Genomic DNA, 57671 nt, shown 5'->3' on the forward strand with positions numbered 1-57671 from the left:
CTAAAACTAATTTAGGGAAAATACATAAACTCTTAAGTTCGTCTAATAATAATTTGAATGCGTATGAAATTTCAACAGGGTATGTTTCCACATCTCCACAAATCGGACAGTATTTCTTATTCTTATTTTTGTCAAATACTGCTAACATACCACAATTTTCACAGACAATAGCTTCATATTTGTCTGATTCATCTAAAAGTCTTTCTTTTAAGGTTAATGCTGCACCGTGTGCAATAAGACAATCTCTTTCCATTTCTCCAAATCTTAAACCACCTTCACGTGCTCTACCTTCAGTAGGTTGACGTGTGAGCACTTGCACAGGTCCTCTGGAACGAGCGTAAACCTTATCAGTAGTCATGTGGTGTAATTTTTGGTAGTAAGCCACTCCAACAAATATTTCTGCATCCAATCTTTCACCGGTTACACCGCTGTATAATGATTCGCATCCTGCAGATTCAAATCCGTTGTTGATTAGTTGCTGCTTGATTTCATCTTCAAGTGCTTGGTTGAATGGAGTTGCATCAACCCTTTCACCTTCAAGACAGCCTGCCTTACCTGCAACCATCTCAAGCACCTGTCCAATGGACATCCTTGATGGAATAGCGTGAGGGTTAACGATTAAATCAGGAACAACACCGAATTCTGTAAATGGAATGTCTTCTGGAGATAATATTAAACCAATAACCCCTTTCTGACCGTGTCTTGATGCGAATTTATCACCAAATTCAGGTTGTCTGGTATCTCTTACTCTGATTTTTGCCAATCTTGAACCTTCAACTGTTTCAGATAATAGAACTGCATCAACAATACCTTTTTCACCGTGTCTTACAGTTACAGAAGTTTCTCTTCTCCTATCAGCAACAGTACCGAAGTCTTCTTCCAAAAATCTTGGAGGTGAAGTTTTACCTATCAATACATCTCCGGATTTTACTACAGATTCAGGATTGACTACACCGTCATCATCCAAGTTTCTGTAAGCCTCTTCAGACCTGTATCCTTTAATGTTTTTGTCAGGCACTTCAAATTTATCCACTTGTCCACCAGCATATCTTTTTTCTGAAGTGTCATAAGCTCTGAAGAAAGAAGACCTAGCTAAACCTCTTTCTAAAGCACCTTTGTTGATAACCATTGCGTCTTCCATGTTGTATCCTTCATAGGACATCAAAGCTACAACAAAGTTTTGACCTGATGGTCTTAAATCATAATTAGTTGAATCGATAATACGTGTTTTTACAATAGGAGTTTGAGGATGGTGTAACAAGTGAGCCCTAGTATCAGTACGTAACGCATAGTTAGATACATATAAACCTAAAGCCTGTTTTGTCATACCTGCTTCCATTGTATTCCTTGGAGAGGAGTTGTGATCAGAGAATGGAATAATTCCTGCACAGATACCAAGCATAGTAGCAGGGTCAATTTCCAAATGAGTATGGTCTTCATTCAAATCTGCCAAAGACATTGCAATATATGAGTTTTCTTCCTCTTCAGCATCCAAATATTCAATAAGACCATCGTTGATTAAATCATCCCATTTTAATTTTCCATTAGCGATTTTATTTAAATGATCCTCCTTTAAAAGAGGAACACCATCTTTAACAATGATTAATGGTCTTCTTGCTCTTCCAGGATCGTTAAATATATAAATTTCATTATTATCTTCATAATATGTAATATTCATTTCATGAGAGACTTCACCATTTCTTCTTTTTTCTCTCATTTCTTGAGTAAACTCAACCGGATTTTCACAGGACCCAAGGAGTTCACCGTTTATGTAGATTTTACACTTTTGCAAAAAATTCCCCCTATAGCCTAATCAATCAATACATCCATACTTTCAATAACATCTATAATTTCTTGTTCATCAGAACCTTCAGAAATGTTACACATTAAAGCCAAATTCTTTACCAAACCACAGTTAGGTCCCTCAGGAGTTTCGTTTGGACATATTTTACCAAATTGAGTTGGATGTAAATCTCTTGCTTCAAAGTGAGGTTGACTTCTGGTTAACGGAGATACAACACGTCTCAAGTGAGATAATGTACCCATGTAACTAGTTCTGTCTAATAACTGACTAACACCAGCTCTTCCACCTACCCAATTACCGGTAGCAATAGCATGTTTAATATTTTCAGTTAAAACATCACTACGAACAGCTTGCTTAATTGAAAGTTCTTTACCACGAGAAAGACTTCTTTCAAGTTGATAACTCATGTCTCTGGTTAAGTTAGTGAAAGCTACTCTGAATAAATCTTCCATCAAATCTCCAGATACTCTGAGTCTTTTATTAGTGTAATGGTCTTTATCATGAGGTTCTCTTTTCTGTTCAATAACTTCAAGCAACATTTCAGTCATTTCAGCTAAATAAATCGCTTTGTCATAACATCTTTCCGGTTCAGTACCCATATGAGGTAATAGATAACGGTTGATTACATCTGTTGCACGTTTGGTACGGTAATCCGCAGGCATGTTTTTAGCAACCCTGTTACCGATGTACCTGATAGCAGCATCCTGCATGTATTGTCTTCTTTCTTCAAGAGTCATACCATCCATTTCGTTTTGATCCAATTTTAACGCTTCAAGTGAAACTTGAATATCGTCTGCAACCATCATCTGGAAGTTATTGTCATCTGAGATTGCTGTGATGATTTCTTCATCTGTAGCTAATCCAAGAGCCCTCAACAGGATAACTAATGGAATTTCTCCTGGAAGATATGGGAATGAAATTCTTAAAAATACTCCGTTTTTACGTGGTTTTTTATATTCTAAAGTAATTCTAGCTCTGAAACCACTTTTAATTGAAGTTACAACAGCCTTAGCATGTCTGTCTTCAACTTCATCCAAACGTTCAAGAATGATTTTATTCGGAGCAATCTCCTCCATTGTAACAACAGCCCTTTCAGAACCGTTTACAATGAAGTAACCTCCCAAATCTTGAGGGTCCTCATGTTTTTCAATTAATTCTTCAGCAGTAAGACCATTAAGATGGCAAATGTCAGACTTGAGCATAACTGGCAATTCACCAATGTATACTTCTTCCAAAGGATTATCTTCTCCTTCTTCATTCAATGCCATTTCAAGGTACATATCTGCAGAATAATTTAAATTTCTAAGTCTTGCTTCAGTTGGGTCAATAATACTGCTTGATCCATCTGCTTCTTTATTAGATGGTTTTTCAATACGTACTTTACCAGTTTTTAAAGTGTATTTTCCATCATCTAATGTAATAGGTTCAGTAATATCAATGATATTTTGAATCCTATTATTTACAAAGTCATTATATGATTTAATATGGTGATCTACTAAATCATATTTATCGAAAAATGCATCAACTAATTTCCAATTATTCTCTGTCATGGACTTCCTCCAGCATTTACGTAAACGCTATAAAAATAATTAACTAAATAAAAGTAAATAATAAGATAGGTAAAAACCTAACATCTAATTCATTTAATCATTATTCTTAATTTACTCATAACTATCTCCTATAAGATAATTCCTCTCAAACTAAGTTAAATTTATTATAATGAATTTCTAAAAACAAAAAAACACAGAAATTAAACTATATTAAATTTCACTACTCTAAAATTATATTAAAATTAATCTTCTACTATCCTATAAGTAACAAACACACCAGCAGTTTGACTTTCACGAGTAATTCTTAAAATATCTCCTGGTTTTGCTTCAATAGCTTTTACCACAGGATCTTCAGATCTAATTTTAGGAAGATTTTTAAAATCATACTCAACATCACTAAATTCATCAGCAATTTCTTCTTCGGTCATGATTTCATGTGTTGGTACAAGCATATGGTCTTGAATATCAATTTTCAAATTATTTTCCTCCAGATAGAAAAGTTAAAATATAAAATTAGAAACAGGCCTGACGGGAATTGAACCCGCGGCCGCTTGGTTAAAAGCCAAGCGCTCTGCCAGACTGAGCTACAGGCCTATAAGATATTTATCATCAAGTATTCGAAGCGCCCTGGCCGGGATTTGAACCCGAGTCGCGGGCTCGACAGGCCCACATGATAGCCCCTACACCACCAGGGCATAGAAATACTAAACGATAATGTGTAATAATACACTATCTAATAATTATTTACATCATCATATATAAATGTTTTGGAAAATCATAAGATTTCACAAAAAAATAATCTATGACATCAAATAAATAATTATTCAAATCCCGCCTGCCGGACTTGAACCAGCAACATTTGGATCTACAGTCCAACGCTCTGCCAAATTGAGCTAAGGCGGGATAATGGGTCCGCCCGGATTTGAACCGGAGTCTCAGGCTCCCAAAGCCCAAAGGATCGACCAAGCTACCCTACGGACCCACACACAATAATGTATGCAGATAACATACTAATAATAATATACATTTACAAGTATATAAATGTTTCTATAATCTTAACATAATATGCAAAAATTTATAGCAACACTATAAATTAAAAGCCCCGGACGGGAATTGAACCCGCGACCACGAGATTACAAGTCTCGCGCTCTACCAGACTGAGCCACCGAGGCTTAATTCTATATTATAGAACAATCAAATTTATGTAAAAAGTAGTTTAAATACTTTACTATAAATCACTCCAAAAGATGTGAAATTATAAATATTAAATAATATATATAAAAAAATATGACAAATCATGATAAATTAATAGCCAATATTGAAAAAACATTGCTAGAAATTAAAGAAAGAAATCCATTAACACACTGTATAACAAATTCAGTTACAATTAATGACTGTGCTAATGCAGTTCTTGCCATAGGAGGATCACCATTTATGGCAGAAGATGCAGAAGAACTTGCAGAAGTTGTAGCAATAGCAGATGTACTGGTAATAAACATAGGGAAACTAAGCAAAGAACAAATCAATTCAATGAACGTAAGTGCAAAAGCAGCAAATGAAACTAATACCCCAATAGTCTTGGACCCAGTTGGAGTGGGAGTAACTGAACTTAGGAACAGGACAACATTGAACTTAATCAACAATTACGATATCGCTGCAATACGCGGAAACATAAGTGAAATAAAATCAATCGCAAAATTAGTCGGAGTCATTGATGAAAACAATACTGCAAAAGGTGTTGACGTGAATGTTGACGACATCATCACAGAGGAAAATCTATCTGCAAATGGTGAAATCATAAAAGAACTTGCAAACAAATTAAATACAACTATTTTAGCAAGCGGTCCAATCGATATCCTAAGCGATGGAAAAACAACCATAGCAATTGATAATGGTGATGACATGATGCCATTGATTACTGGTAGCGGATGCATGTTATCCTCAATCGTTGGAAGCTGTGTTGGAGGATCTACACCATTAGAAGGAACATTAGTGGCAATTTTAGCAATGAACCTTGCAGGAGAAAAAGCAAGGGCAAAAGTTGAAGAAAGAAATGAAGGTACAGGTTCATTCAGAACATATCTGATAGATTACCTTTACAAAACTAATGCTGAAAGCTTAATTAATGAATCAAACATCAAGATATTATGAACAATATAGATTTATCACTATACCTCGTTACAGACAATAGTGACGATGTGGAAAAGTTCCTGAACACTATTGAAGAAGGAATAAAAGGTGGAGTCAGTGTAGTGCAAATCAGAGAAAAAACAGCAGATACACTTGATTTCTATGAATTGGCAATGAAAGTTAAGAGGATTACATCAAAATACAATGTTCCACTAATCATAAACGACCGCGTGGATGTTGCTCTGGCCATTGATGCTGATGGAGTTCATGTAGGCCAGACAGACATGCCATGTGACGTTACAAGAAAATTAGTCGGAAATGACAAGATTGTAGGTGTTTCAGCAGCAACTATCGAAGAAGCGAAAAAAGCTGAAAAAGATGGAGCAGATTACATTGGAACCGGAGCAGTATTTCCAACAGCAACCAAAGATGATGCGCCATCAATCACTAAAAAAGATTTATCAGAAATAGTCAAATCCATAAATATTCCAGTCGTAGCAATAGGAGGTATTAACTTAGACAATGCCAGCGAATTAAAAGACACTGGAATAGCAGGACTGTCTGTCGTAAGTGCAATTATGAGTTCTGACAATCCCAAAGAATCATCCGAAGAGCTATTGAACATTTTCAATAGCTAAATTTAATTATTTTAAAAAAAAAGATATAAAAAATAAAAAAAATTATTTTTTACAATTTTTAAGAGCCTCCACAGCAGCAAGTTCCTTTCCTGCAAGCATACTAATGCATGCCCCACCACCACTACTTAAATGACTCATATTGTCTTCTAATCCAAGGCCAGCAGTAGCCGCTGCAATATGACCACCACCAATAAGTGTAAATCCTTTAGAGTTAGCCATTGCATTGATCAAATCTTCTGTTCCCATTGCAAATTTAGGGTCTTCAAATACCCCCGCAGGACCATTTGCAAAGATATACTTGGCATCCCTGATTTCTCTTGCATAATAATTAATAGTTTTTACGCCAATGTCAAATATGGATTTATTTGGAATTTCCCTAAAGTCAATGTCAACCCTTTCGCCATCAAGTTCACATGCAACATCAATAGGATATTTAACTTTATCTCCAAATCTGTCAATTAAATCCTTTGCTTTGTCAACCATGCCCCTATATCCCCTGCTAGCAATGAAATCCTTATTGACCTGACCTATGTCAACACCTGCAGCCCATAAAACAATATTTCCAACAATACCTGTTGTTAAAATTGAATCAGCAGTGCCGTTGCTTAAAACATTTTCCATAACATCAATGGAATCTTCAGGTTTCATTCCTCCAAGCAGGAATACACAAGGATGTTCAACATTATCCAAAGCATCCTGAATAACTGTCAATTCTTTTTCCATTACACGACCTGCAGCAGAAGGAGTGTCCACAGTAAAACCTACCAATGATGCCTGAGACCTGTGAGCAGCAGCAAAAGCATCATTTACGAAATAATCAATTAATGGAGATAAATGTCTTACAAGTAAAGTCTTTGACTGTTCTTCAGGAGTTCTTGAAAGGGATTCTTCAGAGAAGAAACGAACATTTTCAAGTAATAATATTTCATGAGATTTTAAAGATTTTATAGCTTCCTTTGCAGCACTGGAGAATAATGAATCAACATATTTGACTCTTAAATTTAATATATCAGACAATGCTTCGGCATGCTGAGACAAAGTTGTGAAATCCTTTTTACCAGGACGGCTTTGATGGGCAAGAAGTACAACCTTAGCCCCTTTGTTGGACAATTCTTTAACTGTTTGGGCATGTAATTTTAATCTAGTATCATCCAATATGATTCCAGAACTTGGATCTACCGGAGAGTTAATATCAATCCTGACCAATACAGTCTTATCTTCTATATCAAAATTATCAATTGTATTAAATTCCACCATTTATCTCACATCATCATAATTTACTTACCAAATCAAGCAAAGCGTCTTTAGGACTTTCAGCCTTAATAATTCCTGATGCAAGCAATACTCCATCTGCACCCAAATCCATTGCAGCTTTCATATCATCACCAGTTGTTATTCCTGCACCACATAAAACTTTAATATTCTTATTAATATCTTTTACTTCTTTTACTGTGTCTTCAACAACTTCAGGTTGAGCTTGTGAAACTGGAATTCCAGTACCAATTAATTCAGGAGGTTCAACAGCCACTGCATCCGGTGCAAGTGCTGCTACAGCCTTAGAAGTTTCAATATTATTAGTGCAAACACATGATTCAATTTCATTAGCCCTGCACATTTTTACAACTTCATCAATATCTGCCAATTTCATCCTATTTTCCGAATGGTTAATTAAAGAACCGCTGATTCCAGCATCAATTAATGTATTAATCAGGTTGGATCCAGTATGGCCCCCCGGAGAAATCGGATCAATATGCTGTGCAAAAATAGGAAGAGAAGTTTCCTCACTTATTCTATAAATATCTGCTGCCTGAGGAGCTGCAACCATAGTGATTCCAGACTCACTTGCAGCACTTTCCAAGTCATGTGCAAGTTTTAATGCATTTATACCACTTGATTCCAAATAAGTTTTATAATTTAATATCACAATTGGTGTGTCCATAATAATCCCACAACTAACTCTTTAATGAATATATTTGAACAACATTATTAAATAAATTTTTGATTAGATATTCTTTTTTCAGCCAGGTCAATATACTCCTTTTTAATTTCATACCCTATGAAACTACGATTATTTTTTATTGCAGCAAGGCATGTTGTACCGCTGCCACAAAAAGGGTCCAGAACAACATCCCCTTCATAACTGTAAAGATTAATTAGCCTATGAGGTAATTCAACAGGAAAAGGTGCTGGATGACCTATCTTTTTAGCATTGACTGCCGGAAATGTCCAGATACTCTTTGTCCAATTAATAAAATCATCCCTTTCGATAGTATCCTTTTTAACCTGATTCCTATTTTTGGAATATGAACCCTTGGAAAACACCAAAATGTACTCATGAAAATCCCTAAGCACAGGATTGGATGCTGACATCCAACTTCCCCAGGCACATGATCCTCCACCACTTGCGGACTTGTTCCAGATAATTTCTCCCCTCATTAAAAATCCCAAATCCAACATTATTTCTATCACCATTGCATGAAGGGGAATATATGGCTTTCTCCCAATATTTGCCATATTGATGCATGCTCTGCCACCGGTTACCAATTTATTATATGTTTGGCTGAAAACGGAAGTCAACAAATCCAAATATTCATCCAGACTCAAATCATTGTCATATTCCTTTCCCACATTATAGGGTGGAGAAGTAATCATCAGATGAACACTGTTATCAGGAATTTCTCCCATATCTTCACTGGACTTGCAATAAATCCTATTCAATTTATTGGCTTCAATGGAGTTTTCTTTGAATTCAATGTTTTTTGGAAGTTCAAAACCTTTAAACAATTTTGAACTATAAAATTTCTTTGAACTGTGAGATTCCCTCACAACAGAACCGAAAGATGCAGTTTGTGTTTTTCTAACCAATTTTAAGACCTCTTCAAAAGATTCAAAAATTTCAATCCCTTATCCTCATAGCTATTTTGCTCATTAGCAATTTCAACATAGTGCCCTAATGATTCCAAATCTTCCATTCCCGAGAAGAAGTTTAAATCATGGTCAAATAATATGTTCAGATGCATTTTCATCTCAGCACTGGAATCCAATCTTAAATATCCTCTTTTTGGAGTGGTTTTACGAGTATTTCCATGATTTAAAGGAAATGGATTCAAAGACCAAAATCCCTGAATGATTCCCGCACTTTTCAGATAATCCGCTTTCTTGCAAAATCCATTTGAAAGCGGTGCGTTTCCCAGAACAATTATTGGTATTTTGGAAGATTTGAAATTTGAAACCCTAATATCAATACATTTACCAATAGCTTTTAAAATCGAGTCCGAACGTGTGAAACTAGGCTTTCCCTGATGAGTTCGAAAATCACCGATTTCAAAAATCTCCTTTGTTTTTACATCATATTGCCAGTTCCAAACTATGGACATCTTTACCTCAAATATTATTTTTACTTCACTTGGCTTTAAAATTTTTTTATTCACTGTTGCAATTACAACATCTGCAGGAGAACTTGAATTAATGCCTAAGGCAGGAATTCTGGCCTGATTTACAATATAGAGATTTTTATCATTAATCACAGATTTCAAAAGATTTTGAACCCAAATTTCAGTGTAATTTCCAATCAGAGAATTCCGGGATTGTAATGTGGATTTTACGCCCCTATAACCCCTTGGCCAATAAGCAAAATACTTATCACCCCCACAATAGAACAGCTGATTGACTTTTGCATCCTTAAGTGATTCAATGAAAAATAATTTTTCTTGATTTTTATTCCATAAATTCATATTAAAAACTATTAAAATTAAACATATAAATATTTTAAATATTTATAATCACAATATTGTTCAATAATTAGTAAATTGCATCATATTTGAAAAATGTATATACTAGCAATACTAAAAATTAATGTGATTTTATGTCATTCAATGAAAGCCAAATAGAAAAATTAGAAAAAAGTGGATATAGATTTGTCGGACAACATGGCCATGCAGCAGTAAAGACATGCCATTGGACACGTCAAAGTATTAGTGACAAAGGCGTTTGCTATAAAGAAAAATTTTATGGAATTCAATCACACAGATGCCTGCAGATGTCCCCTGCAGTTCCAAACTGTCAGCAGGAATGTGAATTTTGCTGGAGAGACTTAACATATACCCAAACCAATTGGGAAGATGCCGAATACGATGACCCAAAAACAATAATCGATGAAGCTATTAAAGCTCAAAATAATCTGTTATGTGGTTTTTATGGAAATGACAAAGCAAACAAGAAAAAACTGGAAGAGATGAAAAATCCAAACAATGCAGCAATATCTCTGGCTGGAGAACCGACACTCTATCCAAAAATTGACGAATTGATTGGAGAATTTAATCGCCGTGACTTTACAACATTTGTAGTGAGCAATGGTCAGTGCGTGGACAGATTAAGAAATCTGGAAAACGATCCATATCAACTGTACCTTTCCTTAGATGCACCTGACAAGAAAATATTCCATGATGTATGCAGACCAAGAATAAATGATGCTTGGAGTAATTTAAATGAATCACTTGAAACACTATCCAGTTTTAACTCACGTACATGTATAAGAAATACATGCGTTAAAGGAAGAAACATGGAAAAACCCGAGGAATATGCAAAATTAATCAAAAAGGCAGACCCCGACTATGTTGAAGTGAAAGCATATATGTGTGTAGGTTCATCAAGAGACAGATTAACACTTGCCAATATGCCATTATTTGATGAAGTAAAAGAATTTGCAACAAAAATAGGAAATGAATGCGGTAAAGAAATAGTAAATGAATCCAAAATCAGCCGAGTCGTCCTACTCGAATAAAACTAATTTTAAAAAAATAGTATAACCTTTAAAAATTGTGTTTGATGTATAAATAGGTTGAGTTAACATTATAGATTGTACTATAATGATAACTATCGATTTTTTTACAGCAAAACAACTTTAAAGTCAATCAGATATTTTTCTGTTTTAATTGAAATATCAGTCCAGTGAAGAAATTTATTTTCCTTCAGCTTTCAATTCATTGCAGAGTTCAACAGCTTTACGGGCAGCTTTTTCCATTGAAACTTCATACGGAATTCCAGCCTCTTCCAAGAGTTTTTGCCCTTCTTCTTCATTGGTTCCAGTCAGCCTGATTACAATGTGAACTTTTCTTTGTGTTTGTTCCAAAGCCTTAATAACTCCACGGGCAACATCATCCGCTTTGGTGATTCCACCTAAAACATTCAGGAACACCACTTTAACAGGATCATAGTTCAATACTATATTTAATGCCTGATTAATGATATGCTCTGAAGCTCCACCACCGATATCCAGAAATGTTGCAGGTTCACCGCCATTGAGTTTAATCATGTCCATAGCAGTTAAGGTTAAACCGGCACCATTACCTATAACAGCAATGTCACCATCCAATTGCACAAAGTCGACAGCTTTCTTTTTATAATGAAGCCTGTCAACCAAGTCCTGATGCCTGAACAATGAATCATTTTCAACTACCATTTTTGCATCAGCAGCTATCAATCCTTTTGGAGTTAAAACCAACGGGTTGATTTCAGCGGTATCAGCGTCATATTTAGTAAACACATTATACAATTTCCAAATCATATCACCCATCGGTGAAATCAATTCAGATGGAACTTCCATTTTACGTGCAATTTCACGTGCCTCATACGGCAAGAATTCCAACAAAGGATTTGGATAATATTTAATGATTTTTTCAGGATTGGTTTTTGCTAAGTTTTCAATTTCAACTCCCCCCTCCTTACTTGCTAAAATGACCGGTCTTCTTGCACCCCTATCAACAGATACAGTTACAAAAAATTCATTGTAGATTTCAGCTTTTTCTTCAATTAAAAGGTGTTTTACTTTTTCACCTTTTATTTCCATTCCTAAAATTTCATCAGCAACTTTTAAAGCTTCACCAGGATTATCAGCAAATTTTACACCACCTGCTTTACCTCTACCACCTGTTAAAACTTGTGCCTTAATCACTACAGGAACATCCATCTCTGAAGAAATGGTCATAGCCTCTTCAGGGGAATATGCCACATGCCCTTCCAAGATTGGAATGCCTTCCTGATTAAAAATTTGTTTTGCTACATTTTCAAAAAATCTCATTATAACACCCATTTATAATAAATTATAACCTGCCTCAAAAGCACTGACATTTTTCTTTTCTGTTCCTTTAGGAACACTAGCTTCAATAGCTTTAATTGCAGCATCTTTAGATATAACTCCAGTGATTTTTGTAATAGCTCCAACCATTACAATGTTTGCTACAATTTTAAGTCCAATTTCATCAGTAGCTGTTTTAGTTGCAGGAGCTTCGTAAACCTTAATATTATGTTCTTCAATAAACTCTTTAACATCTTCAACATCAGTTGTTCCAGGATCAACTATTAAAGTTCCTTCATCTTTCAAGTCAACGATATATTTAATCAATGCCTCATTGGACATTGCCACCAAAATATCCGGACTTTGAACTTTAGGATAATCAACTTTAGTATCACTTATGACAACTTCACATTTTGAAGCCCCACCACGAGCTTCAGGACCATAAGATTGAGTTTGAACAGCTTCCTTTTCGTCAAAAAGACTTGCAGATTTTCCTAAAATAATACCTGCAAGAATTACTCCCTGACCTCCAAATCCACAAATTCTAATTTCAGTTCTCATTTTATCCACCTATAACTCTGTTTCATATGCAGAATTGATAATAGTTTTTTTACCATATTTTTCCACACTGATTTTATCAATGTTTTCTGTGAATTCATCTCTTTGAGTTTTAGCAAATTCACCAACAACAATTTTACCTTCCAACTCTTTTGGCCTCATCCTATCAGCTGCAGATTTGAATACAGTATTAGCTTTCATGACAGCCGCCATTGCAGTAGGAGTTTTTAATTTATTTTTACGACCGAAATAGGTAGGACATTGAGTTGCAACTTCAATAAATGAAAAACCAGGATTTTCCAATCCTTTTTTAATTGACAATACAAGATTTTCCATTTCAACAGTTGTCCATCTTGCGGAATAAGTTGCACCAGCTGCCGCAACAAGTTCCGCCAGTTTGAATGGAGTATCCCGATTACCATATGGAGCAGTTGTTCCGAAACTACCTTTAGGAGATGTAGGGCTGATTTGACCCCCAGTCATACCATAAATATTATTATTAATACATATTACAGTTAAATTAATATTTCTTCTAGCTGCATGAATCAAATGATTACCACCAATAGAGGCAGCATCACCATCACCAGTGAATACAACAACATCTAAATCTTTATTAGCAGTTTTTAAACCAGTTGCGAAACTTAATGCTCTTCCATGAGTAGTATGTAAAGAATCACATTTTAAATATCCTGGAATTCTTGAAGAACAGCCAATTCCGGAAACCATTGCAATATTTTCAAAATCCATTCCTGCTTTTTCCATACCTACCAAAAATGCATTGATAATAGCACCATTTCCACATCCTGGACAGAAAATATGAGGCAATCTGTCTTCTCTTAAATAAGGGAGAAATCTATTTTGTTTATGTTCTGACATTTAATTTCCTCCTAATCTGTTGATTTGGTCTAATATTTCATCAGGAGTTGGTAATAATCCTCCAATCACTCCCATCAAATGGACATTGGAATTTCTTTTGCAAACCCTGTCCACTTCATAATACATCTGACCTAAGTTCATTTCAACAACAAGCACATCCTTTGCATTTGCTGTTAATTTAGCCACTTCTTCATCAGGGAACGGCCATGGAGTATCAAGTTTAACATAACCCACTTTTTTATCTGTTCTATTTACAGCTTCAACAACAGACCTTACAGGTGCCCCGTATGAAACAATGACAATATCTGCATCTTCACAGTTTTCAGATTGAACAGAACAGATGTCATCTTTATTATTTAATATTTTATCACAAATTCTTTGGATAAGTTTATCATGAGTTTCAGGGTCATTGGTATCCGGGTAACCTCGTTCATCGTGAGTAAGACCGGTTACATGGATATTGAATCCATCACCGAAAGCAGGCATTGGAGTAGTTCCATTTTCAATATTTTCAAACGGCAAATAATTTTCAGTTTTTTCAGGCCTTTTTCTTGGAACGATTTCTATGTCATCTTCAACAACAATTTTTTCCCTCATATGGCCTATGACTTCATCAGCCATTACAAATACTGGAACCCTATATTTCTCAGCTAAATTAAAAGCCTTTATTGTGAAATCAAAAAATTCCTGTACACTTGATGGAGACAATGCAATTGGTTCATAATCCCCATGGGATCCCCATCTAGCCTGCATCATATCTCCTTGAGCAGCCATAGTTGGCTGAGCAGTTGAAGGAGAACCTCTTTGAACATCCACAATTACAATAGGAGTTTCAGTCATGAACGCATAACCGATATTTTCCTGCATCAAAGAGATACCTGGACCTGAAGTTGCGGTCATTGATTTAGTTCCACCCCAGGAACCACCAATAATAGCTCCGGCAGATGCAATTTCATCTTCCATCTGAACAAATGAGCCGCCGACTTTTGGCAATTCACGAGCTAGAGTTTCAGCAACTTCTGTGGACGGAGTAATTGGATAACCAGCGAAAAACCTACAACCTGCTGCAATAGCTCCTTTAGCGCATGCTTCATTACCTTGTATAAAAAATTCTTCAGCCATTTTTAACACCTACTTTTTCCCCTTTGTGAACTTAGGATTAAAGTTAAGATCATTGTCTTCATTCATCCACCAATTTTCCGGCAAGTCTACAGTAATAGCCTGGTCAGGACATGCTACTTCACAAGTGCCACATTTTGTACATCTTTCTTCAAACTTAACAAAAGGTAACTGAACTCCCTTTTTATTAATTTCGGAAGATATTGCATATACATTTTTATAGCACATAAATAAGCAAAGGTGGCATCCTTTACACAAATCTTCGTCAATAATAATCAATTTAAAAATCTCCTAAAAATCTATAAAAAACAAATACAGATTATGATATATATCTGTTAATAAACATTTAAATATCTTATTAAAAAATTGTAATAATATAGAAAAATAAAAAAATATTAAAAAATTAATTTTAATGATAATATGAAAAAATTAAAAACACCAATTTCAGACAGTGATCTGGAAAATCTTAATGTTGGAGATAAAATCACAATATCCGGAACAATATATACCGGACGAGATGCAGCACTTCCACAACTGGTCGAATTAATAAAAAAGAATGATATTCCTTTCAATACAAAAGGAATGGTCATCATGCACACAGCATTCAGCGATGCTGGAATCGCACCAACAACCAGCAACAAAGAAGAAATTGAATCAACCATACCCTTTTTAAGTGAAAACGGAGTGAAAATTCACATTGGAAAAGGAATGTTAAGTGATAAAACAGCTGAGGAACTGGAAAAAAATAATTCAATATTTGTCATAACCCCTCCTGTTGCGGCGCTGCTTACAAATAAGGTAAAAAGTAAAAAATGTGTATTGTTTGAAAAAGAAGGCATGGAAGCCATGTTTGAATTAGAAGTAGATGAAATACCTGGAATTGTAGCAATACACCACGGAAAAAAGATCTAATCCATATTTATATCCCTTATATACTTTGCCGGAACTCCACCGACAATTGTGTTTTCAGCCACATCCCTTGTAACGACCGCACCGGCCGCAATGATTGCTCCATCACCAATAGTGACACCTGCAAGAATTGTGGCATTTGACCCAATCCATACATCATTGCCTATTTTTATTGGAGCAGGAATTAAGTTTCCTCTTTTTTTAGGATTCTCCTCATGATTTAAAGTTGCCAAAACAACATTATGTCCTATCAATGCATTGTTTCCTATAAAAATTCCGCCCTGGTCTTGGAATCTGCATCCTGAATTGATGAAAACATTATCCCCAAGATGAATGTTTTTTCCAAAATCTGTAGTGAATGGTGGGAAAAGCCTAAAATCATCACTGACCTTTTTTCCAATTAAATCTGAAAATAATTCACGAATTTCATCAAAATCATGATATTTGGTATTGATTTCAAAAGTAATTTTTTGAGCTTCGCAAGAATAATAATTACATGCCTCAGCAGCCTCTTCATCAAAAATTAATGTTTTACCTTCATTAAAAATTTCCAAAAGTTTATCAAGTTCTAGCATGTAATATGGATTTGTTAAAAATAATATTTAAAATGTGATATGAAAAAATAAGTAAAAAAAAGAGTTATTTTAAAAATAACTCATGAAACGAAATTATTCTTCGTCTTCTTCGTCGTCAGATTCTTCTCTTTTTTCGAATTCATCTACAAAATTAACTTTGCTAATTTCATCGATGTTATCCCAGATATCTTTTGCTATTCTGAATCTTGCAAAGGTAATATCCATGTAAGATTGTTGGTCAAATTTGGACATTTCATCTAATTTGATGTTTGCAACGCCATCTTCGATAGTGATTTCAGTTTTATCAATGTCTACGTTAGGGTTGGAGTAGTGTAACTCAATCATACTTTTGATTTTTTCTTCTTCATCCTCAATGATTTCAGTAACTTCAACATCATAAACTAAGTCTTTTCCTGCTAATTCGTGGTTAAAATCAACTTTTACTCTTCCACCGTTGACTGTTAAGATTTTACCGGTTGCACCTTCAGATTGGATTTTCATACCAGGCATAGGGTTCATACCTTGTCTTTTGAACTCTTTCATAGGGACTAATTGAATCATTTTAGGATCCCTTGGTCCAAATGCATTATCGGAATCAACTTCAATGTGTTTGGTTTCTCCTTCTTCCAATCCAATGATAGCTTCTTCAATAGCAGGTAATAAGTGGTTTCCTCCTACAACGATTGGGATTGCTTTGTAAGTTTTATTTTCATCAAAAATACCTGCTTCCTGTGCTATTTCATCATAAGTAGTATCAAATACGTCATCAGTTTCTTTAATTTTACCAGTAAAGTTTACTCTAACAAAATCTCCGTTATCTATAGCCATAAAAATTACGCTCCTTAATAATTTTGATTAAATAATTTGTTAATAAATATAACATTAATAATTATAGTAACCATTACTTATTAAAGTTTTGTTTATCTATGAAAAAAATGTAAAAAATAGAAGATAATAAAAAAATAAAAAAATTAGTTAATTTTGATTAATGTCTTTCCTTTAGATCCGCCTGAAGCAACCTTTTTAAGAGCAGCATTCACATCATCCAAAGAGAATATCTCATCAATAGAAGTTTCTAGACGAATATCAGAAATGCTTTCCAATTGCTTACCATTAGCTTCAACAAATAGGAAATAGTATTTTTGATTATTCTTTTTAGCCAATTTATCATATTTCCTGCCGGCAAATTTGAATAGCATTTTTTTGACAAAAGACAATCCCATACGTTCGGCAAACTCTGCATTAGGAAGTCCTTTAAGTGAAACCAGTTTCCCGCCATTTTTCATAATTTTAAATTCTTTTTCCAGTTCTTTTTCACCAAGAGTATCCAAAACCAGATCAATGTCAGACAATATTTGAGAGTAATCCTGAGTTTTATAGTCAATAAACTCATCAACACCCAAATCCATTACTCTTTGTCTGTTTTTTGGATTTCCACTGGTGATTACATGAAGACCCAAACTTTTTGCAATAGGGATAGCCATTGCACCCAAACTGCCAGTACCACCAGAAATAAAAATACTTTGCCCCTTTTTAACATCCATTAACTCATAGGACTGCAATGCTGTAAGGGCAGTCAAAGGAACACAAGCAGCTTCATCAAAATCTAAAACATCAGGAATAAGTGCAATTGCATTTTTATCTATTGAAGTGAACTCTGCAAAGGCACCAATTTTATCTAAAGGCATCCTTCCGTAGACTCTGTCACCTTCTTTAAATTCAGAGACATTACTACCCACTTTTTCAACAACCCCCGAAAATTCATTTCCCATCACCAATGGAAGCTTATACGGAGTAATCAGTTTTACTTCTTCACGAACAATCATGTTATCCAACGGATTAACACCCGCATACATAATCTTAACTAAAACATCATCATTACCTACTTCAGGAATTGGAATATCTTTAATTTCCAAATCAGTCCCCTTTTTTATCATACTTATTTAAAATAGCCGCTTTCATTTTCATTCACCAATCAATCTTGAAAACCTGAGAATAATATTCCTTAAACATATTAATTACTTCTAAGTCGCCTTCGTCACCACATTCCAATTCATCAATACCGAAAGAAGCCATTTCATATAATATCTTATTTAATCGAAGCCCCCTATCAGTCAGATAATACTCGGTTAAAGATTTGTTGCCCCTCATTTGAATTTTCTTTTCAATAAGCCCATTGGTCTCCATTGATTTTAACGTATCCGCCAAAACTGTATTTGATAGATTAGTCTTATTTTCCTTGAATTCCAAGAAATGTTTTTTACCCAAAAACATATCCCTAATCAATACAACAGTCCATTAACGACTAATTAATTTTAAAGTACTTTCAATAGGGCAGGTCATCAAATCATTTGTCATAAAAAAAAAACAACTCCAATATAATAAATATTTAACAATATATTTATATAAATCACATAGTTAGTCCATACTGACCATCATATTACTTTTCAAATGCTCTTTGTAAAAAACTAATATTTATAAAAAATAAATAATTATTCATGCAAAGAAAGGGAGTAGTTAATTTACCATTACATGGAGGTCACCCACCATCATGGCTATTTTCAAGAATGGTTGACCTATCCGGAGCTCTTGCATCAGTAATCATTGAAGAATATAGTTTAAATGAGTTTTTAAATAGAATTTCCAATCCATACTGGTTTCAAGCATTTTCATGTGTTTTAGGATTTGACTGGCATTCCTCCGGAACTACCACAACAACGTTGGGTGCTCTGAAAGCATCATTAAGTCCCGAAGAACATGGAATTTATTTAACTGGAGGAAAAGGTGCGAGGTCAAGAAGAACACCACAAGGCATTGAACATGCCGGAGAAATATTTAACCTAAACACCAAAACAACAGAAAAGCTAGTTGAAACAAGTAAATTATCTGCTAAAATTGACAATTCATGTATTCAAGACGGATACACACTATATCAACATAATTTCTTTGTAACTGAAAAAGGAGATTGGGCAGTCGTCCAACAAGGATTAAATACAGAAACCAAATATGCTCGTAGATACCACTGGCTAGGTGAAGAAGTGGACAAGCTATTGAATGATCCCCACAGCGGAATTTCATGCGATAAAGAAACTCCGAATACATTAAACATGTCCTCAAAAGACAGCGAAGAAGCTCAAAAGATAAGTGTCGATTTGATTAATGACAATCCTAATCATTTAAGGCAATACTTTAAAAGAAAAGACAATCAACTTCTTTTAGAAGACTTCACCATGCCAGCTCATCACCCAGTTTTAGATATGGATATTTCCGATAAAGAATTTGAAGTGCTGACAAAAGCTTATGAGATACAACCTGAAAATTATGAGGAACTAATTCTTCTTCAGGGGATAGGGCCTAAAAAAATAAGAGCTTTAGCATTAATCTCCGATCTTGTTTATGGTGAACCTGCAAGCTGGAAAGACCCCGTAAAATACAGTTTTACACATGGAGGAAAAGACGGTTTTCCATATCCTGTTGACCGGGATGTCTATGACAATTCAATAGAAACGATTAGAGATGCCATTGAGCAGGCACGTATAAAAAAAGATGATAAATTAAAAGCAATTAAGAGATTAGATGAATTCATCTCTTAACGGTTTTCATTGTGAATATTTACATTTTTACCATGAGCTGTCGGAATGACTTCCAAAACAGGATTTTCAAACTCCAACTCAAATTCCTTACCATCCATCAGCAAATGCTGAAAAACAGCAAGGGAAGACACTTCAGAATGAGGCTGGGTTGTTACAGACACATTCCAATCAGCAGCCTTATAGACCTTTCCAGGAACTTTAGAACCTCCCACAACAATTAAAATATCGGAACCATCTTCACGAACTTCAGGAGCGACTTCATGAGCCTGAGAACCATACATAGTCAAGTGAACTACTTTTCCACCATCAGCCTTCCACTTATTGATAACACCCATATAACTTTCAGTGTATTCTATTTCAAAGTTTCCACCAAATCTTGAGGCAGTGTCCCTTACATTTTCCATAAGACCATTATCCCTTTCACCGGATAGAAATATTTTACTAGCGCCGAATGCGCGAGCAGTCAAGCATACATGAGTTGTTATACGAGTATCTCTTTTTAATCTGTGATCTAATCTCAATACATTTACATTCATAATAATCCTGAAAAAACAATTAATTAATAAAAATAACCAATCTAATATTTCAAGTTTTAAATATTTAATAATTTGTATGACGTGAAAGCCACTTACCATTATCTAAAGAAAATGTGATGTTTGTTGCGTTATGAGTATCTTCACGAAGACAATTATTAAAGATGGAGGTGATGAATATGTTAAACAGTAAGTGGCACACACATCAAAACTAATTATATACTACTTAATTAATAAATTAATGCTTTTTAAGCCAACAATATTAATTTTAAGATGTTAAATTGATTTAAAAATAAAAAAATTAGAAGAAGTACAAAGCAACAGTCATGAACAGTAATGCCATTAAACGACCAACTTCATTACTCATTCCCAAAACATCACCGTTGGCAAGCACAAAATTTCTTCTTGCAATACGTGCAATTATGATTCCGGAAACAATAGCTCCCAAAACACCACAGACACCAACAACACCACCCAGCAAAAAGGCAATTACACAAACAAATGCTGTTGAAACCAAATATCTTGAAGGTGTTGTCTCAAACATGAAATAGCTTCCAATTCCTGGAGTCAGAGGTTTGGACAGTAATGCAGTTGTAATAAGAGATGTTTTTGCAACCATTTCACAAATGACTATTCCAAAAATGAAGTTATAATCTAAAATGTTATACAAACCAGCTATTGTCATACTGGACACTAAAAACAGTGTTGCAACACCGCCAGCACCTACAGATGAATCTTTCATAACCCTAATTTTACGTTCAGGCTCACCATGGACCATGACTCCATCAGCCATATCCATTACACCATCCAAATGATTGTAACCTGTGATAATCATTAAAAAGGCATAAACAATTGTTGCTGTGAAAAATGAATTTAAATGAAGGAAATTCAGACAAAGATAACCACATGCAACTGCTAAAAATCCTATGAACAGATGTAAAAATGGCCAGCACCAAGTCAATTTAGTCATATACTCAATTGAAGTATAAACACGGATAGGCAGGATTGTTGAAAAAGTTAAAAGACCCAACAGTGATTTTATCGGTGAAAATTCTTCATCTTCAAAATAGCTATCATCTTCCATAATCATTCCTCATTAATTATATTGACCCAATCATACAATAATCTTTCTACACCCCCACATTAACAGATATTTTTCAATTTTATTTAAATATATATTAAAATAAACATATTTTATAATATTAATGAAAAAAAGGTAAACAAATGTCAAAAATGTCAAAAATTGTGGAAAATATTTTAGATAAAAAACATCGCGAATATGTTGATGATGCCAATAAAGCCAAGGAACATATGCAGAAACGCTCCCTTGAAGAGGATGAGCATTATAAATTGCCAAAAATGATATACCTCACCAAAGTTAAAAGCAAAAACATGTTTGAATGCCAAATGATAATCTTTAATGAAATTGAAGATGCCGAACGCCTAATCATATATCTTCATGGAGGAATATATGTAAATGAAATTAGACTGCCCCATATTTTATTTTGCGACAGAATTGCAAAAAAAACTAATGCATGCACATATGCTCCAATTTATCCTCTTGCACCAAATCATACCTATGAAGAAACCTATAAAATTGTTGAAAAGTTATACAAGCATCTATTAACCCTGGACAAACCAATCATAATAATTGGAGACTCTGCAGGAGGCGGATTATCTGCAGCATTTTGTGAATATCTGGCAATTAAGGATTTACCTCAACCGAAAAACTTAATTTTAATATCCCCTTGGGTTGATGTATCAATGTCTGGAGATTATGATGATGTTGAATTTGATCCTATGCTCGGAATAGAAGGCTTGCGTAAAATGGGTGAAACCTGGGCAGGAGACCTGAATCCAAAAGATTATAAAATAAGTCCATTATTTGGAGAAGTAAACAAACTTCCAAAAACTACACTGTTTGTGGGAACTCATGAAATCCTGTATCCCGATGTTGTAAAATTTCATGAAAAATTAAAAGACAACAATGTTGATGCTGAATTGAATGTAGGCGAAGAAATGACTCATGTGTATGCAATTTATCCGCTAGTTCCCGAATCAAAAAAAGCTTTCAATCACATTGTTGAAATACTTCTTGAGTAATTTTAGAATAGATTCTATTCCTCGAATATTTTAGATACGCACCCTGCAATCAAACCCGCAAAAATATCTTCAAGTATTGGAGGCAAACCCCAAATTATTCCAGGTTTTGCATCCTTATACTGTTTAAAATTGAAAATTGCTTTTGAACCTGCAATCTGATTAGCAATAGCCAAACCTAACACATCAGCGGAATATAAATAATTTAAATCACTGTTTAAATCAACTTCACGTATTTTATTGCCTGACAAATCCCGTTCGGCACCCAATGCAGCCACAATCAATGTTATAACATTAACATCACTTAAAGATTTAAGAATTTGAATTTCCATTTTTTCTTTTAGCCTGTCTGTAACTTCATCATCTGAAACAAGTTCCATCCCGGCATCAACCAAATCCCTAATCAGGATTCCTTCAGCCACAAAATAATCCAATATACCAAAGTCCAATCCGAATTTCTTGAATGCATCTTCAATGCTTATCTCAATTGCATCTTCAATGCGAACTTGAAGCTCCTCCAAATTGACTTCATCATATTCTGCATTGTTAATATCCAAACTTTCATAATTATTTTCAGGAATGTTTGATAAAACTGCAAGAAAATCATTGGTATTCAGTATATTCTGAATATGCAAAGGCAAGGACATATCAGCCAAAGTTCTTGCCTTAGAATTAGCCGCTATCTTAAAGATTTTAATAAGATCTCTTGGAGACAAAACCTTATCAATGTAAATAATATGGCTTAAGTTAATTCTTGCATCAGCAAAACCTTTGGAAGAGTTTGCAACCTTCAAATAATCTGTGAAGTCTTCAACAACAACATCACTTGCCATAAACGTGAAGATAGACAGATCATCATAGAAATTTTTAAAATAATCCAGAGATTCAGTTGCCTGTGCAATGTATGAACCTTCAAATTTATTGAAAACTTCCGCTTTTTTGGCAGTAGCCTTAAAAGTATCCTTTGCCTTAACAATATTGACATTCTCAACAATATCAATACCGCCACCGACAGTGAAATCACTGAATGCCAAAAAATGCCGAGGATTGTTTATGCAAATCCCGTAATCCTTTTCAATGATATTTATTTTCATGATATAACCAAAATTAATTATACATATAATATATTAATTATTTAATTTAAATTTTATATTAACAGCTGAAAGGACTTTTTATCATGACAATTATTATTGACCCCCAATCCAGCGGAATTGCTGGAAACATGATTATTGGAGCACTGGTTGATTTAGGTGCCGATGCATATGAATTAAAAGAAATAATGGAGAAATCCGCCAAACCATTTGGAAAAGTTGAAGTGAGTTTCAATAAGATTACCAAACATGGAATAGACTCGACTTTTTGTCATGTTGAAATGATAGAACACACACATTCCGTAAATTATCCAGAATTCATTGAAAAAATCAACAATCTGGAATTGAATGAAAATGTCAGAAAAACTTCCATAAAAGTATTTGAAAGAATAGCTAAAGCGGAAGCGAAAGTGCATGGAAAAACAATTGAAACCATCCATTTTCACGAAGTTGGAGCAAGTGATGCTGTTGCTGATGTAATCGGATCAGTTTATGCTTATTATTCACTTAATTTAGATAAACAAAAAATAATAGGACTCCCAATAGCTGTCGGAGGAGGAAGAGTTAAAACCGCACACGGAACAATACCTGTTCCCGCCCCTGCCGTTGTGGAAATTCTAAAGGATGCCTACATCAAAGGAGGTCCTGTGGACAGTGAACTTGCAACACCTACAGGAAGTGCAATATATGCTGAAATCTGTGACGAAATACAGGAATTTATTCCACAAATAAAACCTAAAAAAGTAGGTTATGGAGCCGGAAGAAAAGATTTTGACCATCCGAATGTTTTAAGAATTATTGAAACTTCAGACATTTCCGAAAAGGACGAAATAGATGTTATTGAAACAAATCTTGACCATTTAACTGGAGAAGAAATAGGCTATCTATTCGATAGGCTTTCAGATGTCGGAGCAAGCGACGTTTCAATCACACCAATAATCATGAAAAAGAATCGTCAGGGAAGTCTTTTAAAAATAATTTCACCTAGAAAAAATAGGGATGAACTTGTCAATACAATTTTTAAGGAAACCGGAAGTTTAGGAATTAGAATAGCTCCAAATATGCATCGCGGAATTGCAAAACGAGAATTCGTTAAAAAGGAATTTGAAATAGAAGGAGAAAAATTTGAAGTTACATTTAAAAACGGATACGTTAACGGAGAGCTTATTTCATCAAGACCGGAATATGAAGACTTAAAAGAGATTGCCCTTAAAACCGGAATTCCTTTAATAAAAATAAAAGAGATGATACAATGAAAAAGGCAATTTCCGTCCTATCTGGAGGTCTTGACTGTACTGTTGCAACTAGCGTTTATGCAAAAGACTATGAAATTCATGCTATAACCTTTAACTATGGGCAAAAGGCTTTTAAAAGAGAACTTAAAGCAGCACAGGAAATCTGCAAAAGAATGGGATTTAAACATTATGTGATTGACCTTCCATGGCTGGACGATATCAGCACTTCCAGTTTAAATACTGATGAAGACATACCCGAAATAAAAGAGGGAGAATTGGACAACCTCAAGAAGAGTCAGGAGACCGCAAACAGTGTTTGGGTTCCAGCAAGAAATATGGTATTTACTTCAATTGCAACATCATTTGCCGAAAGTATCAGTGCTGAAATAATTATTGTTGGATGGGATGCTGAAGAAGCTGCAACATTTCCGGATAACTCCAAAGAATTCCTGAATACCTTTAATGAATTAATCAGTACAGGTTCCCCTAAAAATATTAGAATTGAAGCGCCTGCCATTGATTTGAATAAAGAGGAAATTGTTAAATTAGGTGTTGAAGTTGGCGCTCCAATAGAATTGAGTTATTCATGTTATGCAGGTAGAGACAAACACTGCGGCATCTGTGAAAGTTGTATGAGGCGGAAACGAGCATTCAAAAAATTGAAAATTAAAGATTTTACTGAATATGAAATATAATCAGTCATATTTAGCCAAATCCTTTTTCCAATTTGCATCATCCAGTGACTTATTCATTCTTATACTGCATGATGCATTTTCAACTGAAAGATATGCATCCTCAACACCACGTCCAGATTTTTTATAATTGGCCACACGAGATTTTCTAATTCCAATTTTACTTGCTTCAGAGTATGAATCAATTCCAGCACCTATGAAAATAAATTCCCAATTGTGACTGGTTATCATGTTTTTAATTTGGGATTTTGAATATTCAACGGATGAATTTTCCATACCATCAGTCATTATAACAAACAGCACCTTATTGTCAATCTTACGGTTAAGAGATGTGATAGTTTTTCCGACAGCATCCAAAAGAGCAGTTGAACCTCCAACATAATATTCATTTGAAGTCAATTCATCGACATCATTGATATCCTTTCTTTCATATAAAACATCGTACCCATCATTGAAAAGAACTGTAGTTACTTTTGTATTGAATTCCTTATTTTTTTCCTTTTCGATGAATGCATTGAATCCACCCATGGTGTCTTCTTCAGATCCCCACATTGACCCACTTTTATCGATTACAAAAACTAAGTCCAAATCCTGGTTTTGAGATTTTTTATCCATAGTGTTCACTTCCTTGAAATATATTGAAACTTTGTTAATAAGTTGTTAATAACTTACACACAATATATTAACCAAAACTAGTATATAAACATTACGAAAAAAATATGAAAAAAATAAAAAATCAGTCACTCCAACTTATCTAACATATCTAATCCTTCATCAGACAACCTATACAGACGACCTTTCCTAACTTCAGGATTGATACATTCAACAATTTCCTTTTCTTTTAATTGTCTTAATACATTGGATATATGATTAGGTAAAATTCCACTATCCTCAGCAATCTGTGTAGGCATCTTAACATCATCTTTAAGAGATTTCAACACCTTAACCCTATAAGAAGACCTATTTACATATTTTAATTTATTATCCATTCAAATCACTTAATCAAAGTTTATTTCCACAATTAGTGCAGAATAAATCACCATCACCAACCAAAGCCCCGCAATTCGGACATTTAAGTTCAACCTCAAATTTCAGACCGCAAGAAGTGCAAAACTTATCTGACGAATCTGCAATTGCACCACAATTTTGACAATATTTCTTATCATGACCTGTCAAATGAGATTTTTTGAACTCCTCTTTAGGAGAGGGAACATCACTTAAAACAGGTTTAGAATAAAAATCTTTTTGATTTTCAATCTCCACAATCAATTCATTCATGACTGAAATCCTTTTACTGTCTGATGGATGTGTTGAGAAAAAGTCATGGTCATTAGGATTTCCGCCAGCCATACTTTGCCAAAAATGAGGAATTTCAGAAATATCATATCCCGCCCAATGAATTATCATCATTCCGAGCTTATCGGCTTCGAGTTCCTGGTCTCTTCCCCAAGGATTCATTAAGAAAAATTGTGAACCTACGCTTGCAACATTTGTGGCAGCACGTGCAAGATTACCTGCACCGCCAAAACCCATAAGGTCCAGGGCAAAACTACCAATCCATGCAGCAGATGTAATGGCATTTTGAGCATTTTGAGCACTTATTCGAGTTCTAGAATGATCAAGAAGTGCATGAGCCATTTCATGACCTAAAATAAATGCCACCTTTTCTTCACTATCTGCAACAGACAGAATACCTGAAAACATGACAATCTTACCACCAGGCATGCAGAATGCATTTATTGTATTATCCGCAACCAAATGGAAATCCCAATCATAATAATCTTCAGTATAATCACTCCTGCCAATTTTGGCCAGATAATTTTCAACAGCCCGAATTAGCCTTACGGCAACATTTCTAACCAATTGCCCCTGAGGAGTATTGTCCAATAACTTAGCCTGACCAACCATAGAATAATATTCATTATATGACTGCTGTAAAAATTTGTCATCATTTACCATATCAAAATGAGATTTTCCGGTAAATGGATTAATAGCACTTCTATCATCTTTTGCCATAAAACATCACATCTATACCTATATTGTTAATTTGTGTTTAAAAAGTTTTTTAACGGATAACAAATATAATAATAATCGATTACAATGAAAAAAATATTTATTTTATTGATAACACTGCTTCTAATAAGTTGTGTTTGGGCTCAAACAAATTCAAATATTAATATAAATGGAGTTAACTTTGAAATACCTTCCAAATATCAAGGTGGAGAAGTTAAAAATGACAGATATGACTTAGAAGATACTTTCACAATTCAATGCATAGATGACAATATTCCAAAACACATCGGACTTTGGGCATGCGAAAAGGATTACGGTGAAAATCTAACAATAAATAAACATCCCGTCAGATATTATTACCAATATAATCCCTATGTGAATGACAATCAATCCCATGCATACTTTGCTTCTAACGATTCCATATTCGAAATCGTTTGGAAAGGAAACACTATCAATAACGATGTTGAAAAAATAATCAAAAATTCACCCCAACCGAAAATAGATGAAGATGCATTCAATTATGTGTTGGACAAATCAATTGAAATATACAAATCACAAAGGATTGATCAATTGAACAAGGATGGAGAGTATAATTATTTGGAGGCCAAATACAACTCAAAAATGCAAAATGCAAACCATGACGACACAAGACTAAAAGAAATTTTATTAACTTACTATAGGTAAACTTAAATTACTTTTGTCATAAATTTTATATAATTTAATTGATAGATAATTAATAAATACACTATTTTGTATTTTTATATTTAATTGAAAATTTAATTTGCATCAAAATTAAAGCGAGTGAATTAAATGAATAGAACAAAAAAATTAATCATAGCTATTCTTGTTATAGTTCTTATTGGATTACTTGCTGTAATTTATGGAGCACTCTTCAGTGGTCCGGATTTAACATATGAAACTAAGAATATACTTGTATTAGCTTCTGATAAAGAAGAACAATCCAACGGTGGAGTGGACATGGCATTTATGATTCGTTTAGAAAACGGATCATTAAAAAATTATACCCCAGTATATCCTGGAGGAATGACACACCCTACACAGCCCGCCCCAGGAGGTCTTGGAGGTAAAATGTTTATGCACGATTGCCTGTGGGATGGTGTAGATCAAGGTATGGAATACGCTAAAGAAATAGTGGAAGCTAATACCGGAATGAAATCAGATGCAGTAGTTATTGTCTATGATAAAGCTGTAGACAGTGTTATTGATTCTGTCCGCCCGCTTAAAGTAGATGGTGAAGTGACTAACCTTAGTGCAACTGAAATTATTCGTGAAAACGATGCATATCAAGGTTATCCTGGTAACGAAAATGTTCAAGGAAATATGTCTAGAGGAGATGCAGTAATGGTGTTAGTAAAAGCACTTGCTACCGCTGCAAAAGATCCTGCTAAGAAAAACACTATGGTTCAAACAGCATTAAAAGAATACTCAAATGGAAATATAATAATGAAACCAGAAGGTTCTTTCACCAGATTACTTGCTACAAAAGGATTTGAAAGCATAACTAGTTAATCTTTAAAGGATTTATTAAATTCTTTAAAGAACTTTTTTTATTTATTAAATCTAAAAAAGATAATCATCATTTAAATGAATTGAAATCACTATTTCAAAAGATAATAGAATAAAAAAAAGAAATAAAAAAACTTGTTTAATATTTAAAACAGGTACTGGTCTTTTTAGAGTAACAATTATTACAACTTTGACAAATCGAAACTCCCTCACCATTTGCTTTCCATTCTGCTAAAAAGTCAGATTGAGCAACAAACGGTTTTGACATTGACATGAACTCCACATCACTATGATTTAAAACATCATTCATTGATTTCATGTCCCTTAAAGATCCTCCCAAAATTACCGGAATATCAATTTCATCAATTAATTTATCCACATAAACCAAAAACGGATTTTTTTCTGCACCATCATAAAGATAAGAGATTGTACGTGCTGTCAATTGTATGCTGTCGGCACCGGCTTTTTCAAGCTCTTTTGCAACTTTAATACTTTCTTCAGCAGTCATTCCATCCTTTCTCACATCCCACGGATTGATTCTGATACTTACATGCATGTCCATGGTTTTTTTAATGACTTTAATAATTTCAGATGCAATTCTAACACGATTTTCAGTGCTTCCACCATACTCATCATTTCTTTGATTGAAATATGGATTGATGAATCTTGTCAAATAAAAATTATTTCCCATATCAATTTGAATTCCATCAAAACCCGCAAATGAGAATTTTTTAGCAGCCATAATCACTTCAGCCTGCAATTTTCTGATTCCTTCAATGGTCAAATCATTTGGTTCGGCTTTTTGATTGTCCCCATCATCATAGTAGAAAAATGCCAATTGGCCAAGAATCGGAACGTTGTGATTGTGACAGATATCAGTAATCATCTTATAATCTTTTACAAATCCAATATAATTCAAGCTTGAAGAATATGGAGCAAAACGGTCTTTATGATCTATTACAAACATTTCAGACACTATTAATCCTACTCCTGAGCTTGCAATTTTTTCATATCTATCATAGATTGCAGGTGAAAGAAATCCTCCTTCTTCTGTTTCTGTTTCCCATGTACCAGTCCTAACAATTCTACTATTAAGTTTAAAATCCCCAAATTGAACTTCATCAAAAATATCCTTCATAATATCACACATAACTACTATTATATAATAAGAATAAGTATTTAAAATATCAAGTAAGTTTAAAATTACCAAAAAAAAAATTTTAAAAAAAAGTAATGAAAGGTAATCTATTTGATTACCATTAAAGTATCTCCAGCACTTACAGCATCACCAGGTTCCACAAAAATTTCTTTTACTTCACCATCCACTTCGGATTGGATGTCGTTTTCCATCTTCATAGCTTCAATGACACAAATTGTAGAGCCCTTAGTTACTTTATCCCCAACATTTACATTGAGTTTGATTACCATACCTTGCATAGATGAAGTTACACCACCTTCAACCGGTTTGAAATTGCCAGATTCAGTTTCTTCAATTTCCATAAATCCGGTAGGCATGATTTTAACTTCATAGGAATCCCCATCAACTTCAACATTATATTGAGTTGGAATTCCAATACCCTCATTTTCATCCATTAAAGTAGGTGCTTTAAGTTCTTCTTCTTCAGCTTCACCTTTAAGGAATTTAGGTGCAATTGGAGGATATAACGCATAAGTCAATGCATCTTCATCAGATTTGACAAATCCTTCTTTTTCACCTTCAGATTTGAATTTATCGAATTCAGGTTCTAATAAGTCGGCAGGCCTGCAGGTAATTACCTCTTCATCACCAATAATTCTTTTAGATATCTCTTCATCCACAGGTGCAGGAGGTTTACCATACATTCCTTTCATGTATTCTTTAACTTCATTAGATACGGTTTTATATCTTTCTCCACCCAACACATTCATTACGGATTGAATACCAACAATTTGACTTGTCGGAGTGACGAGAGGCGGATATCCCATGTCTTTTCTTACACGAGGCATTTCTTCCAATACATCATTGTATCTGTCAAGAGCATTTTGCTCTTTAAGTTGTGAAATAAGATTAGAAAGCATTCCACCAGGAATTTGATATAATAAAACATCAGCATCAATACTTTCAGAAATAGGGTCTAAAATTCCAGCATATTTTTCTTTAATATCCTCAAAATATTTTTTAATATGGGTCAATAATTTTAAATCCAATCCAGTATCATACTCAGTACCCTGCAATGCTGCAACAATACTTTCTGTTGGTGGCTGGGAAGTTCCCCAGGAGAGAGGTGAAATAGCAGTATCTAAAATATCTACACCTGCCTGACAAGCGGCATAATAACTGATTGGAGTCATTCCACTAGTACAATGGCAATGCAAGTCAACAAGCAAATCAGTCTCTTCTTTCAATGCAGAAACTAAATCATAAGCTGCAGCAGGAGTTATTAAACCAGCCATATCTTTGATAGCTACTGAATCACAATCAAGTGCTTCCAAATCCTTTGCTAAATTGACAAAATCATCTAAAGTATGTACAGGACTTATAGTATAACTTATTGTTCCTTGAACATGAGCTCCTTGATCTTTAGCAACTTTAATTGCTTTTTCCATATTTCTAATATCATTTAAAGCATCAAAAATTCTAAAAACATCTACCCCATTTTCATAAGATTTTTCCACAAATTTTGTTACAACATCATCAGGATAGTGTTTGTAACCTACTAAGTTTTGTCCCCTTAAGAGCATTTGAATAGGAGTATGATTAAATTCAGATTTTAGTTGTCTTAATCTTTCCCACGGGTCTTCGTTCAAATATCTGATACAAGTATCAAAAGTAGCTCCACCCCAAGCTTCAACAGAGAAATATCCAACTTTATCCATCTCTTCTGCAATTGGAATCATATCTCTTGTTCGCATCCTAGTTGCTAATAAAGATTGGTGAGCATCACGAAGTGCTGTTTCTGTAAATCTTACTTTTGCCATTGTTAATTACACCTCTTTCAATTTTTTTATTCATAAAGTAATCTTAAATTATCCAACTATAATATATGTTTTTATTATTATATAAATTATAAAGATATTTTAATACAATTGCAAAAAAATAGTAGTTAAAAAAAGAGAGCGTAATATTAAAATTTAAATAAAAAAAATAAAAATTGAAAAATTATCTTTCTAATTCGCCAGAAATGAATTTTTCAACGTTTTCATATGCTTCATCATCAGAGTATTGAACAGGAGGATGTTTCATAGTATATGAAGAAATAGAAGTTAATTGACCACCAATACCTCTTTCCAAACCTATTTTACAACATCTTACAGCATCAATTACACAACCTGCAGAGTTTGGAGAATCTTCCACACTTAATCTGAGTTCAATATTCATTGGAACATCACCAAATGTACGTCCTTCCATTCTGAGGAAACATAACTTATTATCATTTTGCCATGGGACATAATCACTAGGCCCAATATGGATATCGCGATCATCCATTCTTTCAGTTAAAACTGACTGAACAGCTTCTGTTTTAGACTCTTTTTTGGAATCCAATCTTTCGCGATTAAGCATATTTAAGAAATCAGTGTTACCACCAGTATTGATTTGATAGGTCTTATCTAATTTTACACCCCTATCCATAAATAAACTAGCTAGTGTTCTGTGAGTGATAGTAGCACCAATTTGAGCTTTAATATCATCCCCTACAATAGGAATTCCTTTTTCTCTAAATTTAGCATCCCATTCATCATCACTAACAATAAATACAGGCATACAGTTTACATAAGCAATTCCCGCATCAAGAGCACATTGTGCATAATATCTTGCTGCTTCTTCAGAACCCACAGGCAAGTAGTTAACTAATATTTCAGCACCACTTTCCTTTAAGACACTTACAACATCAACAGGCTCCTCATCACTTACTACAAAAGTGTATTCATCATCATAATTAGACATATGTTCTGCAACACCATCTAAAACATGACCCATACTTACTTTAACATTATATTTTGGAATATCTTCCTGGAAAACAGTAGTACAGTTAGGTTTTGCAAAGATTGCTTCATCAATTGTTTTTCCAACTTTTCTTGCATCAACATCAAAAGCTGCAACAACATCAATATCACTAGGTTTATAACCTCCAATTTCCCAATGCATGAGTCCTATTGCATCTTCTGGTTTTTTACCATCATAATAATGAATTCCTTGGATAAGTGAACTTGCACAATTTCCAATTCCAACAATAGCTATTTTAATTTTGTTCAAATATAACACCAGCTAATAATTTAATTTAAGTAATAATTTTATTAAATAAAATACTAATATTATGTATATACTAAAATTATATAAAAGTATGCTTTATTTATTTAAAGCAAATGAAAAAATTTGAATTATTCAGAAAATATAGAGAGATAAAAATGAATCCATATATTGAAATCCTAAGGCCAGGAAATGCATTGATGGGGGCAATAGTCATTATCTTAATAGCCATTATAGATAAAACTTTTAATATTCCCCTGCTTCTTGCATTGCTTGCAGTATTCTTTGAAACCGCTGCGGGAAATGTAATAAACGATTATTTTGATTATAATATAGATTTGGTAAATAAACCAGAAAGACCAATACCTTCCGGAAGAATATCCCTTAAAAATGGAAGAAACTACGGTTACCTATTATTTGCACTTGGAACAATCTGTGGTTTTTTAATAAGTTATCTTACCAACAATTGGATTCCATTCCTCATAGTATTGTTGGCTGATGTGGTGCTTTACTTATATGCCTACAAATTAAAGTCAACACCTTTGATTGGAAACCTTGCAGTGGGATTCATGACAGGATTTGGATTTGTATTCGGAGGATTTACATTAAATAACGAAAGCATAATTCTCACATCAATATTTTTAGGATTTTTTGCATTTGTCATGACTACTGCACGTGAACTTGTAAAGGATATTGAAGATATGGAAGGGGACAAATCCGAAGGCGCAAGGACATTGCCTATATTATACGGCGAAAAAATAACAGCCATATTGGCCGTGATATTGATAATTATAGATTGTGCGTTATGCCCATTGCTGTATTTCTATAACATTTTCGGATTTTATTATCTACCAATCATAGCAATTGCAGTTTTATTGTTCCTATACTCCGCTTTATTAATCATTAAAAATCAGAAAAGAACCACGGCGGCCAAAGTTTCAAAATATTTAAAAATGGGAATGTTGATTGCATTTGTTTCATTCATATTTGGATCATTTTAGAGAGGCAATACAATGAATTTTCATGAGCACAAAAGAGACATAATTGCCATTTCATCATTATTAGCGATTGTAATAGCCATTACATTATTGTTGCTTAATATTGATTTGAAGGTTGGAGTATACTATGTCAGAGACGTATTTTTCTACCTGAACAACGCATTGTTTTACTCAGGTTATGACACCGGATTAGCGAATACACGGGGATTATCACCATTAATTCCTATGATAACTTCCATTTTTTTCAGGATGGGAATCATATCAGACGGAACAATTATTATAGTAAGCAGCGTGTTTTACATATTCTCTGCTTTGGGAATGTATTTCCTATTGAGATTGAGATTTGATGAAATTTTAAGTTTCACAGGATCAATGCTTTTATCAACATTTCCACTAATCGTGGTTTGGGTTACAAAAGGAATGCTGGACATACCAGGATTATGCTTATCTATCTGGTCAGTCTATTTTATGATTTTAGCATTTAGAAAAAACACCAAATATTTTTACATTGCATTCCCTCTGGTTATCTTCGGATTTTTCACAAGGTTTACAGTATTTTTAATGATTCCTGTGCTTTTAATTCAATTTTTCCTTGTTGAAAAACCAATTGAATATATCAAAACAAATATTAAAGATATTATTATTGGAATGGGTCTTGGAGCTGTTGTTTTAGCAATATTTATAGGAATTTACCAATATTTAAATATAGGAATGTTTTTCCTAAGCCAGGGCGAAGACATCTCAGGTTCTACCCATGCAGTTATTGATATGACCTACAACAATTTATTCTATTACATTAATAACTTTATGATTTATCTCGGAACTTCTAACTTCATACCATACTCATTGAAACCAGGAGCATTTGTAATTGCCAAAATGCAATGGATTGGAGGATACCCATCAATTGTTTCCTACATATTAATAGCAGTTCTCATAATCGGATTAATATTATACCTTAAAAAATTATTCAGTCAAAACAATATAGAAATAATGAAAAAAAGGAAAAATATTTTAAAAATCGGAATATTTGTCCTGGGATTAGTAATATTCTTAGCCACATTTATTAAAGTATCCATCATATTATCAATAATTATTGCTTCAATATCTCTTTTAGCACTTTATAGGGCATTATACAAAACAGATATGGATTATTTCTCATTTGATTTCATTATGATTTATTGGTTCGTTATCAATTTTGCATTCTTTACATACCACCACATTAAAGTAGACAGATACTTTATTCCTATGCTGCCAGTTGTAGTATATTTCATCATACTATCATTAACATTAATCTTTGATAAATTGAAATCCGTGAAATATATGGATAAAATTAAGGTTATAGCACCAATAGCATTGATTTGTTTAATATTGATATCTTCTGGAATTTATGCATTAGGAAATTCCCCACATACATTTGACAATCAAATGCATCCAAACTTTAAAACCGCTGCTTCAGAAGAAAAGGCCGTGGGTGAGTGGCTGATGAATCATGATCCCCAATACTTGAACAAAACCATATGGGCAGATCGTGGAGGAGACATGTCATTCATAATGAAAATGCAGATTCCATCATATGAAAAGACATCAAATGAAACAAACTTTACAGACGAGATGGTGAAAAATAAAGTAGATTATTTCATTGCAAAGGACAATAAAACAATAAACGAGCCTTATATAAAAATATACCAAAACGGAGAGGTTAATCTGTATAGTTACAAAAATTTAAAATAGTTTTTAGGATTATCTTGAAAATTGAAATAATTTTCATGAAATTATATTAAAAATCACCTTACTTTAGAAACATATATAATAAAAAAAATAAAAAAATAATATCATAACAAGTAATTAAAGAGGATAATATGAAAGTTGTATGCTGTAAGAACTGTGGTGCAAAATACCAACTCGATGATAACGATGATATAAGTACATTCGAGTGTTCTTCATGTGCAGGAGAGCTAGAATATTTAGAAGAGTATTCTGATGAGAGCAAAAAATCTCATTCATCCTTTATAGATTCATTCAGATATGACAATTCATATATCGTTCAATGTGAAGATTGTGGATTGAAATATAAAATTAAAAGTAGCGATAGCATACTTGATTACGAATGTGACAGTTGTGGAGGTTCTTTAAGATATCTTGATGATGATATGAATAAGGAACTCGACAATTATCTGAAAGAAAGGAAAAAAGAAGTTGCAAAATTCAGAGAACAAACTAAATCTAAAGAAGCTACACCAGAAGAACCTGAAACAGAAGATAACATATCCTTAAAGTCAATTACTAATAAACTAGAAAACTTTTTTTCAGAAGAACATATGTTAGAAATTGCTGATGATGAGAAAAAACAGCAAGAAGCAGAACTAGAAGAAATTCAATCTGTTAGAACTGCTAGAACTACCATACCTCAAGCTGTCATGACTAAATTTGGAAAAGAATTTGCAGTACCAAAAACTAATGACTACAAAATCATGAAAAATTTCCTTAAAGATGAATTTATGAAAGGAATCAATGAAACTTATCCAAAAATAGATCATAGTAAATCTAACAATTCTTTCGGAAGTTTTATAGATAAAATTAGTATTAAAGAACCAACTGAAGGTGTTGAAGAATCAAATATTTCATTTATTGAAAATGGAGGGCCAGAATTTAATATGCCCAATATGGATTCAAATTCTACATTCATTGCTATTGGAGCGGTCATATTCATTTTAAGCATAATTGAAATTTTAATAATCAATAGCGGAATAGGTATCTTCACTTTGTTTGTCGGTGTGATTATCTTAATTTATGGATTTTATAAAACTCGTGATGTACAGGAAACTGAAGAAAGAACAAGAATTATCAGAGAACATTTATTAACTCTCCCTGATGATTATTATGTTTTCTACAATGTCAAAACTCCAACTTCTTCAGCAAGTATTAACCATTTGGTAGTTGGTCCAACCGGAATATATGCACTTCTTTCACAGAAATACAATCCTACACTTAGATTGGAATCAGAGAATGAAAATTTAAGCCTTATAAATTCCAATGAATTGGATGAAGATAGAATTGAAGAAGTCCTCACCCCTGAAAACAGAAGTAAATTTAGATATACTACTAAACAGGCTAAGTTCTCTCAAGATAATAAAATCAAGCAAAAGGCATTGAGTTTAGGTGAGGATTTAATTAATTTCCTTAACGACAACAATATTAGAAACTGTTTTGTCGAACCGCTAGTCGGATTCATTAACAATGAAGTTGTTGTAATCAATATGCCTTTAACCGATGAAGACTTGTTTATCGAAGAACTATTGAATAAAATCGAAACCAGTACAATAAAATTAGATTCTGAAACAATAGACAAATGTGCTGTTTTAATTAACAAGTACTCTGCAGATTGTTCTTCAGAAATTTAATTTCTTTTTTTATTTTTAATTTAAACTTTCATCAATAAATTAAATTAAAAAAAAAATTATATTTAAATAGTAAAAGTTTAATAAAAAAGTATATAAAAAATTGGAGATTATGAAATGGCAGATATTACAATTGATAGAGAAAAATGTGACGATTGTGGAGATTGCACTGATGTTTGTCCTATGGAAGTTTTAATTCTTAAAGATGGAAAACTTACTATTAACGACCCAGATGAATGCAGTTACTGTGAAACATGTGTTGACATGTGTCCTAACGAATGCATCACAATCGAATAAATAAAATTACTTTTAAACACCACATCACCAACCATTATTATTTTAACATCCCAAAATCTATTAATGTATCTTTTGAAATATTGATATTTGCAATTTTCCCGACAACGTCATCTAAATCAGCAGGAGAAATTCCAGTACCTGGCCTTTTAAATGTAATGTCCGACTCATCAATGAATTTACCCTTTTCAATATCATTTTTAGCAACAATAGAACGTCTAAGCTCTTTTCTTGTAGAGGATTCACAGATTAAAGGCTGTTTATTTATGCGACCATTGATTTTAGATAAAAAAACAAGATTATTTTTTAATTTGACAACATCCTCAGGATCCATTGCATGATTATGATCATTACCAGGTAAAGTTTTATCTAATGTGAAATGCTTTTGTAAAATAACAGCACCATAATTGAATGCAGTAGTTAAAATCATCATGTTTTCATCAGATTTTGTATGGTCAGAATATCCTATTTCATAATCAGAGAAATTATTGACGAGATCTTTAATCATCAAAAGATTTGCATCCTCATAACGAGTAGGATGTGACAAAACGCAATGCATAATTGCAATGTCAACGGAGGAAACATCTTCAATTGCATTAATTGCAGCTTTAATTTCATTTAAAGTGGATGCTCCAGTAGAAAGCAATATCGGTTTATTTTTAGATGCAATATGTCTGATAAAAGGAATATTTGTTAAATCTGAAGAAGATATACTGAAAACATTCATAAATTCATCCAAATAATCAGCAGACTCAAAATCATAAGGAGTAGATAAAAACATGATTCCTACATCATTACAATAATCAGATAACTCCTTGAATTCGGAAACCCCAAATTTGCCATATTTTTTAAATAATTCAAATTGAGAATCAATAGGTTCATCAGAAAAATCCCAACAAGTGGAATCTTTTAAAGCCAAAACATTTTCCAAAGTATATGATAGAAACATTACTGCATCAACACCGCATGATTTTGCCTCATCTATCATTAGTTTTGCAGCATCCATTTCAGACAATCCCTCTTTTTCAGCAATGTCAAAAAAGTTAAATCCAATGTCTGCAATTAAAAATGGCTTTTTATTAAAAATATTCAATTTAAGACCTACCTGTTCAATATAAATTTCCTATATTCTTCTTTTATGACAGAATAAACATTATCAAATCCATTTTTCAAATCAACCGCTAACATTTTTTCATTCATTTCAAGTCTTTTTTCAAAGTTATTGACAAGAGCCACAAATTGTTCCATTATCTCATTTTGGCTTATGTTAGAACCTAAACCTAAATTAATAAATCCTGTAACATCACCACAGAATACATGAGTCAATTCACGTTCATCCTGACTTAGGCAAATTGTTGGAACACCTAATGAACATACATCATATGTTGGTTTGCCTGCAGATGTGAATATGATATCTGCTTTAAACATGAACTCACTGATATTTGAAGTATCAGTATAAACTTGAATCGCAGGATTAATTTCAATTTTAGATATGAAACCTTCCTTATCAGGATAGTTCAATCCTAAAATAATATTAATTCTACCATTAAAATTAGTAGCTAAAATAGAATTCAACACTTTTTCAGTTAAATTATCAGAATCCGCCCTATCAAAATATATCAATACATTATTTACTTCATTAGTAATTATCTTTTGAGGTTGGAAATAAAATTCTTCCTTTAAAATGTAATACTTATAACCTGTGAAAATATTTTTTTGGGATGAATCCTGTTCATATAATGAATCAAAAACGACATCAGCAAACTCGCTGCCGACACCCAAATCCTCAAAGTTTACAACAAAATAGCCTTCATTTTTTAATTTGAGAATATAATCTGAAGAAGTATCCAAAATATCATTAACAACAATATGAGGGCTGAACTGTTTTAATTTTTCAAACAATTCATCTTCACCATCATAAACATGGAAAGGATATTTATATTTATTTAAAATATTAATACCTAACTGACGGGATTCTTCAATAAGAAATAAAATATCATGAAAAAATAATTTTGAAGCTATGGATAAACATCTGTCCAGATTTCTAGTCCCCATCTCATCGTTTGCATCAACTACAATAGCAATTCTTTTCTTTTGAAGATAATTTTCTGCAACCAATAAATCTTCATTGTCCACAATGTTTATACTTTCCTTCTTAGACAATTCTATTAAATCTATATTAGTTCCAAGACGGGAATTTTCATAGACAAAAGACCTTCGCGTAGCCAATAAAGAACCTGTCTCTTTAAAAGATTTGGGAAGCAAATCTCTTTCAACCCTTTTGATATATAATGGAAAATACCTTTGATTTTCTTCATCATACCCCCAGTTCAAATGCCTATCGTCCACAACAGTAACTACACTATCAATAGCAAAATCTTCAAATTTTTCAATAGCATTATCTAAGGTTTGTGTTTCAAGCAAAGGAGCTGACGGCTCGAGGGTGATTACAATATCATATTCATCTAAAGCTAATTTTTCTTTTTGAATCATTGCATTGTATATAAGCGCATCAATTGAAATTGGCTCTTCGGAATCATTTGAATACCTAAATACACTAGCTCCAAATTTTTCGGAAAGCAACGCAACTTCGGAATCATCAGTAGCAACGACAATATCATCAACATACTGAGAATTCCTAGCAGTCCTGATTGAATAAGAAATTAAGGGCTTATTTCCTAATAAACGCAAATTTTTACGAGGAATTTTACCCGAACTGCTTCTTGCTGGAATTACTACTAAAATTTTATTATTATTAAACATAACAATCCCTAAAAATTACATAAAATTTAATTAATACAAATAAATATATTTATAATGTAATATTAAATCTTCGGTGTTAATATGAATATGAAAAATATGTCACAAGAATTATTAAAAAGAATTAACGAATTATCAACACCCGTAAAAATAATGCACGTTTGCGGGTCACATGAACACACAATAATGGAAAATGGTATAAGAAGCCTGCTTCCAGATGAAGTTGAAATTATTGCCGGGCCGGGTTGTCCTGTTTGTGTAGTTCCCTCCCGTGAAATTGACGAAGCTTTGGAACTTATTGACAAAGGTGTTACAATCACCACCTTCGGAGATATGCTAAGAGTTCCTGGTTCTGAAAGGTCCCTTGCAGATGCCAAAGCTGAAGGAGGAGATGTTAGAGTAGTATATGGAATTAACAGAGCTATAGAAATAGCTGAAAAAGAAGATAATGACGTTGCTTTTATCTCTGCAGGTTTCGAAACAACAGCACCTACAACTGCAGCAGAACTATTGGCAAAACCTCCGGAAAACTTTTCAGTACTTTCATGTCACAGATTAATTCCACCTGCAATTGACTTTTTAATCAATTCTGGAGAGACAAGTTTGAATGCATTGATACAACCTGGGCACGTATGTACCATTATTGGAACAAGACCATTCGAATATTTCTCAACTGACTTTGGAATACCTCAAGCAGTAGCAGGATTCAACCCATTAGATATATTAATGTCTGTTTATATGATTTTGAGACAAATTCACAACGAAACACCGAAAATTGAAAATGAATACAAAAGAGCAGTTAGGGAAGAAGGAAATGAAATTGCTCAGGACATGATTGACCAAGTATTTGATGTAACTTCAAGAGAATGGAGAGGATTTCCAAAAATACCTAATTCAATTCTAGAAATTAAAGATGAATTCTCTGAATTCAATGCACGTGAAAAATATGACATTGAAGTAAAAGACGTTAATGAAGCCCCAAAAGGATGCATCTGCGGACCAATTTTAAGAGGTCTTGCAAGACCTGAAGACTGCAAACTCTTCAGAAAAGCCTGCAATCCATTACATCCTATTGGAGCATGCATGGTTAGTAAAGAAGGAACATGCAATATTGCGCACAGATACTCAAGAAAGTGATTAAAATGACAATAGAAGCAATTGCAGTAGATATCGACGGTACAATTACTGATGAAAAAAGACAGATTTGCATCTCAGCAATTGAAGCATTACGAAAAGCAGAATCTAAAGGCATTCCAACAATCATCGTTACCGGAAATGTAGTTAACTACGCTTATGCAACAGAAGTATTGATAGGATGTAGTGGAGGACTGGTTGCGGAAAATGGAGGAGTTGTTTTCAAAGAAGGTGAAAACAACAATGCCGTCGAAACAATGGTTGAAAGAGACTTCGTTGATTCCGCAGAAAAACATTTAAAAGAGAAATTAGGTGATAAATTCCAAAGACATGCTTCCCACGACAATATGTATCGCTTGACAGAAACAGTATTCTATAAAACATTAGCACGAGAAGAACTTGAGGATGCATTGAAAGATTTCAAATACATTGACCAATTAGAACTCTACGACAGCGGATTTGCCTTACACATTACTGACAAAAGAGTAAACAAAGGAACTTCACTAAGATATTTATGTGAAAGAAATGGAATTAACATGAAAAATGTAATGGCAATAGGCGATAGCGAAAATGATGAAGATTTTTTAAAAGAAACAGGATATAAGATAGCGGTTGGAAATGCTGAAGATAAACTAAAGCAAATAAGCACATACACCTGTGAAAATAAATTTGGTGACGGTGTTGCCGAAGCTATTGAGAAATTTGCATTATAAGTGATAACATGATTTATGAAATGGCTGAAAAAGCAAAAAAAGAAGTTGAAAATAAATGTGATGCTTTTGAAATTTATGTTGATGAATCCAAATCAATTGAACTCGATTCTAAACAGGATGAATTGAACTTTGCAAAGGAAGAAATTGAAACCGGAATAGGAATTCGAGTAATTAAAGACAATAAAATTGGATTTGCATTTACATCAAACTTAAATAAAATTTCTGAAATTGCAAAACAATCCATTGAAAATACAAAATTAAATAAAGTTGATGAAAATTACTCATTTGCAGAAGTGGAAACCGTAAAAGATGTTCATAATGTGTATGATAAGAAATTCAATGATTTAAACTTAGACGAATCCGTGGAATTATTGAAAAGTGTTATTTCACAAGCAACAGATAGCGGATGTGAAGTTACCGGATCAGGTTTCTCAGCAACCGCAGGAAAATCTTTGATATTGAATTCAAATGGAGTTTCCATAGAAAATGAAGGAACTGGATTTGGCATGGGATTGTCTGTAACAATCCAAAATGAGGGTGAAATTGCAACAGCATATAATTCAACATCCTCAAGGTTCTATGACTTGGATGGTGAAAAACTAGCTACTGAAGTGTGTGATTTAGCTAAAAATTCCTTAAACGCCAAACCCATAGAAACTGACAATTATAGTGTTGTTTTAGATTATTATGCTGCCACAGGACTTCTTCAAACATTCCTAAATGCATTTGACGGTGAAAATGTGAGAAGAGGAAGATCTATTTTAAAAGATAAAATAGGTATCGAAATAACAAATCCTAAATTAAGCATCATTGACAATCCACTTTTGGAAAAAGGAATGTACACTACAAAATGTGATGGCGAAGGAACTGTTTCAAAAGCAACAGAATTAATTAAGAACGGTAAATTAAACTCATTTATTTATGACATCTATACTGCAAACAAAGTAGGTGCCGAAACAACTTCAAATGGATACCGAGGAAGTTATCTGACAACCCCAATGATTTCACAATCAAACCTTGAATTCAAGTTTGGTGAAATGAAAGACATGTCTGAAATTGATAAAGGAGTTTTAACTACAAGTGTGCTTGGAGCACATACTGCTAATCCAATTTCTGGAGACTTTTCAGTGGAAGCAAACAATGCATTTAAAATAGAAAAAGGTGAAATTACCGATCCAATTAACAAAGCGATGATTTCAGGAAACATTTTTGAAATCATGAAAAAAGTAGAAGGAATAAACTCTGAAATCAAACAATACGGACCATATATCATTCCTAAGCTGTTGGCCCATAACCTAAGGGTTGTCGGTCAAAATTAAAAAAAGAGAAAAAAAATTAAATTTTCTTTAATTTTTCTCGGTATCTGTTAATGGTGGACTGTGAATAGTCCTGAGTAAGATACTCTTTAGTTAATTGCTTATTATTGTCAAAATCATTTATTTTTTCTTTAACGATTTTGTCAATATCTTTATCCAATTTTTTAAGCTGCTTTTCAAACGCATATTCTGATTTTCTCATATTTAAATTGGATTTACGAGCAAGTTTTTCAACTTGTTCATCTATATTTTCCTCTTTTTTAGGCATAAAATCACCTACATTTCGATAATCGGCAATTGAATTTCAGTAACGTAATCTTTTTCATCATCACAATTGTGGAAATTCTTTATTAAAACTTCTTTTGGGGAACCTATAATATCATAATGATTTTTCTGAGCGATTTCAACAAGTTCAGCATAAGTATCCATAATAGTATCCGCCGGCCCGTAATGGACACCTGACAATACCTTATTTTCAATCATGTCAACAACACGAATCATATCCTTTTCATCTGCATCTTCTTTAATTGCAATACTTACATCATATACAGCATCACCTTGATTTACTTCATGTCTTGGTGAGAAATAAACGATGAAAGGCTCACCCTCATATTCTATCTCTTCAGCATCAACCCAGCCCATCAATTTAGAAACCAAAATTTCCAAATCTGAAATTGGTCCTTTATAATTAATAACCGCTAATTTTTGTTCTGGAATCACTTTAACTTCACTTTCCATTAATAACACCTACTAAAATTTTAATCTTAATTAAATAAATAAACTTCTACTTTTTCACCTTCATCCAAAAGTTCGACTGATTTTGGAACTTTGACATAACCATCAGCACTAGAAAGTGAGAAAATTGCTCCTGAATCTTTAAATATCGGTTGGACATCTTCACCATTAACTTTTACCAACTGATATTGCATACGACCAACAGGAGAATGAATTCTCCTAGTCATTTTGCCTTTAACCGTTTTAAGCTCAAAATCCTTATCAATTCCTGCCAATTTTGTTAAAGGCTGAGCAACGAAAGCATTGAATATCATTAAAGCTGAAACAGGATTGCCCGGAAGACCTATAACTAATTTTTCATCAATTACGCCCACTATAGTTGGTTTGCCCGGCTGGACTGAAATTCCATGAATGTAAACTTCACCCAATTCATCCAAAACATGTTTCAATACATCACCAAGACCTGCAGAAGTTCCTCCAGAACATAGCAATACATCAACTTCATTAAGGGATTCTGTAATCTTTTCTTTTACTTCATCATAGTTGTCCCTCATGATTCCAAGGAATTTCGCATTGGCCCCACAGGAAACTGCATCATTTTTAATCATGTTTCCGTTAACATCATATATTTTACCATATGACAACTCTTCACCCTGCATCATTATTTCATTTCCGGAGGATATAACACCTACAGAAGGTTTTTTGTAAACTTCAATAGTTTCAAAACCCTGTGAAAGCAAAACTCCAATTTTACCAGGATTTAAGAAATCACCTTTTTTAAGAATCAATTTACCTTCTTCAATGTCTGATCCTTTTTTAGCAACATCCTGAGAGGGAGTTGCAGTTGTAAGAAGATTGACCTTACCATCATCCAATTTTTCACAGTATTCAACCATGATTACAGATTCAGCCCCTTCAGGCATAGCTGCACCAGTACTGATTTCAATGCATTTACCTTTTTCAACTTTTTTATCCGTTGTGGAACCTGCTTCCAAAAAATCAATGATTTCAAGAGTATTCGGTGATTCTTCTGAAGCTCCAAAACTGTCTTCAGACAAAATTGCGAATCCATCCTTTAATGCCTTATTAAATGGAGGAAAATCCATTCTGGAGTAAACATCCTCATATAAAATTCTACCGTAAGCTTCACTTACATCAATCTCCTCGCTTTGAGGTTTGATATTGTCATCGAATAATTTTTGAATGATATCAATTGCCTCATCGCATTCCTTAATTTTTAAAAATTCAGTACCCATAGTATCCTCTTTATATAATATCCAATAACTTAATATATAATATCTTGATAAATATATAAATAATTTAATCTTATGCTTAAAAGCTATTATATTTTTGGAGGAGAGTATTTGTCTAAACCTAATCAAAATCAACAACAAGAATACAGAAGGGTAAGAACTCCTAAAAAAGGAGAAATCCCTGGAGTAGTTGAACAAATTATGGGACACGGAAAATTAAAAGTCCGCTGTGCTGATGGAAATATCCGGATGACTAGAATTCCTGGAAAAATGAAAAAACGTATTTGGATTCGTGAAGGAGATGTAATCCTCGTTAAACCATGGGATTTCCAGGCAGATGAAAAAGCTGATGTGATCTGGAGATACACAAAAACTGAATCCAATTGGCTTGAAAGAAAAGGCTACCTAAAAATGTAAGCCTTTATTACTTATTTTTTTGATTTAAATGGATCCTAAAGTTGCTAAAGCTGATGCTAAACATCAAAAATTACATTCCCAAAAAAGAAAAAAGGACAGTTCCGATAGAAAAACCGGTAATGAAATTTTTGACAAAATTACATTAGAAACATTATACAAATTAGCTAACCAAGGATACATTGACATTTTAAATGGTGCAATAAGTACCGGCAAGGAAGCTAATGTACTTACAGGCATTACCGACAATGAAAAATTCGTAGCAGTCAAAATATATAGAATTGCTACATCTGATTTTAAAAAAATGGATTATTACCTCAAAGGTGATCCAAGATTTAACATAAAAACAAAAAACAAAAGAAAAATTATTTATTCATGGGTTACAAAAGAGTTTAAAAACTTAACCAGACTTTATCAGGCCGGAGTAAATGTTCCAAAACCAATTACCAGTGCAAATAATGTATTGCTTATAGAATTTATTGGAGACGATGATGGAAATCCGGCACAGCCTGTTAAAAACCAACCACCAAAAAATCCAGATGAATTTTTCAACAAATTATTGGTTCAATTGAAACTGTTCGTAAACGAAGCAAAGTTAGTTCATGGAGATTTATCCAATTATAACATCTTAAATTTAAATGAAGAACCAGTAATTATCGATGTTTCACAGTCCGTTGTTCTTGACAACCCTATTTCAAAAGAACTGCTTGAAAGAGACATTAACACTCTTGTTCGCGAATACAGCAAGTTAGGTGTTAAAACTAATTTTGATGAAATTTGGGAATATGTCAATCCTAAATTTTAATACAAACATTTAAAAATAATAAAACTTTAAATTCTATCTACTTTTTAGAAATTATTAAATAAAATAGATTTAATAAATATTATTAACTAAAAAAAGGTGATATTATGCCAGAAACAGATTATTTGAAAATACCTCAAAATAGAGTAGGGGCATTGATTGGAAGCAATGGAAGCGTGAAAAAATCCATTGAAAAAGCAACTGGAACCCTTCTGGACATTGATAGTGATGAAGGTACAGTTTATATCACACCTGGAGAAAATATGGAAGACCCACTAGGAGTTTGGAATGCAAACCATATCGTAAAAGCTGTGGCTCGTGGATTTAATCCGGAAGTTGCTCTTAAATTAGTTAGTGACGAAATATATCTGGAAGTAATCAGCCTGCCATTATACATAGGAAAATCCAAAAAAGCCCTTGCAAGACACAAAGGTAGAATCATTGGAAAAGATGGTAAAACACGTGAAATAATCATGGAAATGGCTGAAGTTGACATGGCAGTTTACGGCAAAACTGTTTCATTAATCGGTGAAATGGACAACATCATGGTTGCAAAAGAAGCTATTGAAATGATTTTGAATGGTTCCAGACATAAATCTGTTTATGGATTCTTAGAACACAAAAAAGAAACACTTAAAATGAAAGAATTCAAGGATTTAGTTGGAATAGAAGATGATAAAATCGAATTCAAAGATGGAATTGAATTTGATGAAAATGATTTTTAGGAGTATGACTCCTAAACCTTATTTTTTTTAAATTAACTTAATGCCAGTGAAAATTTATTTTTTATGGAGTCAAATTAAACTCAATTTTATGAATTGGAATAAAGATTACAAAATTAAATCAATTTAATAAAAGATACCTATAAAAATTACAGAGATAATGGCAAAGCATTATATACTGAAACCCACATATATAGATAGCATAGTATAAAAACTATAATTTTTACATGTTTTTAAATTATTATTTTACCACATATTTAAACAAGTTAGATAGGGTACTGTATAAATATTACTTTTCAAATGCTCTCTAAGTTGATTTAAATATATCAAGCCATAATAAATTTAGACATATATACATAAAGGAGGAAAAATTTTGGCTCAACAACAAGTAGGACTTGATTGGGAAGAGGACTTTCAAAGGTTAACCCCATCACAGTTCTTTAGAAAAAACAAGCAAATGCTCGGATTCACCGGTAAAATCCGTTCATTGACTATTGTTTTCCACGAATTGATCACAAACAGTTTTGACGCATGTGAAGAATCTAAAATATTACCTGATATCGATATTGAGTTAAAACGTGTTGATAAAGAACATTACATCTTAAGACACAGAGATAATGGACCTGGAATCCCTGAAGACTATGTTATGCAGGTATACTGTATGATGTTTGCAGGATCAAAATTCAGAAACATCCAGTCAAGAGGTCAGCAAGGTTTGGGTTGTAGTGGTTGTGTACTCTTATCCCAAATGACCACCGGTAAACCGGCTCACGTAATTTCATGCTATAAAGATGGAGATGAAATTAAAGGAGTTAAAATGAAATTCCAAATGGATGTTGAAAACAACCGTGGAATTTTAATGGAAAGAGAGGATTACCCTGCAGAAAGCACAGGAGTATGTATTGAATTGCAATTCAAAGAAGTATCCTACTCCTTAGCCGAACAAGGTGCTTTTGAATACATCAGAAGAACAATGATTGGTAACCCTCATGCAAAAATTACTTTCAGAGACCCGTCAGGACACAAATATATCTTCAAAAGAGCAGCAGATATTGTTCCAGTACAACCTAAAGAAGTATTACCACACCCTAAAGGTGTAAGTGCTGATGACTTGATGACAATGGCGAAAAATACTGACAGCAGAAGATACAAAAGCATGTTGACTTCATCAATGTCAAGAATGTCTGCCAAAAGAGTAGATGAAATAGCAGAAATGACAGGAATAGACATGAACAAACGTCCAAAAGACATGACTTTCCAAGAAGCTGAAGCTATTGTCCACTGCTTCAAAAAAATGAAATTTATGGCACCTCCAACCGACGGACTTATACCAATTGGATCAGAACAGATTGAAAAAGGTATGAAACAAATATTAAAACCTGAATTTGTAACCACAATTACAAGAAAACCGGTTACCTATGCGGGAGGGGTTTCATTTATTATTGAAGCAGGTCTTGCCTATGGAGGAAATGCAGGTAGAGTAGTAAATGAACAGAGAAAATCTGAAATCATGAGATTTGCAAATAGAGTTCCATTGACTTTTGATGCCGGAAGCTGTGCTATTACAGAAGCACTTAAAAGTATTGACTGGAAACGTTATGGACTTAAAGATATGGATAGCACCCCGTTAACATTATTTGTAAATATCATCTCAACACAAGTCCCTTACCTCTCAACAGGTAAACAAAGTGTATCTCCAGAGCCTGAAATCGTCCATGAAATCAGACAAGCAACCATGAAATTAGCTCGTAAACTTCAAAAACACCTTAGAGCAAAAAGAGCAGCTAAAGAAAAAGAAAAACGTTCAAAAGTATTTGAAGAATATGTCCCCGTAATTATTGAAGAAGCTGCAAAACTTGGTGAAACCGGAGTTCCTGAATATCAGGAAGTACTGGCAAAAGTTACTAAAAGAGCACTTGCAGAATTGCTTGGAGAAAAAGTTGAAGAAGAAGAGGAAGAAGAAGAACTTGATGCACTCATTATGGAAGAAGTTGATGAATTTGGACGCACCGTTGATGGTGAAAATACCACATTAGATAACTTTGATGGAGATAATGATGAGGAGTTTGAGGAATAGGTGATTTAAATGACTGATGTAAAAAAATCACATAAAGAGGAAAGAAAACAATACACTCTTAACAAACTTACCGGATTAGGTCAAGAGATTATCGAAAACATTGAACAGAAAAAAGTTCCTAGTATCAGAGTCCCTTCCAGAGGAACTGGGAACATTGTTTACGATGATGCTAAAAGATACTATGTATTAGGAGACAGATTCGGAAAAAGGTCTTTAGGTAACGTGAAACAAATCAGAAAATTGGGCCAAATGGTTTATGTAGGTAATTTCTGTAAAGACCTTGTAGCACGTGAAAAAACCGCAACCATCAGGGAAATGTATTATGTGTCTGAAGGTTGGGGAATAAGTTTTAAAACACAACAAGAATCCAACATTGTTGGAGAAGACTTGGAAGTAACTTTAGGTACTACCCGTGAAGAGTTAGGATTAATGCCTGAGGAAGATGGTGCATCCGTTTACGGAGATATCACCCTTTTAGATGAAGTGGAAGTTAATGCAGCACACATGGGAAAATCAGGTTATACCATTTCCCCTACCATTGATCAAGTGGAATTCTTGGATCATAAAGTGGACAAAGTATTGGCAGTGGAAACCATGGGAATGTTCCACAGATTAGTTCAGGAAAATGCACATAAAAGATTTAACTGTTTGATTGTTGGGCTAAAAGGACAAGCTGCACGTGCAACAAGAAGATTCATTAAAAGAGTAAATGAAGAGCTTGGATTACCAGTTTACATCTGTAACGACGGAGACCCTTGGGGATTCCACATTGCACAGGTTATTATTTCAGGAAGTGCAAAATTAGCTCACGTTAACCATCAGTTAGCTACTCCAGATGCTAAATTCATTGGAGTAACTGCATCAGACATTATCAATTATGACTTGCCAACTGATAAACTCAAAGATGTTGACGTTATGAGACTTAAAGAGCTTTCTAAAGACCCAAGGTACAAAGATGAATTCTGGCAAACAGAAATCAAAAAAATGCTTAAGATTGGTAAGAAAGCAGAACAGCAATCTTTTTCAAAATATGGGCTCGAGTATGTAGTAGACACCTACTTCCCGGCCAAATTTGAAGAAATGGAAAATCAAGCATAGTCTTGAAATTTTCCTCCTTTTTTTTATTTTTTTAAATTATATCAATTAAATTTTAAAACAGATTTTATCTTTAAAAAAGATAATTAACTAAAAAAAAGACTCTTTTTAATATAAAATATAAAAGTAACAATAGCTCAATAAAATAAGCTATTTAATTAAAAAAAATTATTTGATTGTCAAAATTTTATCAAAACCAGACATTGAAAATATTTCTTTAATAGTATCATTTGCATTAACTATAACAAATGGAATATCATCAGGTTTTAATTTTTTCTGAACTAAAACCAATACTCTTAAACCAGCACTGGAAATATATTCTAAATTGCTTAAATCAAGAGTTAATGAGTCAAATTTACCCATTTCATCCATTATTTCATTTTCAAAATCAGGAGCAGTAACGGTATCAATACGATTTCCAACTTCAATTGTTAAATCTTTATCATTATAATTTTTTATAATATCCATGATATCTCCTACCATAATCTAAATAATTATAAGATTTTTAAATAATTTAAAGTTTTTGATAAATTAATTCATAACTTAATCATAAACTAAAGGTTTATATATAGTGATACATATATACCCATATAGGTATAGGTTGTGTTATTTTGAAACAATGTATGGATAGTGAGAATTTACATAGAAGACTGAAAAAAATCATAGGCCAGATAAATGCTATAGACCGTATGATTGATGAAGATATTCCATGTGAACAAATATTAATGCAAGTAAATGCATCGAAATCAGCATTACACAAAGTTGGACACATTATTGTCGAAGGACATTTGGAACATTGCGTTAAAGAAGCTATAGAAAATGGAGATTCAGACGATGCACTAGGAGATATTTCTTCAATATTGGAATACTACTCCAGACTTTAATTTTTTTTAAAATAACTTTATATACCTATGGGGGTATACCTATACTATTGGGGCTGTTTAATATGAATTTGAAATTTGACAAAAAACAAAAGATAGATATTACATTGATTGTGATTTCCACAATGAGCATTATCGCAAGTTTTACATTATCTATTAACTATCTCTCTTGGGTTGCTATAATACTTTGTGGAATACCCATATTTAAAGAATGTATAGATGGATTAATTACCGAATTTGACATAACTGCAGATTTGCTTGTCTCAATAGCCATTATTGCATCAGTAATTATTGGAGAGATATTTGCTGCAGGAGAAATTGCAACAATTATGGCAATCGGAGGATTTTTAGAAGAATATACCGTATCAAAAACACAAGGCAAAATAGAAGAACTCGTAAACATCACTCCTCAAAAAGCAACAAGAATTAAAAATGGCATTGAAGAAAAAATATCATTAGCTGAAATAAAAATTGGAGATATCCTAAAAGTATTACCTGGCGAAAGCATTCCAACTGATGGAATAATCACAAATGGAGAAACATCCATAAATCAATCAACATTAACAGGAGAATCACTACCTGTCGATAAAGTTGCAAAGGATAACGTTTTTAGCGGCACCATAAATCTTTATGGATCATTTACCATGAAAGCAACAAAGACTGCAGAAAACAGTTCTCTTCAAAAATTAATTAAACTTGTAGAATCATCAAAACCAGAAAATGCAAAAATCGTGAGAACCGCTGACAAATGGGCCAAATGGATTGTACTGATCGCATTTTTCTCATCAATCTTAACTTATATATTCACAGGAGATATAATAAGGTCCGTTACAATTCTAGTAGTATTTTGTCCATGTGCATTAGTTCTTGCTACACCTACAGCTATCATGGCAAGCATTGGAAATCTGACAAAACATGGAATTTTAGTTAAAGACGGAGAATCCATTGAAGAATTGGCACAGGTTAATGAATTGATATTTGACAAAACAGGGACTTTAACTTATGGAACACCAAAAGTGACCCGCACCCAATCAAAAAATGTAGATGAAATGATGCTTTTACTTGCATCGCTCGAATCAAAATCAGAGCACCCTTTAGCTAAATCAATAGTTAATTACTATGGTAAAAAAGATTTAAAAGATGTAGATAACTTTGAAATGATAATTGGAAAAGGAGTAAAAGGAAAAATTGATGGCAATTTGGTACTTGCCGGGAACAGAAGACTTTTTGACATCGAAAATATTGAAATTTCACAAAAGACTCATTTACACAGCAATGAAACTGAAATAATTGTAGCTAAAAACAATGAAATTTTAGGAAATGTAATACTATCAGATATCCTAAGGCACAATTCAAAGAACACCATCAGACAATTAAAAAATATGGGAATCCAAACAACATTGCTTACTGGAGATAATGAAAAAACAGGATCATACATAGCTAAGGAAGTTGGAGTTTCAAATGCAGAATTTGAATGCATGCCCGAAAATAAAAGTGCATATATATCAAAAAGACAGTTAAAAAATAATAAGGTTGCCATGATAGGTGATGGAATTAACGATGCTCCATCACTTAAAAAAGCAAATGTAGGAATTTCAATGGGAAAAATTGGAAGTGATATATCTGTAGATGCTTCAAATATTACATTAATTAATGACAACATTGAGGAACTACCACATTTAATTGCAATATCACAAAAAACATTGAAAACAATTAAACTAAACATTTCTTTTTCATTAGGTTTAAACTTTTTAGCAATGGTCTTAGCAATTATAGGAATACTAAATCCAATAGTCGGAGCATTAATCCACAATATTGGGTCAGTCATAGTAATAATATACTCAGCAACATTAGTTAACTACACACATACAAACAATGAATGCCAAAAATTAGGTATGACTAAAAGTTTAAATAATCCAATTACATAATACTACATATCAATAAAAAAAGAGTGATTTAAAATGGCTGAAAAAGAAATTAAAGTTGTAGGAATGCACTGCCCATCATGTGTAAATGCTGTTGAACTTTGTTTAAAAGATGTTGATGGAATTGATGATGCTAAAGCAGATTTAGATTCTGGAATAACAAAAATTACAATGTCTGAAGATGTTAGTGATGCAGACATTAATGAAGCTGTTGAAGAAGCAGGTTTCAAAGTAGAATAATTCTACTTACTTTTCTTTTTTTTATTTGAATTTAACTATCAACATTGTCATATCATCAAATTGCTCCTGATAATCACAATATCTATCAATATCCTCCTTAACAGATGATATTATTACATCGAGATTATCTGAAGAATGTTTATTCAATATTTCCTTTAAACGGTCTTCACCATAAAAACCGTTATACTCAGTATTGGCTTCAGTTATACCATCAGTATATAAGAATAATTCATCATCAGGACTTAATTTTATTGAATGAACTTTATAATCCACATCTTCCATAATGCCCAAAACCAAACCAGAATCTATATTTAAATATTCAAAAGAATTGTTTTGTTTTAATAAAGGAGGATTATGACCAGCATTAACCAGATGTAATTTACCTGTTTTTAAATTTAGTTTTCCCAACAAAGAAGTTACAAAATGATTTTCATCATTCCTTTCATAAATCAAATTGTTTACTTCAGAAAAACACTCAGACAAATCCTCGTAGTGTTTAGCATAATCTTGAATTAAGGTCATTGCTTCAACCATTACCAACGCCGCAGAAACTCCCTTGCCACTAACATCCCCAATTACGAATCCGATATTTTCATCATCAATTTGGAAATAATCATAGAAATCTCCACCTACCTCATGTGCAGCTTCCACAAAACCCCAAATTTCAAAATTCTTATTTTCACAGAATTTATCATAATCAGTCGGAATCATCGAAGATTGGATAGAATCTGCCAAATACAATTCAGTTTCATATCTTTCATTTTCAGCTGTGACTTCAAGCAGTTTCTCACGATATTTAGCAACATCCCCTTCCATCTTAATCAGTGAATCTGCCAAAAATTTAATCTCATTGTCTAAAGATATTGATTCCAGATTTTCTTTTATCTTTAAATTCTCATCACCCTTACCCGTATCAAAATTAAGTGAATTGGATATCTTATTTAAAGGGTTGGTGACATTCTTTTCCAGGAAATATAAGTAAAACAAGAAAGGAACAACAAATAATATTAAAAATGTAAAAATATCATTTGAAAATTTAAAAATCTGATAGTACATTCCACCATTTTTAATTAATTCTAAAATCATTTGATAGTTATTGAAAATATATGAACCCGCCATCATTACTTCTATCATAAAAAAAATCAAGAACACGGAAAATGTCATTTTTTGGATTAAATTAATATTGATAACCCGTTTAAGTTTGAACACAGACGATTCATATGGTCTAAACAAATAGATGATTGCCACTGGAATTATAAACAACATCAGATTCATATCATCAAATGTAATGAAAACTATTATTCCAGAAACAGTCAAAAAAATCCACATGATAGAAAATACCTTTTCGGGTAAAATTGATCTGAACTGTTTTTGAGGAGTGTAAACTGGAATTTTAAAGTAGTTGATTATATATATTACACCCATCATCAACAACATTGAGATTGGAAAAGATGTTTCGAAATCAAAGAACAGCCCATATTCAATAGGTAAAAATCCAGTAATTCTAATTGCTGCATAAAAACAAGCATACACTACGAATATTTTAATAAAACTAGCATAATTACCTAAATTTGGAATATCAAAGCCAAATCTGGATAAACAGGAATACCATAATTTCCAAACTAATGTCCCTGCAATAAACAATATAACAGAATCAAACAGATAATAATACCAATGAACACTATCAAAAATAATACCTATGCAAATTTGAGATATAGCACAACCCAATGCTGCAAATGGCCCCCATATAACACATAAAATTGGAATTACAAAAATATCTGCAGCAAATTCAAATCCTCCCAAGACAATGAATGCAAACACCATTGTAATAAATTCCATCAATATGGAAAACAATAAAATAAATTTTTTAGAAAGGAGTAAATTGCGAACATTAACCATCTAATCACCATTGAATTTAATTATAAGCATTGTCAAATCATCAAATTGTTCTTTAGTACCACAATACCTAAATATATCTTCATTAATTTCATATATTATCTGACTTAATTTTTGATCTTTATTTTTATTAATAACATCTTTTAATCTATCTTCACCATAAAAACCATGATAATCATTATTGGCTTCAGTTAACCCATCAGTATATAAAAATACCATATCTCCAGATTTTAAATTGAGTTTATGCTCAGTATACAGCATGTCATCCATTACCCCCAAAACCAAATCTGATGAAGTATTCAAATATTCAAAATCACCATTATCCCGCCTCAGCAAAGGAGGATTATGACCCGCATTTACAAAAGACAATTCGCCAGTTCTAATATTTAATTTGCCAATCCATGATGTTACAAATAAATTATCACTATTTCTCCCACATGACAAATTATTAACATTTTCGTATACCTCCGAGAGATTATCATGGAACTTGGAATGATTTTTAATTAAATGCATTGTTTTAACCATGAATAAAGCTGCAGGAATACCTTTACCACTGACATCCCCTATTACAAATACAATATTATCATCATCTATTGTGAAATAATCATAAAAATCACCACCCACTTCTCTTGCAGGACTCATATAGGCATTAATCTCAAAAGGCATACCTGATGAGAATACTTCAAAATCACTAGACAGCATGTTTATTTGAATGTTATGTGCAATATTGAATTCAGTTTCATATCTCTCATTTTCAATTGTAGATTTTTTAAGGTCATCCAAATTAGTTCTTATAAGTTTACTTAATGCATTGAATGAGTTAAACAGCACGGAAATATCATCCTCATTTTGCATGAAATTTTTCAGTCTGAATGAGACTTTTTTAGGAGTTTCCAATTTTCCTTCACTAATATAGTTATTTGTAGCATCAATCAAGACGTTAATTGGATTTGTTAAAATTTTTTCAACAAAATAAACATGAATCAAAGTAAGCAAAATCGAAATGCATATCAACACGCCCAGAGTAATCATGAAAATATAACCTGCATTCAATCCATTTAGAAAAGATACCCCCATTAATCTATTGAACATATTGTCAAAAATTCCAAAGGAAAATACCATCATGATAATTAAAAAGATAAAAATGATTTTTTCTATAATGGAATAATATTTAGAATATTGAATAGGACCAACATCAAAAGTATTTAAATTAAAAATAACTATAGAAGTGAAAGACAATATAAAGAAAATATAACTCCATACAGATTCTTTTAAAAATTCCTGAGTCATTCCAATAAATACCAATATCAGAATTACTGGAATGGCAAAATATTTATACGGAAAATTCAATCTGGTCACAAATTTTTTAGGTATTGTCAAAGGAATTTTAAGAATATTGAAAATACTAATTAAAATCAAAGAGTAAATCAGTGAAAAGTCAAAAAGATTGAATGCATATGAAATATGATTAGTGAAACTTGTTAAAGAATATAACTCACCCATAATAGACGGAAATACTAAACATGAAGTTAAAAACAACATCAAATACATTAAAGAACTTAAAAACATGACCAACAATAATTTCAAAATATTAAACAGGGAATCAAACTTAGGCGTGAACGAGTCCTTAGGAGGCAATAGATACCATAATTTATAAGAGAACACAGATATCAAAAATAGAATCAATGAATCCAAAAAGTTTGCAATGATATTTCCTCCCCAATACATCTCACTTATAAAAGTAGCGCAAGCAAAACCCAACCCTCCGACA

General features: G+C 33.0%; 58 protein-coding genes and 5 tRNA genes (1 of these 63 running past the window's edge). 25 read left to right on the top strand and 38 right to left on the bottom strand.

Annotated features, from left to right (window positions below):
- The 8 genes from rpoB to Q0P94_RS03805 all read right to left on the bottom strand — a co-directional run.
- Window positions 1-1792, bottom strand: a 1792-nt coding sequence (rpoB, locus tag Q0P94_RS03770) for a DNA-directed RNA polymerase subunit B (protein ID WP_295113953.1), incomplete at its 3' end; no start/stop codon positions are given.
- A gap of 17 nt (window positions 1793-1809) precedes the next feature.
- A complete protein-coding gene (locus tag Q0P94_RS03775) occupies window positions 1810-3354 on the bottom strand; it encodes a DNA-directed RNA polymerase subunit B'' (RefSeq protein ID WP_295113955.1) in 1545 nt (514 codons plus the stop codon).
- A gap of 242 nt (window positions 3355-3596) precedes the next feature.
- The gene (locus tag Q0P94_RS03780; RefSeq protein WP_295113957.1) at window positions 3597-3830 is read right to left on the bottom strand and encodes a DNA-directed RNA polymerase subunit H; all 234 of its coding nucleotides are present in this window, start codon (window positions 3828-3830) and stop codon (window positions 3597-3599) included.
- Between the two features lie 44 nt (window positions 3831-3874).
- Window positions 3875-3948 (bottom strand) — tRNA-Lys (locus Q0P94_RS03785).
- A 29-nt stretch (window positions 3949-3977) separates the two neighbouring features.
- Window positions 3978-4049, bottom strand: a tRNA-Asp gene (locus tag Q0P94_RS03790).
- Between the two features lie 134 nt (window positions 4050-4183).
- A tRNA-Tyr gene (locus tag Q0P94_RS03795) sits at window positions 4184-4257 on the bottom strand.
- A gap of 4 nt (window positions 4258-4261) precedes the next feature.
- A tRNA-Pro gene (locus tag Q0P94_RS03800) sits at window positions 4262-4336 on the bottom strand.
- A 116-nt stretch (window positions 4337-4452) separates the two neighbouring features.
- Window positions 4453-4526 (bottom strand) — tRNA-Thr (locus tag Q0P94_RS03805).
- Between the two features lie 115 nt (window positions 4527-4641).
- Here Q0P94_RS03805 and thiM point away from each other — a divergent pair.
- Both thiM and thiE read left to right on the top strand, forming a co-directional pair.
- Window positions 4642-5505, top strand: coding sequence for a hydroxyethylthiazole kinase (thiM, locus tag Q0P94_RS03810; RefSeq protein ID WP_295113959.1), 864 nt, complete (start codon window positions 4642-4644; stop codon window positions 5503-5505).
- On the top strand, window positions 5502-6122 hold the full coding sequence (thiE, locus tag Q0P94_RS03815; protein ID WP_295113961.1) for a thiamine phosphate synthase: 621 nt from the start codon (window positions 5502-5504) through the stop codon (window positions 6120-6122). The genes thiM and thiE overlap by 4 nt, the downstream gene beginning before the upstream one ends.
- A gap of 42 nt (window positions 6123-6164) precedes the next feature.
- Here the strand turns inward: thiE and Q0P94_RS03820 are convergent, their stop codons facing one another.
- From Q0P94_RS03820 to Q0P94_RS03835, 4 genes are read right to left on the bottom strand one after another with little or no spacing between them, the layout of a single operon-like run.
- Window positions 6165-7379: a phosphoglycerate kinase gene (locus tag Q0P94_RS03820; RefSeq protein WP_295113963.1), complete on the bottom strand. Its 1215-nt coding sequence runs from the start codon at window positions 7377-7379 to the stop codon at window positions 6165-6167.
- A gap of 13 nt (window positions 7380-7392) precedes the next feature.
- The gene (gene tpiA / locus Q0P94_RS03825) at window positions 7393-8061 is read right to left on the bottom strand and encodes a triose-phosphate isomerase (protein ID WP_295113965.1); all 669 of its coding nucleotides are present in this window, start codon (window positions 8059-8061) and stop codon (window positions 7393-7395) included.
- A gap of 47 nt (window positions 8062-8108) precedes the next feature.
- Entirely contained in the window at window positions 8109-8987 is an 879-nt protein-coding gene (locus Q0P94_RS03830; protein ID WP_295113967.1) for a site-specific DNA-methyltransferase, read from the bottom strand.
- A gap of 2 nt (window positions 8988-8989) precedes the next feature.
- Complete coding sequence (locus Q0P94_RS03835; RefSeq protein WP_295113969.1) at window positions 8990-9856, bottom strand: hypothetical protein; 867 nt, start codon at window positions 9854-9856, stop codon at window positions 8990-8992.
- 131 nt (window positions 9857-9987) lie between these two features.
- Between Q0P94_RS03835 and twy1 the strand changes: the two genes are divergently transcribed.
- Window positions 9988-10905 (top strand): 4-demethylwyosine synthase TYW1, encoded by a 918-nt coding sequence (gene twy1, locus Q0P94_RS03840; protein ID WP_295113971.1) that lies wholly within the window; start codon window positions 9988-9990, stop codon window positions 10903-10905.
- 177 nt (window positions 10906-11082) lie between these two features.
- Here twy1 and sucC read toward each other — a convergent pair whose 3' ends face one another.
- From sucC to Q0P94_RS03865, 5 genes are read right to left on the bottom strand one after another with little or no spacing between them, the layout of a single operon-like run.
- Entirely contained in the window at window positions 11083-12201 is a 1119-nt protein-coding gene (gene sucC / locus Q0P94_RS03845; RefSeq protein WP_295113972.1) for an ADP-forming succinate--CoA ligase subunit beta, read from the bottom strand.
- A gap of 12 nt (window positions 12202-12213) precedes the next feature.
- A complete protein-coding gene (locus Q0P94_RS03850) occupies window positions 12214-12759 on the bottom strand; it encodes a 2-oxoacid:ferredoxin oxidoreductase subunit gamma (protein ID WP_295113973.1) in 546 nt (181 codons plus the stop codon).
- A 9-nt stretch (window positions 12760-12768) separates the two neighbouring features.
- On the bottom strand, window positions 12769-13632 hold the full coding sequence (locus Q0P94_RS03855) for a 2-oxoacid:ferredoxin oxidoreductase subunit beta (RefSeq protein ID WP_295113975.1): 864 nt from the start codon (window positions 13630-13632) through the stop codon (window positions 12769-12771).
- Window positions 13633-14754 (bottom strand): 2-oxoacid:acceptor oxidoreductase subunit alpha, encoded by a 1122-nt coding sequence (locus Q0P94_RS03860; protein ID WP_295113977.1) that lies wholly within the window; start codon window positions 14752-14754, stop codon window positions 13633-13635.
- A gap of 9 nt (window positions 14755-14763) precedes the next feature.
- A complete protein-coding gene (locus Q0P94_RS03865) occupies window positions 14764-15030 on the bottom strand; it encodes a ferredoxin family protein (protein ID WP_295113979.1) in 267 nt (88 codons plus the stop codon).
- 141 nt (window positions 15031-15171) lie between these two features.
- Between Q0P94_RS03865 and Q0P94_RS03870 the strand changes: the two genes are divergently transcribed.
- Window positions 15172-15663, top strand: coding sequence for a fumarate hydratase C-terminal domain-containing protein (locus Q0P94_RS03870; RefSeq protein ID WP_295113981.1), 492 nt, complete (start codon window positions 15172-15174; stop codon window positions 15661-15663).
- Here the strand turns inward: Q0P94_RS03870 and Q0P94_RS03875 are convergent.
- From Q0P94_RS03875 to Q0P94_RS03890, 4 genes are all read right to left on the bottom strand, one after another.
- Complete coding sequence (locus Q0P94_RS03875; protein WP_295113983.1) at window positions 15660-16235, bottom strand: sugar O-acetyltransferase; 576 nt, start codon at window positions 16233-16235, stop codon at window positions 15660-15662. The two genes, Q0P94_RS03870 and Q0P94_RS03875, sit on opposite strands and share 4 nt — an antisense overlap.
- Window positions 16236-16328: 93 nt before the next feature.
- Entirely contained in the window at window positions 16329-17063 is a 735-nt protein-coding gene (locus Q0P94_RS03880) for a peptidylprolyl isomerase (RefSeq protein WP_295113984.1), read from the bottom strand.
- 143 nt (window positions 17064-17206) lie between these two features.
- Window positions 17207-18151, bottom strand: a complete 945-nt coding sequence (locus Q0P94_RS03885; protein WP_295113986.1) for an NADP-dependent oxidoreductase — start codon at window positions 18149-18151, stop codon at window positions 17207-17209.
- A 52-nt stretch (window positions 18152-18203) separates the two neighbouring features.
- Window positions 18204-18521, bottom strand: a complete 318-nt coding sequence (locus Q0P94_RS03890; RefSeq protein ID WP_295113988.1) for a helix-turn-helix domain-containing protein — start codon at window positions 18519-18521, stop codon at window positions 18204-18206.
- Between the two features lie 212 nt (window positions 18522-18733).
- On the opposite strand from Q0P94_RS03890, the gene Q0P94_RS03895 reads away from it, so the two are divergent.
- Window positions 18734-19828, top strand: coding sequence for a DUF763 domain-containing protein (locus Q0P94_RS03895; RefSeq protein WP_295113989.1), 1095 nt, complete (start codon window positions 18734-18736; stop codon window positions 19826-19828).
- On the opposite strand, the gene Q0P94_RS03900 is transcribed toward Q0P94_RS03895, so the two are convergent.
- Complete coding sequence (locus Q0P94_RS03900; protein ID WP_295114059.1) at window positions 19825-20367, bottom strand: tRNA (cytidine(56)-2'-O)-methyltransferase; 543 nt, start codon at window positions 20365-20367, stop codon at window positions 19825-19827. The genes Q0P94_RS03895 and Q0P94_RS03900 overlap by 4 nt on opposite strands.
- A 295-nt stretch (window positions 20368-20662) precedes the next feature.
- Window positions 20663-21445 carry an adenosylcobinamide-GDP ribazoletransferase gene (cobS, locus tag Q0P94_RS03905; protein ID WP_295113990.1) on the bottom strand — a complete coding sequence of 261 codons (783 nt, stop codon included), beginning with the start codon at window positions 21443-21445 and terminating at the stop codon, window positions 20663-20665.
- 140 nt (window positions 21446-21585) lie between these two features.
- Here cobS and Q0P94_RS03910 point away from each other — a divergent pair, with 140 nt between their 5' ends.
- The gene (locus Q0P94_RS03910) at window positions 21586-22464 is read left to right on the top strand and encodes an alpha/beta hydrolase (protein WP_295113992.1); all 879 of its coding nucleotides are present in this window, start codon (window positions 21586-21588) and stop codon (window positions 22462-22464) included.
- 14 nt (window positions 22465-22478) lie between these two features.
- Here Q0P94_RS03910 and Q0P94_RS03915 read toward each other — a convergent pair whose 3' ends face one another.
- Window positions 22479-23555 carry a phosphatidylglycerophosphatase gene (locus Q0P94_RS03915; RefSeq protein ID WP_295113994.1) on the bottom strand — a complete coding sequence of 359 codons (1077 nt, stop codon included), beginning with the start codon at window positions 23553-23555 and terminating at the stop codon, window positions 22479-22481.
- An 83-nt stretch (window positions 23556-23638) separates the two neighbouring features.
- Here Q0P94_RS03915 and larC point away from each other — a divergent pair, with 83 nt between their 5' ends.
- Together larC and queC are read left to right on the top strand one after the other, a co-directional pair.
- Entirely contained in the window at window positions 23639-24808 is a 1170-nt protein-coding gene (larC, locus tag Q0P94_RS03920) for a nickel pincer cofactor biosynthesis protein LarC (protein WP_295113996.1), read from the top strand.
- Window positions 24805-25482, top strand: a complete 678-nt coding sequence (gene queC, locus Q0P94_RS03925; RefSeq protein WP_295113998.1) for a 7-cyano-7-deazaguanine synthase QueC — start codon at window positions 24805-24807, stop codon at window positions 25480-25482. Before larC ends, queC begins: the two co-directional genes overlap by 4 nt.
- Here the strand turns inward: queC and Q0P94_RS03930 are convergent, their stop codons facing one another.
- The 3 genes from Q0P94_RS03930 to Q0P94_RS03940 form a co-directional block, all read right to left on the bottom strand.
- Window positions 25483-26094, bottom strand: coding sequence for a vWA domain-containing protein (locus tag Q0P94_RS03930; protein ID WP_295114000.1), 612 nt, complete (start codon window positions 26092-26094; stop codon window positions 25483-25485). It lies immediately after the preceding gene.
- A gap of 125 nt (window positions 26095-26219) precedes the next feature.
- Window positions 26220-26468: a transcriptional regulator gene (locus tag Q0P94_RS03935; RefSeq protein ID WP_295114002.1), complete on the bottom strand. Its 249-nt coding sequence runs from the start codon at window positions 26466-26468 to the stop codon at window positions 26220-26222.
- Window positions 26469-26481: 13 nt separating this feature from the next.
- Window positions 26482-27495, bottom strand: a complete 1014-nt coding sequence (locus Q0P94_RS03940; protein ID WP_295114004.1) for a M48 family metallopeptidase — start codon at window positions 27493-27495, stop codon at window positions 26482-26484.
- Between the two features lie 84 nt (window positions 27496-27579).
- Here Q0P94_RS03940 and Q0P94_RS03945 point away from each other — a divergent pair, with 84 nt between their 5' ends.
- Together Q0P94_RS03945 and Q0P94_RS03950 are read left to right on the top strand one after the other, a co-directional pair.
- Window positions 27580-28176: a hypothetical protein gene (locus Q0P94_RS03945; protein WP_295114006.1), complete on the top strand. Its 597-nt coding sequence runs from the start codon at window positions 27580-27582 to the stop codon at window positions 28174-28176.
- A gap of 126 nt (window positions 28177-28302) precedes the next feature.
- Complete coding sequence (locus Q0P94_RS03950) at window positions 28303-29022, top strand: DUF4012 domain-containing protein (RefSeq protein WP_295114008.1); 720 nt, start codon at window positions 28303-28305, stop codon at window positions 29020-29022.
- A 136-nt stretch (window positions 29023-29158) separates the two neighbouring features.
- On the opposite strand, the gene Q0P94_RS03955 is transcribed toward Q0P94_RS03950, so the two are convergent.
- The 3 genes from Q0P94_RS03955 to Q0P94_RS03965 form a co-directional block, all read right to left on the bottom strand.
- A complete protein-coding gene (locus tag Q0P94_RS03955; RefSeq protein ID WP_295114010.1) occupies window positions 29159-30157 on the bottom strand; it encodes a tRNA-dihydrouridine synthase in 999 nt (332 codons plus the stop codon).
- Between the two features lie 107 nt (window positions 30158-30264).
- A complete protein-coding gene (gene oadA, locus Q0P94_RS03960; RefSeq protein WP_295114012.1) occupies window positions 30265-31977 on the bottom strand; it encodes a sodium-extruding oxaloacetate decarboxylase subunit alpha in 1713 nt (570 codons plus the stop codon).
- A 181-nt stretch (window positions 31978-32158) separates the two neighbouring features.
- The gene (locus Q0P94_RS03965; RefSeq protein WP_295114014.1) at window positions 32159-33253 is read right to left on the bottom strand and encodes an inositol-3-phosphate synthase; all 1095 of its coding nucleotides are present in this window, start codon (window positions 33251-33253) and stop codon (window positions 32159-32161) included.
- Between the two features lie 152 nt (window positions 33254-33405).
- On the opposite strand from Q0P94_RS03965, the gene Q0P94_RS03970 reads away from it, so the two are divergent.
- The 4 genes from Q0P94_RS03970 to Q0P94_RS03985 all read left to right on the top strand — a co-directional run bounded on the left by Q0P94_RS03970 (window position 33406) and on the right by Q0P94_RS03985 (window position 37940).
- Window positions 33406-34248 (top strand): UbiA family prenyltransferase, encoded by an 843-nt coding sequence (locus Q0P94_RS03970; RefSeq protein ID WP_295114016.1) that lies wholly within the window; start codon window positions 33406-33408, stop codon window positions 34246-34248.
- Window positions 34249-34260: 12 nt separating this feature from the next.
- Complete coding sequence (locus tag Q0P94_RS03975) at window positions 34261-35976, top strand: glycosyltransferase family 39 protein (protein WP_295114018.1); 1716 nt, start codon at window positions 34261-34263, stop codon at window positions 35974-35976.
- Window positions 35977-36104: 128 nt separating this feature from the next.
- Entirely contained in the window at window positions 36105-37646 is a 1542-nt protein-coding gene (locus Q0P94_RS03980) for an NERD domain-containing protein (protein WP_295114020.1), read from the top strand.
- A 114-nt stretch (window positions 37647-37760) separates the two neighbouring features.
- On the top strand, window positions 37761-37940 hold the full coding sequence (locus Q0P94_RS03985) for a 4Fe-4S binding protein (protein ID WP_295114022.1): 180 nt from the start codon (window positions 37761-37763) through the stop codon (window positions 37938-37940).
- Between the two features lie 37 nt (window positions 37941-37977).
- Here the strand turns inward: Q0P94_RS03985 and Q0P94_RS03990 are convergent, their stop codons facing one another.
- Together Q0P94_RS03990 and Q0P94_RS03995 are read right to left on the bottom strand one after the other, a co-directional pair.
- Window positions 37978-39030, bottom strand: coding sequence for an N-acetylneuraminate synthase family protein (locus Q0P94_RS03990; RefSeq protein WP_295114024.1), 1053 nt, complete (start codon window positions 39028-39030; stop codon window positions 37978-37980).
- Between the two features lie 8 nt (window positions 39031-39038).
- Entirely contained in the window at window positions 39039-40700 is a 1662-nt protein-coding gene (locus Q0P94_RS03995; protein WP_295114026.1) for a cytidylyltransferase domain-containing protein, read from the bottom strand.
- Window positions 40701-40787: 87 nt separating this feature from the next.
- Here Q0P94_RS03995 and hypD point away from each other — a divergent pair, with 87 nt between their 5' ends.
- The 3 genes from hypD to Q0P94_RS04010 are packed head-to-tail and all read left to right on the top strand — an operon-like array spanning window position 40788 to window position 43863.
- Window positions 40788-41834, top strand: a complete 1047-nt coding sequence (hypD, locus tag Q0P94_RS04000; protein WP_295114061.1) for a hydrogenase formation protein HypD — start codon at window positions 40788-40790, stop codon at window positions 41832-41834.
- A 5-nt stretch (window positions 41835-41839) separates the two neighbouring features.
- Window positions 41840-42544 (top strand): phosphoglycolate phosphatase, encoded by a 705-nt coding sequence (locus Q0P94_RS04005; protein ID WP_295114028.1) that lies wholly within the window; start codon window positions 41840-41842, stop codon window positions 42542-42544.
- Window positions 42545-42552: 8 nt separating this feature from the next.
- Complete coding sequence (locus Q0P94_RS04010) at window positions 42553-43863, top strand: TldD/PmbA family protein (RefSeq protein WP_295114030.1); 1311 nt, start codon at window positions 42553-42555, stop codon at window positions 43861-43863.
- A gap of 16 nt (window positions 43864-43879) precedes the next feature.
- On the opposite strand, the gene Q0P94_RS04015 is transcribed toward Q0P94_RS04010, so the two are convergent.
- Genes Q0P94_RS04015 through glp form a run of 3 tightly spaced genes read right to left on the bottom strand, consistent with a single transcriptional unit; the run spans window position 43880 to window position 45851 of the window.
- Window positions 43880-44128: a hypothetical protein gene (locus Q0P94_RS04015; RefSeq protein WP_295114032.1), complete on the bottom strand. Its 249-nt coding sequence runs from the start codon at window positions 44126-44128 to the stop codon at window positions 43880-43882.
- 8 nt (window positions 44129-44136) lie between these two features.
- On the bottom strand, window positions 44137-44598 hold the full coding sequence (locus tag Q0P94_RS04020; RefSeq protein ID WP_295114034.1) for a GyrI-like domain-containing protein: 462 nt from the start codon (window positions 44596-44598) through the stop codon (window positions 44137-44139).
- Between the two features lie 26 nt (window positions 44599-44624).
- Entirely contained in the window at window positions 44625-45851 is a 1227-nt protein-coding gene (glp, locus tag Q0P94_RS04025) for a gephyrin-like molybdotransferase Glp (RefSeq protein WP_295114036.1), read from the bottom strand.
- A gap of 72 nt (window positions 45852-45923) precedes the next feature.
- Here glp and eif1A point away from each other — a divergent pair, with 72 nt between their 5' ends.
- The 5 genes from eif1A to Q0P94_RS04050 all read left to right on the top strand — a co-directional run bounded on the left by eif1A (window position 45924) and on the right by Q0P94_RS04050 (window position 50961).
- Window positions 45924-46265 carry a translation initiation factor eIF-1A gene (gene eif1A / locus Q0P94_RS04030; RefSeq protein WP_295114038.1) on the top strand — a complete coding sequence of 114 codons (342 nt, stop codon included), beginning with the start codon at window positions 45924-45926 and terminating at the stop codon, window positions 46263-46265.
- A 28-nt stretch (window positions 46266-46293) separates the two neighbouring features.
- Window positions 46294-47067 carry a serine protein kinase RIO gene (locus Q0P94_RS04035; protein ID WP_295114040.1) on the top strand — a complete coding sequence of 258 codons (774 nt, stop codon included), beginning with the start codon at window positions 46294-46296 and terminating at the stop codon, window positions 47065-47067.
- A 104-nt stretch (window positions 47068-47171) separates the two neighbouring features.
- Window positions 47172-47789 (top strand): KH domain-containing protein, encoded by a 618-nt coding sequence (locus tag Q0P94_RS04040; RefSeq protein WP_295114042.1) that lies wholly within the window; start codon window positions 47172-47174, stop codon window positions 47787-47789.
- A gap of 370 nt (window positions 47790-48159) precedes the next feature.
- Window positions 48160-49863, top strand: a complete 1704-nt coding sequence (top6B, locus tag Q0P94_RS04045; RefSeq protein WP_295114044.1) for a DNA topoisomerase VI subunit B — start codon at window positions 48160-48162, stop codon at window positions 49861-49863.
- Between the two features lie 9 nt (window positions 49864-49872).
- Window positions 49873-50961, top strand: a complete 1089-nt coding sequence (locus Q0P94_RS04050) for a DNA topoisomerase IV subunit A (RefSeq protein WP_295114046.1) — start codon at window positions 49873-49875, stop codon at window positions 50959-50961.
- 165 nt (window positions 50962-51126) lie between these two features.
- Here the strand turns inward: Q0P94_RS04050 and Q0P94_RS04055 are convergent, their stop codons facing one another.
- A complete protein-coding gene (locus tag Q0P94_RS04055; RefSeq protein ID WP_295114047.1) occupies window positions 51127-51426 on the bottom strand; it encodes an STAS domain-containing protein in 300 nt (99 codons plus the stop codon).
- Between the two features lie 143 nt (window positions 51427-51569).
- Here Q0P94_RS04055 and Q0P94_RS04060 point away from each other — a divergent pair, with 143 nt between their 5' ends.
- From Q0P94_RS04060 to Q0P94_RS04070, 3 genes are all read left to right on the top strand, one after another.
- A complete protein-coding gene (locus tag Q0P94_RS04060; RefSeq protein WP_295114049.1) occupies window positions 51570-51842 on the top strand; it encodes a metal-sensing transcriptional repressor in 273 nt (90 codons plus the stop codon).
- Window positions 51843-51904: 62 nt separating this feature from the next.
- Window positions 51905-53767 (top strand): cation-translocating P-type ATPase, encoded by a 1863-nt coding sequence (locus Q0P94_RS04065; RefSeq protein ID WP_295114051.1) that lies wholly within the window; start codon window positions 51905-51907, stop codon window positions 53765-53767.
- A gap of 33 nt (window positions 53768-53800) precedes the next feature.
- The gene (locus Q0P94_RS04070) at window positions 53801-54004 is read left to right on the top strand and encodes a heavy-metal-associated domain-containing protein (protein ID WP_295114053.1); all 204 of its coding nucleotides are present in this window, start codon (window positions 53801-53803) and stop codon (window positions 54002-54004) included.
- 21 nt (window positions 54005-54025) lie between these two features.
- Here Q0P94_RS04070 and Q0P94_RS04075 read toward each other — a convergent pair whose 3' ends face one another.
- Both Q0P94_RS04075 and Q0P94_RS04080 read right to left on the bottom strand, forming a co-directional pair.
- Complete coding sequence (locus Q0P94_RS04075) at window positions 54026-55903, bottom strand: PP2C family protein-serine/threonine phosphatase (protein WP_295114055.1); 1878 nt, start codon at window positions 55901-55903, stop codon at window positions 54026-54028.
- On the bottom strand, window positions 55904-57671 hold part of the coding region annotated (locus Q0P94_RS04080) for a PP2C family protein-serine/threonine phosphatase (RefSeq protein WP_295114057.1) (this coding region is incomplete at its 5' end). The annotated region continues 196 nt past the right edge of the window; 1768 of 1964 annotated nt are visible.

It is taken from the genome of uncultured Methanobrevibacter sp. (assembly GCF_946184425.1).
GTDB lineage: Archaea > Methanobacteriota > Methanobacteria > Methanobacteriales > Methanobacteriaceae > Methanocatella.

Bases quoted from the DNA above. Each gene is read 5' to 3' on its own strand.
- Q0P94_RS03850 (WP_295113973.1), bottom strand. From the start codon at position 12,759: ATGAGAACTGAAATTAGAATTTGTGGATTTGGAGGTCAGGGAGTAATT.
- glp (WP_295114036.1), bottom strand. From the start codon at position 45,851: ATGGGTACTGAATTTTTAAAAATTAAGGAATGCGATGAGGCAATTGAT.
- Q0P94_RS03875 (WP_295113983.1), bottom strand. From the start codon at position 16,235: ATGCTAGAACTTGATAAACTTTTGGAAATTTTTAATGAAGGTAAAACA.
- larC (WP_295113996.1), top strand. From the start codon at position 23,639: ATGACAATTATTATTGACCCCCAATCCAGCGGAATTGCTGGAAACATG.
- Q0P94_RS04035 (WP_295114040.1), top strand. From the start codon at position 46,294: ATGGATCCTAAAGTTGCTAAAGCTGATGCTAAACATCAAAAATTACAT.
- Q0P94_RS03935 (WP_295114002.1), bottom strand. From the start codon at position 26,468: ATGGATAATAAATTAAAATATGTAAATAGGTCTTCTTATAGGGTTAAG.
- oadA (WP_295114012.1), bottom strand. From the start codon at position 31,977: ATGGCAAAAGTAAGATTTACAGAAACAGCACTTCGTGATGCTCACCAA.
- Q0P94_RS03910 (WP_295113992.1), top strand. From the start codon at position 21,586: ATGTCAAAAATGTCAAAAATTGTGGAAAATATTTTAGATAAAAAACAT.
- Q0P94_RS03995 (WP_295114026.1), bottom strand. From the start codon at position 40,700: ATGTTTAATAATAATAAAATTTTAGTAGTAATTCCAGCAAGAAGCAGT.
- Q0P94_RS03835 (WP_295113969.1), bottom strand. From the start codon at position 9,856: ATGAATTTATGGAATAAAAATCAAGAAAAATTATTTTTCATTGAATCA.
- Q0P94_RS03820 (WP_295113963.1), bottom strand. From the start codon at position 7,379: ATGGTGGAATTTAATACAATTGATAATTTTGATATAGAAGATAAGACT.
- Q0P94_RS03980 (WP_295114020.1), top strand. From the start codon at position 36,105: ATGAAAGTTGTATGCTGTAAGAACTGTGGTGCAAAATACCAACTCGAT.
- sucC (WP_295113972.1), bottom strand. From the start codon at position 12,201: ATGAGATTTTTTGAAAATGTAGCAAAACAAATTTTTAATCAGGAAGGC.
- Q0P94_RS03895 (WP_295113989.1), top strand. From the start codon at position 18,734: ATGCAAAGAAAGGGAGTAGTTAATTTACCATTACATGGAGGTCACCCA.
- Q0P94_RS04015 (WP_295114032.1), bottom strand. From the start codon at position 44,128: ATGCCTAAAAAAGAGGAAAATATAGATGAACAAGTTGAAAAACTTGCT.
- Q0P94_RS03945 (WP_295114006.1), top strand. From the start codon at position 27,580: ATGAAAAAAATATTTATTTTATTGATAACACTGCTTCTAATAAGTTGT.
- hypD (WP_295114061.1), top strand. From the start codon at position 40,788: ATGAAAAATATGTCACAAGAATTATTAAAAAGAATTAACGAATTATCA.
- Q0P94_RS03860 (WP_295113977.1), bottom strand. From the start codon at position 14,754: ATGGCTGAAGAATTTTTTATACAAGGTAATGAAGCATGCGCTAAAGGA.
- Q0P94_RS03955 (WP_295114010.1), bottom strand. From the start codon at position 30,157: ATGAAGGATATTTTTGATGAAGTTCAATTTGGGGATTTTAAACTTAAT.
- Q0P94_RS03950 (WP_295114008.1), top strand. From the start codon at position 28,303: ATGAATAGAACAAAAAAATTAATCATAGCTATTCTTGTTATAGTTCTT.
- Q0P94_RS04040 (WP_295114042.1), top strand. From the start codon at position 47,172: ATGCCAGAAACAGATTATTTGAAAATACCTCAAAATAGAGTAGGGGCA.
- Q0P94_RS04075 (WP_295114055.1), bottom strand. From the start codon at position 55,903: ATGGTTAATGTTCGCAATTTACTCCTTTCTAAAAAATTTATTTTATTG.
- Q0P94_RS04010 (WP_295114030.1), top strand. From the start codon at position 42,553: ATGATTTATGAAATGGCTGAAAAAGCAAAAAAAGAAGTTGAAAATAAA.
- twy1 (WP_295113971.1), top strand. From the start codon at position 9,988: ATGTCATTCAATGAAAGCCAAATAGAAAAATTAGAAAAAAGTGGATAT.
- tpiA (WP_295113965.1), bottom strand. From the start codon at position 8,061: ATGGACACACCAATTGTGATATTAAATTATAAAACTTATTTGGAATCA.
- Q0P94_RS03975 (WP_295114018.1), top strand. From the start codon at position 34,261: ATGAATTTTCATGAGCACAAAAGAGACATAATTGCCATTTCATCATTA.
- Q0P94_RS03880 (WP_295113984.1), bottom strand. From the start codon at position 17,063: ATGGCTATAGATAACGGAGATTTTGTTAGAGTAAACTTTACTGGTAAA.
- Q0P94_RS03870 (WP_295113981.1), top strand. From the start codon at position 15,172: ATGAAAAAATTAAAAACACCAATTTCAGACAGTGATCTGGAAAATCTT.
- queC (WP_295113998.1), top strand. From the start codon at position 24,805: ATGAAAAAGGCAATTTCCGTCCTATCTGGAGGTCTTGACTGTACTGTT.
- Q0P94_RS04065 (WP_295114051.1), top strand. From the start codon at position 51,905: ATGAATTTGAAATTTGACAAAAAACAAAAGATAGATATTACATTGATT.
- Q0P94_RS04005 (WP_295114028.1), top strand. From the start codon at position 41,840: ATGACAATAGAAGCAATTGCAGTAGATATCGACGGTACAATTACTGAT.
- Q0P94_RS04070 (WP_295114053.1), top strand. From the start codon at position 53,801: ATGGCTGAAAAAGAAATTAAAGTTGTAGGAATGCACTGCCCATCATGT.
- Q0P94_RS03985 (WP_295114022.1), top strand. From the start codon at position 37,761: ATGGCAGATATTACAATTGATAGAGAAAAATGTGACGATTGTGGAGAT.
- Q0P94_RS03930 (WP_295114000.1), bottom strand. From the start codon at position 26,094: ATGGATAAAAAATCTCAAAACCAGGATTTGGACTTAGTTTTTGTAATC.
- Q0P94_RS03775 (WP_295113955.1), bottom strand. From the start codon at position 3,354: ATGACAGAGAATAATTGGAAATTAGTTGATGCATTTTTCGATAAATAT.
- Q0P94_RS03915 (WP_295113994.1), bottom strand. From the start codon at position 23,555: ATGAAAATAAATATCATTGAAAAGGATTACGGGATTTGCATAAACAAT.
- eif1A (WP_295114038.1), top strand. From the start codon at position 45,924: ATGCTTAAAAGCTATTATATTTTTGGAGGAGAGTATTTGTCTAAACCT.
- Q0P94_RS03970 (WP_295114016.1), top strand. From the start codon at position 33,406: ATGAATCCATATATTGAAATCCTAAGGCCAGGAAATGCATTGATGGGG.
- Q0P94_RS04020 (WP_295114034.1), bottom strand. From the start codon at position 44,598: ATGGAAAGTGAAGTTAAAGTGATTCCAGAACAAAAATTAGCGGTTATT.
- Q0P94_RS04055 (WP_295114047.1), bottom strand. From the start codon at position 51,426: ATGGATATTATAAAAAATTATAATGATAAAGATTTAACAATTGAAGTT.
- Q0P94_RS03855 (WP_295113975.1), bottom strand. From the start codon at position 13,632: ATGTCAGAACATAAACAAAATAGATTTCTCCCTTATTTAAGAGAAGAC.
- Q0P94_RS03940 (WP_295114004.1), bottom strand. From the start codon at position 27,495: ATGGCAAAAGATGATAGAAGTGCTATTAATCCATTTACCGGAAAATCT.
- thiM (WP_295113959.1), top strand. From the start codon at position 4,642: ATGACAAATCATGATAAATTAATAGCCAATATTGAAAAAACATTGCTA.
- cobS (WP_295113990.1), bottom strand. From the start codon at position 21,445: ATGGAAGATGATAGCTATTTTGAAGATGAAGAATTTTCACCGATAAAA.
- Q0P94_RS04050 (WP_295114046.1), top strand. From the start codon at position 49,873: ATGACTGATGTAAAAAAATCACATAAAGAGGAAAGAAAACAATACACT.
- thiE (WP_295113961.1), top strand. From the start codon at position 5,502: ATGAACAATATAGATTTATCACTATACCTCGTTACAGACAATAGTGAC.